Genomic DNA, 57,671 nt, shown 5'->3' with positions numbered 1-57,671 from the left:
TTCAAATCTTGGAATGTTTGGTATTACTGAATTTACTTCTATAATCAATCAGCCTAACAGTGCTATCATGTCAGTAGGTACTATCGTTCAAAAACCAGTGGTTAAGAACGGTCAGATTGTAGTTGGTAATACTATGAAAATCACTTTAGCTTGTGATCACCGTACAGTTGATGGTGCAACGGGAGCTGCATTCTTACAAACATTTAAACAATACATGGAAAACCCTATCGTTATGTACGTATAGCGTTTAATTATTGATGAGCTATATGAGCGCCAGTTCTTGCTAGAACTGGCGTTTTTTATTGTAACAGCTATTATCTATCTCGAGATATGTCTAGTAATTAGATTTATTTAAATAATTGCCTTTCGAGTAAAAAGGTTGTAAGTACTACGTCAAAGCTTTGTTTGATGTCTACAGGCATGTATTTAATTCGGTTTTGTCCACAGCGCACTCTTAGTCTACTAAAATACTCTTGAATCGCCATTTTGTAATCCTCTTTAATATTATCGGCATAAAGGTTAATGTGGTCTCCTGTTTCAACATCTACAAATCGGCTAGGTGTATTTGGAAAATCAAAATTTAGCTCGGTAGTACTATCAAAGGTGTGAAAAAGTACAACATCGTGCTTGTTGTATTTAAGGTGTCTGAGTGCTTCAAAAAGTTCATTTTCATGCGTGTCACTTTGAAACATATCGGTAAATAAAAAAATGAGCGATCGGCGCTTAATTTTCTCTGCTATTTCGTGAAGATACTTATAAGTGTCGGTTCCCGATCCTGATGGTTGTTGCACACATGTTTTTCCTAACATATCTAAAAGCATGTTATGGTGACGATCACTACCTTTTTCAGCTGCATAGTATTCATAACTGTCTGAATAAATACTTAATCCTACAGCATCGCGCTGTTTTTTAAGTACGTTCATAATTGCAGCACAGGCTAGAGAGGAATATGCTATTTTATTCAAGGACGTAAGAGAAAAATCTTTGATAAGTGGATAATGCATGCTAGGACTATTATCTACAATTAAATGACATCTTAAATTAGTTTCCTCATCAAATCGTTTGGTATATAATTTATCTGTTTTGGCATAAAGTTTCCAGTCGATATGTCTTGTGCTTTCTCCTGGATTGTAAATTTTGTGCTCAGCAAACTCTGCGCTAAAACCGTGAAAAGGAGATTTATGCATACCGCTTATGTATCCTTCTACTACTTGACTAGCAAGTAAAGCGAGATTTTTAAATCCTGAAGTTTTATTGAGTTCTTGCTGTAAATTCATATTGTGAATATAGTCAATCGTTTTATAACAGACTGTAAAAAGGGTTAAGTGGTTATGTATTTGAAATTACGCTTTCGCGAAAGCGAACTAAAACACAAATATTTTAGTAAACTCATGCAAATAAAAAAGCCCATTCTTGCATAGAATGGGCTTTTTTATATAGTGTATAATTACTTATAGTTGCTTGTCTATAGCCTCTGCATAAACACTTTTTTGTGCAACACCTACCTGGCGATCAACGATTTCTCCGTTTTTAAAAACTAATACAGTTGGGATATTACGTACGCCATATTTTGCAGCAAACTCTTGATTTGCATCAACATCAATTTTACCTACAACAGCCTTTCCATCATACTCATTTGATAGCTCATCGATGATAGGTCCAACCATGCGACATGGGCCACACCATGCTGCCCAAAAATCTACCATTACTGGCTTATCGCTGTTTAATACTGTTTCTTCAAAGTTTGCATCTGTTATTTCTAGTGCCATTTTCTAAATTTTTTATTACACACAAAGTTAAGCAAAAGTAAGGCCGTAATTTATCTTATCTTATTATAGTTGCTTATACTAGTATCTACTTAAATAATAAGCTGCCAATTAACCAACCTTGTACGTGATATCTAGATTATCTAGCATGTCTAATAATTCTGAATTCACGCTTACCTTTTGCATTCTCGAGGTCATGTCTAATGCAATTTTTTCTTCATGATCTCTAATATTAATATACAAGAATTGTTCTCCTGTGTGTTTATCTAATACTTCCTTCAAGGTTTGAATCTTAGATTCTAACACCTCATTTAAGCTAAATTCTAAAGTTAAATTTTTTGCTGCGTGCTGCATCACATCTTGCAGTTGCTGCATTTGAATAAAACTTAACCTAGGATCGCGAGGCTTTCCCGTTTTTTTATCAATCCATCCTTGTTGTACAGTGACTTTACAATGAACAAATGTGTTAGGTATAAGGAAGTGCCTGAATTTTAAATATTCTTCTCCAAACATTCTAAATTCATGAGATTCATCATAATCCTCTAGGGTAAACATTCCCCATGGTTTATTTTGTTTACTCATCATGTGACTTACGCTAGAAATTACACCAGCAAAGGTGAGTTCTTTACCTACCAATTCAGGTAACACTTTCATTGCATTTAAATTTGAGTTGCAAAAAAATTGCATCTCTTTTTTATAATCATCAAGTGGATGTCCAGAAATGTAAATACCTACTACTTCTTTTTCTCTTTTAAGTTTTTCCATGGTGCCCCAACTTTCGCACACGGGCAACATAGGCTCTGGTATTTGTACCTCGCTTGCCTCGCCAAATATGCTCATTTGAGCGCTGTTTTCATTTTCTTGGTACTTTTGAGCATACTTGATTACTTGCTCAAGAAATGTTTGACCATTGTCTGCTGCATGAAAGTATAATGCTCTATTTTCTCCACCTAGGCTGTCAAAACCTCCGCTTAGAGCTAGTGCTTCAAATGATTTTTTGTTAGCAGCTCTCAAGTCTATGCGTTTACCTAAATCAAAGATACTTTTGTAGGGTCCGTCCTTTCGGTTTTCTATAATTGTCATTACAGCGCCATGACCTAATCCTTTTACCGCACCCATACCAAATCGTACAGCACCTTCCTTATTCACGGTAAACTTGTAATTAGATTCATTAACATCGGGTCCCAAAACGTCCAGCCCCATACGCCTACACTCATCCATAAACTTAGTCACATCCTTAATATTATTCATATTATTGGATAGCGTTGCTGCCATAAATTCTGCTGGATAATTGGCTTTGAGGTAAGCTGTTTGATAAGCAATCCAGGCATAGCAGGTAGAATGCGATTTATTAAATGCGTAAGAGGCAAATGCTTCCCAATCTTTCCATATCTTTTCTAGAACTTCTCTATCGTGTCCATTTTTTTCTCCAGCATCAAGAAATTTAGGCTTCATCTTCATCAATGTAGCCATTTGCTTTTTACCCATTGCTTTACGCAGGACATCGGCATCACCTTTTGAGAAATTAGCTAGTTTTTGTGACAGGAGCATCACCTGCTCTTGATAAACTGTAATTCCATAGGTTTCTGCTAGGTATTCCTCACACGCTTCTAAGTCATAAACAATTTCTTTATCACCGTGTTTACGAGCAATAAATTCTGGAATATACTCCAAAGGACCTGGTCGATAAAGGGCGTTCATTGCAATAAGATCAGGGAATTGAGTAGGCTTCAATTCTCTCATATATTTTTGCATTCCTACACTTTCATATTGAAAGATACCTGTGGTTTCTCCACGTTGAAATAATTCGTAGGTCTTAGGATCGTCTAGTGGTATGGCCTCAATATCAATTTCAATTCCATGTCGCTCCTTTATAATGGCAACCGTATCTTTTATTTGGGATAAGGTTTTAAGCCCTAGGAAGTCCATTTTTAACAAACCAGCGCTTTCTACTACCTCGTTATCAAATTGAGTAACGTATAGATCCGAGTTTTTTGCTGTTGCTACAGGGACAAAATTGGTTAGATCGTCGGGAGTAATTATGACACCACAAGCATGAACACCTGTATTACGTACTGAACCTTCTAGAATTCTAGCTTTTTGTATAGTGTCTGCAGTAAGGTCATTTCCTTCTGATAACTGTAACAATTCCCTTACATTGTCAGCATCTTCTCCTCTAAATTTAGAGCCTATTTCTTTTTCCTCGAGAGCAAACATTTTTTTAAGCTTGGCAAAATCAGGAATTAGCTTTGCTACTCTATCAGCATCCATTAACGGGAGATCCAGTGCTCTAGCCGTGTCTCGTATAGATGATTTTGCAGCCATCGTACCGTAAGTGATGATTTGGGCTACTTGATTGGAACCATATTTCTCAATAACATAGTCCATTACTTTATATCGATTTTCATCATCAAAATCAATATCAATATCTGGCATTGATACACGATCTGGATTTAGGAAACGCTCAAAAAGTAAATCATAATGTATGGGATCAACATTGGTAATTTTTAAACAATAGGCAACAGCACTACCTGCAGCACTACCACGTCCAGGCCCAACGGCAACGCCCATATCTCTTGCTGCTTTAATAAAATCCCAAACAATAAGAAAGTAACCTGGGTAACCAGTTTTGGCAATAACATCAAGTTCAAAATCTAATCGTTCTTTGATGTCGTCAGTTAATTCTTCTCCATAACGTTCTTTGGCTCCTTCATAGGTAAGAAATCTTAAGTAGGCGTTCTCACCATTTTTGGTTCCCTTAGTAGCATCATCGGGATCTATAAATCGTTCAGGTATATCAAATGCAGGTAATAATACATCACGAGCAAGTTCAAAGGGTTCAATTTTGTCAATTACTTCCTTGATATTAAGAATAGCATCTGGCAGGTCTTTAAAAAGCTCTTTCATTTCTTCAGAGCTTTTAAAATAGTATTGATCATTTGGTAAACCATACCTGTAACCACGTCCACGTCCTATAGGTGTAGATTGTTTTTCTCCATCTCTTACACATAGTAAGATATCGTGAGCGTTTGCATCTTCTTTGTGGATGTAGTACGTATTATTGGTTGCAACTATTTTGATATCATGCTTTCGCGAAAGCGCAATTAAAACTTGATTTGCTCTAGTTTCATCCTCTTGACCATGCCTCATAATCTCAATATAAAGATCATCGCCAAAGTTTTGTTTCCACCAAAGCAGAGCTTCTTCAGCCTGCTTTTCACCAATATTCAAAATTTTTGAAGGGACCTCACCGTATAGGTTACCGGTAAGCACGATTAGGTCTTCCTTGTACTGAAGCAATAATTCTTTATCGATACGCGGTACGTAGTAAAACCCATCAGTAAAAGCTTTACTAGCAAGTTTTGCAAGGTTATGGTAACCCTTTTTATTCTTGGCAAGAATAACGATTTGATATCCATTGTCTTTAATAGACTTGTCAGTCATGTTTTCACAAACCTGAAATTCACAACCTATTATAGCCTTAAGCGGCTCACGTTCCTCTTCACCATCTGCAAGTGTTTTATTTACTGCTTGAATGGCTCTCACAAAATGAAATGCACCCATCATGTTTGCATGATCGGTCATTGCAACAGCGGTCATGTTATTGGCTGCTGCAGCTTCAGCGAGGTCTTTTACACTAGCTGTTGATTGTAGAATAGAAAATTGACTGTGATTGTGTAAATGAACAAAGGGCGCATCACTTAATTCAGCTAAATTTTCTTTTATTTCTTGATTGGATACTACAGGTTCCTCATCCTTTTTAAGCACAGCACTTGCTTTTTGTAGATTAACATGTTTTAATCCTACAGGAGCGATAGTAGATGGGTTGCTTTGTTTGAATCTAAGGAAATAATCCTCTTCAACATCTAGTTGTTCTCTTGTGTACTGTTGTTTTCTAACCAGTTCAAGGAAGCATCGTGTTGTTGCCTCAACATCGGCAGTTGCATTGTGTGCTTCACTAAATGGTTCTCCAAATAAAAATTCATGCAATTCGGTAAGTGTAGGAAGTTTAAACTTTCCTCCACGTCCACCTGGAATTTGACATAACTGTGCGGTATGTTCTGTACAGGTATCTAGAACTGGAATTTCTTGAAGCTGATTGCCTATTTGTGCTCGCACAAACTCTGATCCAGTAACCATTAAGTCAAAATTCAAGTTTTGACCTACCACAAATTTTGTTTTTGATAGGGCAATATTGAATTTTTCTAGCATTTCCTCGAGCGCTATTCCTTGCTCTTGGGCTAGTTGTGTCGATATTCCATGTATACGTTCTGAATCATATGGGATGTCAAATCCATCAGGTTTGATCAAATAATCTTCATGTTCAATAAGATTACCCATTTCATCATGTAACTGCCATGCAATTTGAACTACACGTGGCCAGTTATCTGTATCGGTTATAGGTGCGTCCCATCGTTTGGGTAAACCGGTAGTTTCAGTATCAAAAATTAAGTACATAAATCCTTCTCCTAGGGTAATTGTGTGGCGTAAAAATGCGTTAACTCTTTTATATTAAAGACCTGACTATCTGATCGATAATCAACACTTGTTATATAAAAAAGCAGTTTTTAAAGATAGGAGAGAAGTACTGTTTTTTAAAATATAGTTATGAACAGTTTTGAATGAAATAAGGGGTTATGTATTTAATCGAAATGACCCAATTATCAGTAATAAAACAAATGCTTGATTTAAGGTGTGCTACTACTTACTTGAAGTACCTTACCATTGTAAAATTGATTACCTGTGAGTGCAAAGTTCATGATATAGGCGGCCATGTCATCAGGCTGTAAGGGTGCTTTGTAGCCAGGAAAAGCTTCTTCGAGCATTTCGGTTTGTACCGCACCTAGAGCAAGTGTGTTAAACGAGGGACCGTTTTCTTTATATTCTTCAGCTAGTAATTCGAATAGTGTGATTACGGCAGCTTTGGCGCTGCTGTATGCTGCAAGACCAGGAAATTTTGCACTACCTTGAATGCCACCCATCGAACTTATTGCAATTACATGACTATCCTTACTTAAAATTGGCAATAAGGATTGCGTAAGTGCGGCAACTCCAAATACATTGACAGCATAGCAATTTTGAAAATCAGTATTAGTAAGCTGATCAAAAGGTTTGTTTACTAGCATTCCTGCATTATGAATCACTATATCAACATGATCCCATTTATTTTTAATGGTTTTAGCTGTATCCTCTATACTACCTGTAGAAGTAAGATCTGTTGATATCGCTAGAACTGTATTACGTTCCATTGCTTCTAAGGAATCTAGCTTTCGCGAAAGCGCTATAACTTCATGTCCAGCGTTTGAAAATTGTCTTACTAGTTCAAACCCAATCCCACGACTGGCGCCCGTTATAATTACTCTTTTACTCATTTTAATTAAGTTGAGGTGCTGTCTTGTTTACGATGTGAAAGATTCCAGGTGTTACAGCATTTATAACTTGTGCCATGTGATCTGTATTTACTAATTCTTTTTCATCACCTACTTTGTGATAATGATCAAAGTTGGTAAAATCAAAGGTGCAAAAGGTTTGTGCTGGTATGTTGTGTTGCTCATAGAAAGGGTAGTTGTCTGACCTTTTAAACAAATTGAATTGCTCAGCTTGTGGAAGTTTTCCAGTTACTATTTTATCACTGTTTGCGGTATTGAACAATTCACCCATGTTTGATGTGTCATAACCAGTAAGATAGGCAATGTAATCTTTGTCTACCATAGGAGTTCCTGTCATTTCAAAATTGACCATTGCCACTACGTTTACACCTTCATTTTTCATACGTGTAGCAAGATGTTTAGAACCTAAAAGGCCCATTTCTTCTGCACTGAATAAGGCGAAAATAATGGTTCGTCTATTAAAGTCTAATTGCCTGAAAATTCTAGCGATTTCCATAACAGTTGCTGTACCAGTAGCATTATCATTGGCGCCATTTGCAATTTTATCTTCATCTTGGGCATTTTTAATGATACCAATGTGATCGTAATGAGCTCCTATAACAACAACCTCATCACTAAGGTTTTTGTCAGAGCCAGGTAAAATACCAACTACATTAAAGGCTTTTATAGAATCTTGAACGCTAAATGTATCAATATAACTATCGCCGTAACGCTCTAGATCCATCATTGTCATTTGATCAACCAAGTAATCTGCAGCTTTTGCAATTCCAGGTGTTCCTGTCATTCTACCTTCTAATTCGTCTTGTGCTAGATAGTTAACAATGTTTTCTAAATTCTCTTTTTTTGCCATCGGGATTTTAATCTCGGATAACTGTTTTACAGATTCTGCGGCTTTTTCTACAGAGGTTATTTTAGAGCTCGAGTTGCATGAGAACGTTAAAACTGTAACGACAAAAAGTAGTAATATCTTTTTCATTGGATGGTTTTGAGTGTAAAGATAATAACTTACTAAGGTTTAAAGAAAAGGGCTGAGCTGAGAAATTTTACATTAGTATGGAAAAAATAAAAGCTGCTAAAATAGCAGCTTTTAATAATCAAATGAATTATGAAATGCGTTGACTTTCCACAGATCAGTGAACTAGGGAATCGCTGCCCTGCTTCAAGCCAACAGGACACGAATTTCTTTAATTATCATTTTATTCTATAAAAAGTAGAATCGATGCCTTTTCAAATCGATTAAAATCAATTTTATAGGTTTAATTACTTGATATATAGTTTGTTTTGAGATATTCTTCCATTTAAACTAGCTTGAACAAAGTATAGTCCAGATTTAAGATCAGAGATATCATAATTTATAGTTTCATGCTCAAATGTTTTCACTACCTGACCTAATGTGTTATAGATTATTACTTGGTCTATTTCAGTATCGCTTTGAATGTTGAAACTACTTTGAGCTGGATTAGGGTAAATAATGAAAGACGATTTTAACTGTTCCTGAACTTCTTCATTACTCAACGGATTATTAAGAGGAGTTGTGGTGTACAATTTGTACTCTCCAGGTTGCAATGAAATTCCAGTAGTAGTATTAGTAACGTTCACAACCGCATTGTTATTGAAGTAATCATACCAAACTCCTGTTTGTTGAAAATTAGGATTTGCTGTTTGCGCAGTTACTGCAAAATTTGCTAGAACTACTGCATCAAAATTAGGTCCATTTAAATTGATGGTTTTAACCAGCCCAGAAACATTTAAGTTATTGTTTGTATTGTTAAAAGTTTCAGGATATAAGGTTTTAAAGTTTATAAATGTAGCTGTTGCATCATATAAGTCTAATCGATCCTGGTCAGTATCGTATCCTAATGTCCAAGCTACTGGTTTGCGACCTGTTCTACCATTTTGGTCTATGTCAATTTCATATCCTAGCTCACCAAATTGCCAAAGCATTTTAGGTCCAGGAATGCTGTAAAGAATTGCTGAAATGGCTTCTTGTCTATCCAATGCTACAGGAACATTTTGAACGTTATGAGAAGAGTTTGCAGCATTACCAAATTGTAAGTTTTTATACATTAATCGTTGCTCGTCGTGACTCTCTGCATAGGCTATAAGATGCTGGTCATTGAAATTTCTTGATGTGTAATAACTTCTAAAGACATTGGAATTAGATGAGAATCCCATGCTGTTTTGATTGAATTCGTCGGTCATTTTTCCCCAAAGCATAAATCCATCATTGGCTAGTGCGGCTTCCTCATTTTGTCCTCCTAAGTGTTCAAGAATCATGTAAATGTCGTTAGAATTATTGTTCCAGATAGTATTCTTATAATCATTGAGAATATTGACTCTACTTTGATCATAAGCATTCCAAGCACCAATATTTCCTAGGGTGTTGTTTTGGGTAAAACCTTTAGATAAATCAAATCTAAAACCGTCAATTTTATATTCATCTATCCAATATTGTAGGGTTTGTTTAACGTAGTCTCTAGTCCAATTACTTTCATGATTGAAATCATATCCTACATTGAAATCGTGTCTAGCAGTCGGATTTAAATAGGGATTATTTGCTGCTGGTCTAAAATTTGCTTGATCCCACCACATTTGACAAAGTGGGCTTTGAGAGAAGGCATGATTATAAACAACATCTAGTATAACAGCGATACCTTTTGAATGACATAAATCTACCAGTTCCTTAAATTTTTCAGGAGTTCCGTAGGTTTTATCAATTGCCATGTGGAACTTAGGGTTGTAACCCCAACTATCTGCTCCTTCAAATTCATTTAAAGGCATGAATTGAAGAGCATTAATACCTAAATCGGCTAGGTAATCTATTCTATTAATTATTTCTTGGTAGCTATCGTTTTCAGAAAAATCTCGTACCAAAATTTCATAAATAACTAAATTTTCTTGATCCGGACGTTGGAAATTAGTCACATTCCAATTATAAGGGGTAGCTTGATAAGTCCAAAGCGATATATCTCCTGTAGTCTCTCCCGTAGGATAAGGATAAATGTTATCAAAATTACCAGGCTTTATGAATTGGTCAAATCCATCATCCAGAATCAAACGACTATATGGATCGGCTATCTTAATACTGTAATCTACTAAGTATTGATAGGCAAACTCAGTTCCTGCAGAAAACTGTGTAGAAGGAACGGTAACCCAAAAATAATCACCATCCTTATTCATTTGATAAGGAAGATCTAAGTCCCAATTGCTGAAACTTCCTAAAAGCATTACATCTGTTTTGCCTGGTGCTGCTAATAAGAAAGTAACACTACCGTCCGCATTTTCATTCACACCGTTTTTCAATCCTGCTGGTCTAGCAATACTTTGTGTAGTATTTGGTACATAAACCGATACTTGATCGGTAACTGTTGTTGTTCCATTATCTGCATTGACTGCAATTGTGTAATTGCCTGGATTTGAAAATGTGTATGAAGTAGAAATACTAGAACCACTTGTTGTCGCTACACTATTTCCATTTACGGCAAGATCTAATGTTGCGTTTTGTGTACAGTCTGCACTTAGGTTTATGGTTTGATTTAAACTTATGATGTCACCGTCCTGTGGGCTGGTGATTGAAGTGTTTAAACCAGGTAGGAAAACGTCTATAAAAATATCTGGTGATGTTTGATTAGTTCCTGCAGCGTTTCTTATAACCAGACAAATTTCTGAGATTACATCTCCTGGTTGTGCGTTGTAAAAAGTTTCTAAAGTTCCTGGTAAGGTTGCTTGATACATGTTACCGCCAGTATTGACAAACTGTGGTTGAGCAGTGTTGTCACCCCAGTTTCCTACTACATTGGACCAGCGTGTTCCATTAATGTTGGCTCCTGTGTGAGCATAAAAATTTCCAGATTCGTTTTCTAAAGGAGTTCCTGTTGCATCAAATATTAGTGTTACTTGATCTTGTTGTGTAGGTATTGATGGGTTTGTGGTTACTTGCGCTTTCGCGAAAGCGAACCCAAAAATCACAGCTAATAAAAGGTAAAAGTTTTTCATAGAATTAATCGTTATCAAAAAAGGGCTGTATAAACAGCCCTTTTAAGTTATAAATAAACATGATTATCTAACAGGAATTAAGATATAACGTCCATCTAAGTCATTAAAATAGATATCGTATGTTCCTGGCTCAACAGGAATGTTAGGCCCGTCTTGAGTACCTTGACCTGTAAGTTCAGTATCAGAACCCCAGTTAACAGCCCAGTCATCATTTGCACGGAACTTCATAAAACCACTGATTAAACTTACGTTTGTGATGCTCCATTTATGAGGATCAAATGTGCTTTGAACCATATCTGTATCAGATCCCCATCCTGTAGGAGTTCCATCTCCAATTATTCCTACCGAAGTATAGGTAGTTGCACTTGCTCCATTAGCATTAGGGGCAATACTGAAACTTGAAGATCCTTGAGATGAGTTAGTTACACCTGTAATGTCGATAGTGAAATCGTAGTAACCATCTGCTGGAATTGAGAATACTCCTGGATCAGATCCAGCACCATCGTTAAGACCTACAGCTCCATTGCTTTCACCATATTGTGGTTGCCAGAAGCCAGGTGAAGTTAAAATTTTAAAAGCATCACCTACAAAGTATCCTGAATAATAGAAAACGTTGTCGTTTGCTGGATCTCTGTAAAGAGCAGGATTATCATTATCATTATTCCATCCTGGGGCAGTTGCTGCACCTACTAGATATAAGTCTGTAAATGGGTATGCAGAAAATGGAGTAATAATTGCATTCACTAAATTTGAAATAACAGGTTCAACAGCAGGATCTGCTACTGATGCTACTAATCTGATAGAATAGTTTCCTGGTGTAGCATGTTCACCACCTAGTTGAGTTGCAGCATTATTTAAAGTGCTGTACAGAATGGCTAAATTGTTCTCAGTAGTAGAGCCTATTACTTCTGGTGCACTAAAATCACCGTTTTCCACGTCCATTTGTAACTCGTAATTAACCTGAACTGGAACTTCCATTTCTAAATCATTCCAAACAAATCTTTCTGCTAGAGTATTACCGTTTGTTTCTGTAACTTCAAAGTTGACAACGTCTGGCGACAGCATTACTTCTCCGCTAGGAGCAGTATTGATTGTGAATTCTTCACTGTCATTATCTTCACATGATATGATTCCTGCAATAGCAAGGAATGCAAACATTATAACTGATATTTTTTTCATCATTAATTATATTAAAGGTTAGTAACCTGGATTTTGGTTTAAATTAGGGTTAAGACTTACTTCTTGAGCAGGTATAGGAAGAATGTTTCTAAATGGAGCTGTCGTCGTTCCACTTTGTACGTTTCCTTTCCAAGTCCAAACTTTTCCTGTAGTAAATTGGTTAAAACGAATTAAATCTTGTCTTCTGTGAGTTTCCCAGTGTAATTCTCTGGCTCTTTCATCAAGAAGGAAATCTAAATCTATATTGCTCGCGCTTATGTTACCGCTTGTATTTCCATAAGCTCGCTCTCTAAGTTGGTTTATATATCCTTCAGCAGTGTTGATGTCACCACCAGAACCACCTCTTACAACTGCTTCGGCATACATCAAATACGCATCTGCTAGTCGGTAAACAGGGAAATCGATATCAACAAAGTCACCAACTGGATCACTACCTGCCACACCATTTACTGTAACATTACGGAATTTTTCAATGGCATAACCATCTTTGAATCTTCCAACATCTTGAATTTCTAATTCTTGATCATCGGTAAAGAATGCCTCACGGCCATCAGCGCTATTTTCCATTCCAGGAAACAATTCAACAAATTCTTTTGTGGTTCTTATTCCACCCCAACCACCGTTCACACCAAAGTTGGCAGCATTCATATCACCACCTATAGGCGCATGAGTAAGGTAAGTAGTACCTCCAAATGTTTGAGTGTTTAATCCATCAAAATTGATGGTCCAAATAAATTCATTTTGGCTACCATTTGAATTGTTGTCTGCAAGAAACAAGTTATGATAAGGATCTGAAGGAATTGAATAGCCAGCTCCAATTACTTTGTTAAGTTGAATAATGGCGTCATCATATCGTGCATTACCAGTATAAACTTCACTATTCAAATAAATTTTAGCAAGTGTCATCCAAAGAGCTCCCTTATCTGCTCTTCCATATTCATTAGCTCTAGCATCAACCATTTGATCTTCAATAGCAACTAATTCGGATTCAATGAAGTCAAATAACTCTGTTCTTGACAATACTGGAGGAAAAGCCGCTGGATCGCTATTCTCATCTGTAAAAGGCATTTGACCAAAAAGGTCCATACCGTGATAATAGGAGTAAGCTCTTAAGAATCTTGCCTCTGCTCTGTATTCAGCAACATCAGCTCTTAAGTCTGCAGGAATGTTGTATTCGTCCAGTTTAGCATCGGTACTAAGTCTTAGGAACTCATTACAAACTGCTATTTGGTAATTAATTCTTGAGAACATGGCGTTGATAAATTCATTACCATCTGTCCATACATGCCAGTGTAGATCCTTAATCGTACCATCGTTCCATGCGATTATAGCTTCATCAGTAGTTAGCTCTTGCATGTTCCAATATAATCTTAGGTAATTTGAAAAACCACCATCGATACCACTAATATCAGCGTCACCATCTCCACCTGCTTGCCCACCAACTGCTAACCCGGCATAAGCCTTTGCAATTAGTCCTCGGTAAGTTGCAGGATCTTGAAATAGCTGTTGTTCTGTCAATCTGTTATCTCTAGGCTCTACTGTCAAAGCATCATCACATGCAGTGAAAGCTAGCATTCCTACAAATAACAAGATTATCGATTTGTACATTTTCATATTCTTGCTTTATTGAGTTATTTAATATTGAAGTTTAATCCAAAAATCAAACCTCTGTTTCTTGGAAATAAATTGTTATCTATACCACCGAATACTTCAGGATCTATCCCATCGTAATCTGTAATTACAAATAAATTAGTACCTGTAACAGAAGCTCTTACATCAACTTTGTCGCCTGGGAAGTTGTATCCTAACGAAATGTTATCCAATTTTAAGAAATCAGCTTTTTGAACGTAGTAATCTGAAAACAAGCGTTGTTGACTAAATTCTGTGTTTTGAATATCAGTCGGTGAATTTAGATAAATAGGGTTCTGAGTGTTGCTTGGGAAAACGCTACCAAAGTTTGCTGCATTTGACGCTACGTTGTTGTAGTTATAACCTCCGGCAGCACCTCTGAAAGTAAAGTTTAAGTCAAAGTTTTTATAGTTTACTCTAGATGAAAAACCATAGTAAACATCGTGGTTAGCTTTTTTATATCTTATACGATCAGCATCGTTGATAATTCCGTTTTGATCAACGTCTACAAAAACTCCATCTAAAGGATTACCATCTTGATCGTACACTTGACGGAATACATGGAAGGTAGTTGGGTCTGATCCTACAGCCCATTCTTGAATGTTATTACCTGTTCCACCAGATATTCCACCTACTTGTACAGGTTCATTGGTCGCACCAGCTAGGTCTGTAATTTCAATTTCTTGGAAAGTAACATTACCACTAACATTCCAATTAAAGTTTTCATTGCGTATTACGTCAAGTGCTGCACTAGCTTCAATACCTCTACTCAATGTAGATCCTGCGTTTTGAAAACTACCATTCTCTAATCCACCAGCTGGTAGAGGTCCAAATAAAAGAAGGTCACTAGTTTCTCGATAGAATGCATCAACCGTACCAGTTAAACGGTCATCAAAGAATCCTAGATCGATACCAACGTTATACTGATCGGTTGTTTCCCATTTAAGATCAATAGCTCCTTCAGGACGTATAGTTTGTACAAAATCATTCCCAAACTGTACTTGTGCTTGATTTTGACCTGGAGTAAATACAGATAAAAAGGCAAATGACACAGGAATATCTTGTTGTCCAGTTTGTCCATAGCCACCACGAATCTTAAGTCTTGAAATAACTCCACTATTTTGAACAAAATCAGTATTAGTTAATTTAATAGCAGCATTGGCACCATAAAAGTTTGCCCAACGGTTGTTTTCTGAAAATCGTGAACTTCCGTTTCTAGAGTAACTACCAGATAAAATTAAAAGATCTTTAATGTCGAATGTAGCACGAGCAAAACCCGTTACCAAGGTAGTTTCATTTACTGAGAAAGGATTGTCTTGAAATCCGGTGTTTGTAAGTGTTCTACCACCATCAGCACGATAGAAGTCCTGATAACTACCACCTATAGTAAGATCCATTTTTGTGTCAATTGCATCAATAGCTCGTTTATAATCTAAGCGACCATCAAGCAATTGGTTTCTTCTTATCCCATTGTTGTAATTTTGACTTGCAAATCTGAAACCAGCTCCAGAATTAGCATCTCTTATAGAATAACTATCGTATTCATTGTAATCGATACCTGCGTTACCTACAAACCTTAAACCTGGGATTTGGCTGATTTTATAATCTAAGTTCATGTTTAAACGAGCTTGTGAATTGTCATTTTGAGCATCCAAGCTATTTAATAAACCTAATGGGTTACGAGGCGCATTTGGTTCTGGACCAGAATCGTTAGTGAATTCAAAATAACCACCATAAATATCATTGCCACTAAAGATAGGTTGAGTAGGGTCAAAAACCACCGCAGCACCTACAGCTCCAGCATCAGCAAATCGGCGTTCCTCTTGAGATAGTTGTGATGTGAACGTTAGTTTTATGTCATTGTTAAATCTATGAACTGCGTTTAGACTCAAAGACAATCTTTCGTATCCAGATCTTAAAAGAGTACCATTCTCATTAGTATAACCTAATGACGCACGTACTGAGGTTTTTTCAAAACCCTTTTCAGCTGTTATATTGTGAACAGCTCTAGTTGCGTTTTGATAAATGGCGTTTTGCCAGTCTGTATTTGCATCACCTAATATTGATGTATCACGACCTTGATCCTCTACCAATTGTCTGAATTCTGTTGCATCTAGTACTTCAATATAATTTTGCACCTTTTCAACAGCATATTGAACTCCATATGATAATCTTAAATCGCTATTAAGTTTAGCTTTTTTAGTAGTTATCAGGATTACACCATTTGATGCTCTATTACCATAAATGGCAGTTGCACTAGCATCTTTAAGAATAGTGAATGATTCAATATCATTTGGGTTAATAGAATTAAGATTTGCATTTTGTTGATCTAGTGGAACACCATCAACTACTATAAGAGCATCTGCATTTCCTCCAAGTGTAGAACCTGGGCGTACTCTTATAACTGGTCCGTCTCCAGGACTACCACTAGCGGCTGTTACTTGTACACCAGCTGCCTTACCAGCAATTAATTGTCCTGGTGAAACAATAGCACCTTTATTAAATTCTTCTGAGTCTACAGTAGTTTGAGCTGCGGTAACATTAGCTTTTGTAGTACTACCGTATCCTATTAAAACTACAGTGTCTAATTCTGAAGGACTTTCCTCCAACGCTGCATTGATGGTCGATTGACCGGTGTAAGCTACACTTTGCGAGGTGTAACCCAGGTAAGTGAAAACGATAACTGCTCCATCGTTCACATTATTAAGGGTGTAATTTCCATCAAAGTCGGTAGAGGTTCCATTTTTTGTACCTTCTACGACAACCGATGCTCCTAAAATTGGGAGTCCGGTTTGAGCATCTGTAACTTTCCCTTTTACAACGCTTTGTGCTAGCGCAATAATTGGAAATAATAGGGCAAGTAATGCTATTTTAAAATTTCTAATCATGAATAATGGTTTGAATTAGTATTGAATCTTCTTCACACACGCCACGAAATTATGTAAACATAATGTTAAGAGAACGTTTTCGTTCTGTGATTTTACGAAAACGTTTTCGGCTCGTTATAGTGTTATTTTATCATTATATTTAGATGGAATTTACGCTTTCGCGAAAGCGTAACACCTTATATTAGCATAATCGTAAAGAACTACCAGTAATTGTTTAAGTAGCATGGCTCAAAAATTAACGCTAAAAAAAATAGCTCAAGACCTTAAAGTTTCCATTTCGACAGTTTCTAAAGCTCTTAGGGATTCTTATGAAATAAGTGAGGAGACTAGAAAAAAAATTCAGGAATATGCTAAACAGTATAATTACAAGCCTAACAGTATAGCACTGTCCTTAAAAAATCAAAAGACGAAAAAAATAGGGATTATCATTCCTGAAATTGTACATCACTTTTTTGCAACTGTTATTTCTGGTGTAGAGCATGTTGCCAATGAAAAAGGTTATCAAGTGATTATTTGCCTAAGTGGTGAAAGTTTTGATAAGGAAGTAGTTAATATGGAAATGCTGGCAAATGGAAGTATTGATGGATTTATTCTAAGTCTATCTAAGGAAACAATGTCAAAGCAAGATTTTCACCACTTGCGTGAGGTGATTAATCAAGGAATGCCTATCGTTATGTTTGATCGTGTTGCCGATGATATTCCTGGTGACAAAATTATTATTGACGATGTAACAGCTGCTAGTGAGGCAACAGACTTCTTAATGCGTAAGGCTAAAAAGAATGTAGGTATATTAAGTACGGTAGATTATGTCAATGTTGGGAGATTGCGTACTCAAGGATATTCAGAGGCTTTAATGAAACGCGGTGTAGAGGTGAATCAAGATCTTATTTTGAAAATTGAAGACATTGATCATTGTGATGAATTGATAGAAAAGTTTATAGATAATAATCCATCATTAGATGGTATAGTGGCTGTGAATGAGTTGTTTGCAGTAACTGCTAGTAAAATACTATTACGCAAAGGGAAAAGAATCCCAGATGATGTCGCTATAGTTGCTTTTACTGATGGTATGTTGTCTAAATACTCTAACCCATCTCTTACAACCATAGGTCAAAATGGGTACGAAATGGGTGGAATTGCAGCGGCTAAATTAATTGATAGATTAGAACAAGATCAAAAAGATGAGGAACGCTACGAAACCGTTATCGTAAAAACTTCTTTAATAGAAAGGGAAAGTACACCTTAATAAAGTAGATTTGTATTGTTTATGTTTTTACATAAATACAGACTTATTTTCTTCACACACACCAAGATAAGTCTAACAAATAAAATAGGCTTGTCGTTTTAAATTAAAATTAAACGATATGCAAAAACCTAAATTAGGTTTCTGGGATATCTGGAACATGAGTTTCGGATTTCTTGGGATACAATTTGGCTTTGCTCTGCAAGGCTCAACCATGTCACGTATTTTTGAAACTCTAGGGGCTGATAAAGATAATATTCCATTTTTATGGATAGCAGCACCGCTTGCTGGTTTGATCGTTCAGCCTATTATTGGGTATTTAAGTGATAATACTTGGCATAAAACCTTAGGTAGAAGAAGGCCTTTCTTTTTACTAGGTGCAATTTTAAGTTCTATCGCATTGCTTTTTATGCCTTATTCTAGTGAGGTGTGGATGGCTGCCGGACTTTTGTTGGTATTAGATGCTTCTATCAATATTTCAATGGAGCCCTTTAGGGCGCTCGTAGCAGATAAGCTTCCTGAATCACAGCGCAGTTATGGGTTTGTAGTTCAAACGTTGATTATCGGTGTGGGAACTTGGATAGCAAGTAATCTCCCTAAATTCATGAACGATATTTTCGATATCTCAAATGAAGCAGCACCAGGTGTCGTTCCAGATTCAGTAAAAGTAGCTTTTGGAGTAGGAGCGTTAGTGTTTATTGTGTCAATTCTAGTAACAATTTTTACTACCAAAGAATATTCTCCTGAAGAAATGGCTGCCTTTAGCGACTCCGAACCCGAAGAGGAGAAAAAAGGCATGTTTGCTACAATACTATCTACTTATGCGTTAATGCCTAAAATAATGAAAAAGTTAGGTGTTGTGCAGTTCTTTTCTTGGTTTGCGTTTTTTGCCATGTGGACCTTGGCAAATCCTGCTTTAACCAGTCATGTTTATAATGCCCCAAAACCTGATATAAAGAAATACGCTCAGGTCGATGAGGATGGCGAGGTTTTGAGAAACTCGAATGATACTATAGAGTTTACTAGTGCACAAGCAGAATTAAATTATAAAGAAGCAGATAAGGCATATAATGAGGCTAGTGATGATGTAGGAAGTAAAATGGGAATCTACGGATTGACTTCAATGATTTTTGCTTTACTCTTAACCTTTTATACTGCTTATAATAGTATAAACCGCAAGTACGTTCACATGATCAGTTTGCTCGCAGGAGCAGCAGGTTTCCTTATTATGTTGTATATACCTGGTAAACCGGTCATGCTTAATCTTTCTTTTGGTCTAATAGGAATAGCTTGGGGTAGCATTTTATCAATGCCTTATGCAATGCTTTCTAGTTCTGTCGAGGCTAGTAAAATGGGGCTTATGATGGGTGTGTTTAACATGTTTATAGTGATTCCTCAAATTATAGCAGCAGTAGGTGGAGTAGTATTACTTCAAAATATGATAGGAGAAGAGGCTATCCACTCAATGACAATAGCAGGTATATTTTTAATTCTTGCCGCATTCTCAAATTTATTAATAACAAATAAAAAGGCGATTACTTATCAGCCATCCATTACTAATGAATAAAAAAGCATTCATATTTGATTTAGACGGCGTGGTAGTTGACACTGCAAAATTTCACTTTGTAGCATGGCAACGACTAGCGGCTGATATCGGAATAAATTTTACAGAAAAGGAAAACGAGCAACTTAAAGGAGTTTCTAGAGTTGACTCGCTTAAAAAAATTCTAGAATGGGGTAATAAATCATTGCCGCAAGAAGAGTTTGATCAAAAATTAATAGAAAAAAATAATCAGTATCTCTCTTTAATTGAAGGTCTCTCGGTAAACGATATTTTGCCAGGAGTGCATTCTTTTTTATTGGATTTAAAGGCAATATCTCAACCTATTGCTTTAGGTAGTGCCAGTAAGAACGCTCGTCCTATTCTAAAAAAGTTGGGAATAATAGACCTATTTGATGTTATCGTTGATGGGACTAACGTAACCAAGGCAAAACCAAATCCAGAAGTCTTCTTGAGTGCTTGCAGTCAACTAGGATATAAGGCTGCAGATAGTATCGTATTTGAAGATAGTCAAGCAGGAGTTCAAGCTGCAAATACTGCCGGTATGATATCAATTGGATTGGGAGATCAAACAAACTTAAATGAAGCCGATGCTGTATTTCAATCCTTTGAAGAAATGCCATCGGATTACATAAAAACACTATTGAATACACAGAAATAATGAATCAAGAGTATATTAAACCAGATGCGTGGTCGATTATAGAAGAAGGATGGAGTCCTTCCATGGTTAAATCAAGCGAAAGCCTTTTTTCCATAGGAAACGGTGCAATGGGACAAAGAGCAAATTTTGAAGAACAATATAGTGGTGATACATTTCAAGGTAGTTATGTAGCAGGTGTGTATTATCCAGATAAAACAAGAGTAGGCTGGTGGAAAAATGGTTACCCAGAATACTTTGCCAAAGTATTGAACTCTCCTAATTTCATAGGAATAGATGTTTTTATAGACGGTTTACCTCTAGATCTTGCACAAGTTCAAGAAGTAAGAGAATTTAGGCGCGAGCTTAACATGAAAGAAGGTTGGTACGAGCGCAGTTTTATAGCTCAAATTTCTGATGACAAAGAAATCAAGGTTGAATCACGACGTTTCTTAAGTCTTAAACACGATGAATTAGGAATTATAAATTATAAAGTAACTGCAGTAAAAGGAGATTTAAGCATCACCTTCCAGCCTTATATAGATGCTGGTATCACAAATGAGGATTCAAATTGGGACGATGCATTTTGGGCTATTGAAGAGTTATACTCAGATCAACATCAAGGTATGATACGCAGCCGCACTAATAAGACGAATTTTCACGTAGCGACCTACATGCAGTCAGAATTGCTCAAAGATGAGGAACACATTCAATACGCCACTCATCTAGATCAAAACGATACAACCGTGCGTCATGAAGCTAGTGGTGATATCGCTCAAGGCGAAAGCTTAACTTTAAGAAAATATGCAGGTTATGTAAGTAGTCTTAATCATAACAAATACGAATTGTTTGATGCAAGTAAAAAGATATTAGCATTAGCAACTGAGCATGGTTACGAAAAGTTGTTTAATGAACAAGTAGAAGAATGGTCTAATATTTGGGAAATGGCAGATATCACTATTGATGGTGATTTAAAGGCACAACAAGGTATACGTTTCAATATTTTCCAGTTAAATCAAACTTATTTAGGTAAAGACAGTAGGTTAAATATTGGTCCTAAAGGATTTACAGGTGAAAAATATGGAGGCTCGACCTATTGGGACACTGAAGCATATTGTATCCCATTTTATATGGCTACAAAAGATCAACAAGTAGCTCGTAATCTATTAAAATACCGATACGATCAATTAGATAAAGCAATAGAAAATGCAGAAAAACTAGGCTTTACAAATGGTGCTGCTCTTTACCCAATGGTAACCATGAATGGTGAAGAAAGCCATAACGAGTGGGAAATCACTTTTGAAGAAATACACCGTAACGGTGCCATGGTATTTGCAATCTACAATTATGTACGTTATACAGGTGATTACAGTTATGTTCCAGAAATGGGGCTAGAGGTCATGATTGCAATTGCTAGGTTTTGGCATCAACGAGCTACATTTTCTCAAAAAGCTGGTAAATTCATGATATTAGGAGTTACTGGACCTAATGAATATGAGAATAATGTTAACAACAACTGGTATACCAATTACATAGCAAAATGGTGTATTGACCAAGCTGTTGAACATTTAGACAAAGTGAAAGATGGTTACCCAGAAGATTATGACCGTATTATAAGTCTAACAAAACTTACTGGATCAGAGCGTGCTTCTTGGCAAGAAGTTTCTGATGGTATGTATTTTCCATACGATGAAGAATATGGAGTATACCTACAACAAGATGGATTTATGGATAAGGAGATTATCCCAGTTTCAAAATTACATCATTCACAACGACCTATTAATCAAAAATGGTCGTGGGACCGTATACTACGCAGCTGTTACATCAAACAAGCCGATGTACTTCAAGGATTCTATTTTTTTGAAGATCATTTTTCTAAGGCAGAACTTGAAAAGCATTTTGATTTTTATGAGCCACTTACGGTTCATGAAAGTTCACTTTCTCCATGTGTACACAGTATTCAGGCTGCAAAACTTGATCGCATGGATCAGGCTTATGAGTTCTACTTACGTACCTCTAGACTAGATCTAGATGATTACAATAAGGAAGTTGAAGAAGGCTGTCATATCACTAGTATGGCAGGAACCTGGATGAGTATTGTAGAAGGTTTTGGTGGATTACAAATTAAGGATGACACGCCTCATTTTACCACTAAATTACCTAAGGAATGGGCAGGTTTTTCATTCAAAATAAATTTTAGAGATCAAATTTTAAATGTACAAGTGACCCAGCAAGGAACTCAAGTACAGCTTAAAGGCGATCAACCACAGGATGTAGTTGTCAACGGTAAAAAAATAACCCTACAACCACAAGTCATCACCGCTTAATGATGAATTAGCTTAACCGAACCTAGTCCTTGAATGGGCTAGGTTTTTTATTTTTCGAATTATGATTAGACTGAAACAAGTTCATATTGTAAGTTTATTATTTGTGATTTTCGCTTTCGCGAAAGCGATCTCACAACAATCATCCATAGACCGCATTGAACCACCATTCTGGTGGGCAGATATGGAACATGCCGAGGTTGAGGTAATGTTTTATGGACGAAACATTGGAAAAGCTGAGATCAAAAGTGATTTACCAATCCTTAAAATACGGAGAACTGAAAACTTGAATTATCTCTTCGTTACATTTGACACGACAAATCAAAATCATGGAGAATACGCTATCACCATGAATGTAGGAGACACTTACTTCACCTCTAAATATGAACTCAAGCAGCGCAGTCTAAATTCAAAGTATCGAAGAGGTTTTGATAGCAGTGACGCCATTTATCTTTTAATGCCAGATCGATTTGCAAATGGAAATCCAGAAAACGATAGTCATCCAGAAACTACCGAAAAACCAAATAGAAGTTTTAAAGGTGGTAGACATGGTGGTGATATACAAGGTATTATTGATCATCTAGATTACATTAGTGAATTGGGAGCTACCGCAATATGGAGTACTCCATTACTAGAGGATAATGATAAACAGTATTCCTATCATACCTATGCGCAAAGTGATTTATATAAAATTGATCCTCGCTATGGTACCAATGAAGATTATAAACGATTAGCCAGTGAATTGCATAAGCGTGACATGAAATTGATTATGGATTATGTGACAAATCACTGGGGTGCAACGCACTGGATGATGCAAGATTTACCAACGGCGACATGGATTCATCAATTTGATGATAACGACGGTAAGGAATTTCCAGTTTCTGGGTATGCAAATTCTAGTTATAGACAAACCACACAAATGGATCCAAATAAATCTCAAATTGACGATACCTATGCCGAGAAAGGTTGGTTTGTAAGTACCATGCCAGATATTAATCAAAGTGAACCATTAGCTCTAAATTATCTTATCCAAAACGCTATATGGTGGATTGAGTATGCAGGTTTAGATGGATTCAGAGTAGATACCTATTCCTATAATGAAAAGAAAGGAATCGCAGACTGGACCAAAGCTATCATGAAGGAATATCCGTATTTTAATATCGTAGGAGAAACCTGGATGCATGATCAATCACAAATAGCTTTTTGGCAAAAGGATAGTCCTATAGGAGCTATTCAAAGTTATAATTCAGGATTACCTAGTGTTATGGACTTCACTTTACACGATGCAATTATGAAAGCATTTAAAGAGAACGACCAGCAATGGGATAAGGGAATGGTAAGAATTTATGAGAACTTTGTAAATGATTTCCTATATGCAGATGTCAACAATATTTTACTATTCGCTGGTAATCATGATACAAATAGAATCAATGGTGATGGATTATTTGATGGCGATGTAAATAACTATAAACTGGCTTTGACACTAGTTCTTACCGCTCGTGGAATACCTCAAATTTATTATGGCGATGAAATAGGAATGGGAGGAAATCGTGATACCAGTGGTGATGGTGATATACGTCGCGACTTTCCTGGTGGCTGGCAGGATGATGAAGTAAATGCCTTTAAGAAAAGAACAAAGTTCCAAAAGCCATTCTATGAATTTACTAAAAAGCTACTGAATTATAGAAAAGGAAAACCTGTTCTACACGACGGTAAGTTTTTACATTATGTGCCAGAAAACAATTGTTATGTATATTTTAGATACTCTGATTCTAGCAGAGTAATGGTGGTGATCAATAACAATACTGAAAAAGTAACTTTAAATTTAGATAGGTTTAAAGAAGGATTACAAGATGTTAATGAAGGCCTAGATATACTCTCAGGAAAAAAGATAGATATGGGAAATACGTTATCTGTTTCGGGTAAAACTAGTATGGTCATCGATCTTGATAAACCTGAAAAAGGACCTCGCTTTTTCTAATAAAGTAATAAAAATTTAAATGGCACTCGTGTCTTTTACTAAACCAAAAACTATGAAAAATTTAATTTATGTATTGCTGGTTTTTCTTTTCGTAAGTTGTTCATCAAACGAAAAAGAGCAATACGATACTAGATCAAGTGTCATAAAAACCATTACAACTCCTATCTATGCTGGTCAAGATAAAACGGAATTGGTTTTAACGGACTACATTACTGATGTTACTATTATTGATAGTATTTCCTATGGTAATGGCGTAACTGGTGTAGAAGAAGTCGATAACAATGAAAGTGTTGAGATTATTTTAGAAGAAAACGCACCTTTTGTATCATTGATCACTTTATGGACTGATGGCATACGCAATGATATTCCTATCTATAAGTCAATGTCTAAAACTATACCCATCAATTATTATGGTGATGCTAATAATGAAAACGTACAGCTTAAAGGAGAATTTACTAATTGGGCGCCTGTAGATCTTGAAAAAGAAGGTAATAGATTAGTCTATCATGCCACTGTTCCACAAGGAAAGTTTCAGTATATTTTCATGAAAAATGGACAGGAGGAACTGCTTTCAGGTCAGGAGGAAAATGTAGTAAGCAATGGAATGGGTGGCTTCAATCGAGTGCTAGATAATAGTCGTAAGGCTGCTCCAGCCAGATTGCAATATGGTGAAGTGATTGAAAATGGTTTTACCTTTAATGCAACAGGTCAACTAGATAATGTTCTTGTTTTATTTGAAAACCAACTTATAGATTTTCAAAAAGAAGGAAACAGGTACCAAGTTAAATTGCCAAAAAAAGATTTTACAAACAATATTCACCACACACAACTAGTTCGCGTTTTTGCAAGCGATAATAATGGTCGCTCAAATGATTTACTGATTCCTGTTCAGGATGGTCATGTGGTAACTGAGCCTTCTAGATTAACTCGCAGCGATTTTCATAATCAAGTACTATATTTTATGATGGTAGATCGCTTCCTAGATGGCGATACTAGTAATACAAAACCAGTTGATGATCCAGAGATATTACCACAAGCAAATTATAAAGGTGGAGATCTTGCAGGTGTGCTACAAAAATTGAAAGAAGGTTATTTCAGTAAAATGGGAATCAATACCATATGGCTGTCGCCAATTACTCAAAACCCTGAAGGAGCTTATGGTCTATGGCCAGAGCCTAAAACTAAATTTAGTGGTTATCATGGATATTGGCCTGTGTCTAATACAAAAATTGATTATCGATTTGGTGATGAGAAAACTTTGAAAGCATTGATTGACGAGGCTCACAAGCAAGATGTTAATGTTATACTGGATTATGTGGCAAATCACGTTCATAAAGAACATCCGGTTTATCAAGAACACCCAGAATGGGCTACTGATTTATATCTGCCAGATGGCAGTTTAAATACTGAAAGATGGGACGATCATAGATTAACCACTTGGTTTGATACGTTTATGCCTACGCTGGATTTAGAGAATCCCGAGGTGACTGAGGTTATGGTTGACAGTGCCTTGCATTGGGTGACAAATTATCAATTAGATGGTTTTAGACACGATGCTACAAAGCATGTTCCAGAGCTGTATTGGCGTACATTAACTAAGAAAATTAAAGAACAAACAAATAGGCCTATATATCAAATTGGAGAAACTTATGGATCTTACGACCTTATACGCAGCTACGTGAGTACCGGTATGCTAGATGCACAATTTGATTTCAATATGTATGATGCTGCTGTTTCCGCTTTCGCGAAAGCGGACAATTCCTACGGTAATTTAACCGAGATATTGCAAAAAGGTCTCGACTATTACGGTTACCACCATTTAATGGGGAACATCTCGGGTAATCAAGATCGCGCTCGTTTTATAAGTTACGCAAGTGGTGATGTGAAATTTGAAGAAGACGCTAAAGCTGCTGGATGGACTCGCGATATAGGTATGAGTGATGAATCATCTTATGGTAGACTGGCAATGTTACACGCTTTTAATATGACGATTCCAGGAGTTCCAGTAATCTATTATGGAGATGAATATGGTAGTATAGGGGCAAACGATCCTGATAACCGTAGAATGATGAAATTTGATAATCTATCAAGCAATGAACAAGAACTTAAAAATCAAGTAAAATCACTTGTGTATTTACGACGTAATTCGATGAGTCTATTGTATGGTGATACCGAGATTTTATCAGATGCAAATGGTATATTAGGAATAAAAAGAACTTATTTTAACGAAACAACCTATATATTCTTTAATGAAAATAAGATTTCATTAAATGCTTACAAGCGCAATGACAAGGAAGAGGTGAAAATTGTGATCAATGGTATAGAAGACCCTAATTACATACAGGTAAAGCCTCAATCCTTTACAATCGTGCAAACTAAAAAGGTACCAATAAAACAATAATCGGAATATATTAGCACTACACTATTTAAACTTACAATTTTATAATATCAGAAAATTAAAAACTATGAAAAACCTATTGTATTTGTTTCTAGCCTGTTTACTCTTTACAGCTTGTGAAAAGGATAAACAGAAGGAAGATGTAAACGTTGAAGAAGAATCTACGGTTTATACACCTATTCAAGATAGTGAATTAGAAACGGCTATTATTTATGAAGCAAACATAAGACAGTATTCTCAAGAGGGAACATTTAATCAGTTTACTAAGGATATTCCTGAACTTAAAAAGCTAGGAGTTAAAGTCATATGGTTAATGCCTATTTTTCCTGTTTCAGAAAAAAATAGAAAGGCCAAAGGTGATTTGATGGTTCATGATATTAAAGACCCTAAAGAAAGAGAAAAGTACCTAGGTAGTTACTATGCCGTTGCGGATTACCAAGCTGTTAATCCAGATTATGGTACACAAGAAGATTTGAGAAAATTAATAACCACTGCACACGATAATGGCATGTATGTTATTCTAGATTGGGTAGCAAATCATACTGGCTGGGATAACTGGTGGATTAATGAACATCCAGAATTTTATACAAAAAATGAAAAAGGAGAAATAATTCATCCTAAAGGAACAGACTGGACCGATACTGCAGACTTGAATTACGATAACGAGAACTTAAGATTAGCCATGATAGATGCGATGTCTTATTGGGTTAAAGAATTTGATGTAGATGGTTTTAGATGTGACGTGGCACATGAAGTTCCTACAGACTTCTGGAACGAAGCGTCTGGTCAACTTCATAATATCAAGCCTTTATTTATGCTAGCAGAAAGTGAAAAGAAAGATCTATTTAAGCAAGCTTTTGATATGGGCTATAATTGGGAAGGTCATCACATTATGAATGAGATGGCTCAAGGAAAAGTTAAACCTAATGCGTGGTCTGATTATATGGAACGTGTAAAAGAAAGCTATGAAGCCGATGATATTCTTATGAACTTCATTACTAATCATGATGAAAACAGTTGGAATGGTACTGTGAAAGAACGTATGGGTAATAAGGCTAACTTGTTTCTTGCCTTTCAGTATGCGATTCCTGGAATGCCGTTGATTTATTCAGGTCAAGAATATGGAATGGACCATAGATTAAAATTCTTTGAAAAAGATACTATTCCAAAAACAAAAGGCGATGTATGGAAAAAAATGGAGATTTTGGCTAAAGCTAAAGAAACCATACCTGCCTTACATGGTGGAAAGGACGATGCAGATTACATTACCTTACAACAAGAAAGTGGAGATGAAATTATTGCGTTTAAAAGGGTAAACGGTGAATCGACTGTTTACTTTATGGGAAATCCAACAGATGTAAAAACAAGCACAACCTTTAAAATGGGCGATATTAAAGTGCGTGATATTATGACAGGAGCTACAGCACAATTAAGGGAGAATCAAATAATTGATTTGCCTTCTGGAGCCTTCAGATTTTTAGAAGTAGTTAATGAATAACCGCTTAAAATTATCAAGTAAAAAAGGCCTGCTCGATATCGAGCAGGCCTTTTTTGTTCCAGCGACTAATTATCGTCTGTTTTTATTTTTTCAACATTACCATCTTCATCGTACTTGATTTTAGCATCTGTACCATCTTCATTTTCTAACTTGACCTTATCTTCTTTAGATTTAATTTCATCGGCATTTTCAATCAAATCATTAGCCTGCTCCTCAGGAGTTTTTTCATCTCTGCAAGCGGTTAAACACAATAAGGTGATTCCGGCGATTAATAAACTTTTTTTCATAATCCAGGTTTGTTAATGTTAGTATTATTTAAAACTAGACAAAAGTTTTATTCGTAGTTAGTATATTAAGATAGTTTTGGCATGTGGGAAATAAGAGCATTTTCCTGATTAGAGGTCATCAATTTGTGAGATCTATTCCCTAACTTGGCAGTGAAAAATTATAATTAAGATGCAAAAAACATATTACGACCCTAAAGACCTAAAGAAGTTTGGTAAAATAAGTGAATGGAATGAGCAACTAGGAGAAAAATTCTTTGACTATTACGGGAAAGTATTTGAAGAAGGTGCTCTCACAGCTAGAGAAAAGTCTCTAATAGCCTTAGCAGTTTCTCATGCTGTTCAATGCCCTTACTGTATTGATGCTTATACAGGTGATGGATTACAGCGAGGAATAACCAAAGAAGAAATGATGGAAGCGGTTCATGTAGCTGGTGCTATACGCGGCGGAGCGACTTTGGTACATGGTGTCCAAATGATGAATAAAGTGAATAAATTAGAAATGTAGATGCATCCTTAAACTTGGCTAGTCTGCAAAACAGGTAACTACTAATACTGATATTGGAAAAATTAAAACCTTTATTTTATCAAACCTTTGAGAAATATTGTAACGATAGAAGTTACATGAATTTATGCTGGGATGAGGTAATAAAGAACTACTCAAATAAAAAACGTTTCTATCATAATTTGAATCATCTTCAACACATGTTCAATGAATTACAAGAGGTTGAAGATTTTATAGAGAGTATTGATTCCATTCGATTAGCAGTTTTTTATCATGATTTAATTTATAAAGTTACTTCTACAGAAAACGAGGAGCAAAGTTCAGAAGCTTTTGACAAAAGGATTTCAAAGACTCGTTTTGAGCATGTAGATTTAGTCAAGGAAATGATAATAGCAACAAAATTTCATGATAAAACCTTTAATTCAGATAGTAGGTATTTTTTAGATAGTGATTTAGCTGTTTTAGGAAGTTCTTCTTCCCAATACGACGAGTACACTAGATTAATTAGAAAGGAATATCAAATATATCCTACTTTCTTATATAGAAGAGGAAGATTAAAAGTGTTAAGAGCATTACTAAACAAACCTATTTATCAAACAGATTACTTTACAAGTAAGTATGAAAAACAAGCACAAAGAAATTTAAAGAGAGAACTTCAAACATTAGTTTAAGAAAAAAGAGTTACAATTTTGTGATATGTAGTTTGTAACTATGCAGCTATCTACATATTTTCAATTAAGAATAGCAAAAAGCAGATATGGCAGTAAATACTAAGGTATCCTTAAAGAAGAGAGAAAGTGAACTAGCAGCAATTGCTAAACAAATGGAGGTTTTAAATGGAGAGCCTTTTAGTGATGGTGAGTTACCAACTTTTGCAAATAAGATAAAAGAAACAAACCAGTTTCCTCTTAGACCCAAAAAGTTAGAAATATTACAAGTCAACGTGGGCTATATGTGTAATCAGGTTTGTGCACACTGTCATGTAGATGCTGGTCCCGATCGCAAGGAAATAATGACTAGAGAAACCATGTCACAAATTCTCGATGTGATAAAAACTACTGGTGCTCATACCTTAGATTTAACTGGTGGTGCCCCAGAAATGAACCCTAATTTTAGATGGTTTGTAGAACAAGCAAGCGCTGCAGGTATTCAAGATTTTATCGTACGCAGTAACCTTACTATCATACGAGCAAATCCTAAGTATTACGATCTGCCAGATTTCTTTAAAAAACACAATATACATGTAGTGAGCTCCATGCCACACTGGACTCGTGGTAAAACCGATAAGCAAAGAGGTGATGGTGTTTTTGATAAATCCATTAAAGCGCTGCAAGAACTCAATGAACGTGGATATGGAATGCCAGGTAGCGACCTTAAATTAGATCTGGTTTACAATCCTAGTGGTGCTTTTTTGCCTGGTGATCAAGCGAGTATGGAAAAGGATTTTAAAGCTGCTTTGTTAGAAGATTTTAATATTCAGTTTCATAACCTTTTTGCAATTACTAACTTGCCTATATCCAGATTTTTAGATTACTTAGTAGCAAGTGAAAATTATGAGGATTACATGTATGCCTTGGTTGAGGCTTATAATCCTACAGCTGTACAAAATGTGATGTGTACAAATACAATTAGTGTATCTTGGGATGGATGGTTATACGATTGTGATTTTAATCAAATGCTTGATCTCAAAGTGAATCATAAAATAAAACATATTAAAGATTATCAAGAAGATTTACTTCTAGATCGTAATATTGTTATTTCTCAACATTGTTATGGATGTACCGCTGGTGCAGGAAGTAGCTGTCAAGGAACAGTTGCCTAATTATTGATTATTTTATCACGCTTTCGCGAAAGCGTAAACAAAACAGATTAAAAAATAAATTAATGAGTTATTTAAACGCTACAGAAGAATTATATAGAGACGCAGCACTTACACCAGATGTGGGATTGTGCTGTACTACAAATCCAGTATGGGAATTACCAGGGCTAAAAATCCCTAGAATTATGCAAGAAATGAATTACGGTTGTGGTTCTACGGTTCATGCAAGGGATCTTACAAATAGTCCAAGGGTTTTATACGTAGGTGTAGGTGGTGGAATGGAATTATTACAATTCTCATATTTCTCAAGACAAAAAGGCGGTGTTGTAGGAGTAGATGTGGTGCCAGAAATGCTAGAAGCATCTCGTAAAAACTTTAAAATCGCCGAGGAGCAAAATGACTGGTTCAAAAGTGAATTTGTTGAATTACACAAAGGTGATGCCTTAAACTTACCAGTTGCCGATAACTCTATAGACGTTGCAGCGCAAAACTGCTTGTTCAATATTTTTAAGGAGGAAGATTTAAAGAAGGCTATAGAAGAAATGTACCGTGTATTAAAACCGCATGGTCGACTAGTGATGAGCGATCCTACATGTGAGCAAGAGATGAATGAAACCTTGCGTAATGACGACAGGTTGAGAGCACTTTGTTTAAGCGGTTCATTACCTATCGATCAATATGTAAAAGCCCTGACTGATGTAGGTTTCGGTACCATAGAAATAAGAGCTAGAAAACCTTATCGTATTTTGGATCCTAAAAATTATCCTACCGATGAATTGATTTATATAGAAAGTATTGAAGTAGCTGCTATTAAAGATCCAATGCCAGAAGATGGACCATGTATATTCACAGGTAAAGCTGCTATTTACTACGGCGATGAAAGACAGTTTGATGATGGTAAAGGACATGTTCTATTACAAAACCAGCCACTAGCTATTTGTGATAAAACGGCTGGTGCTCTTGCCGCATTAGGTCGCGATGATATTTATATTAGTGAAAGTACTTACCATTACGATGGTGGTGGTTGCTGCTAGATGACAGAATATATTGTAACTTAGAGCGTAGAGATTTACTTCTCTGCGCTTTTACTTTTTAAATACAACGAGAAATGATTCCAGCTTGGTTTTATAAATTATTGATAACAATGAGTGTGATATGCCTAATTTTAATAGGCTATCGCATCGTTTCGGGAGAACAAAATCGCAGTTTTATATGGTATGCGTTTTTATTTTTAATGGCAATTTGGTTTGGTATGCGTCAATTGAGAATGTCCAATAAAAAGTAATTACCATTCACTAGTATCCCTACTAGATTCTAGCTTCTTCTCAATAGTATCTGGTAGCTGTGAGAAAAAATCGATTCCAGTAAGCGATTCAATTTGATCCACAGAACTCACATATTTATAAATACTCTCATTTGACGCACGATGAGGTAAAAGAAATGCTAGCATCTTTCCTCCATCGTTAGTTTGTCGGTATAATATTTTATAATACTGTTCTGGTACACTTACGTTATCAAACCCTATGCTTTTCAATCCTCTTTTTAATACGGGACCAGTAATCACATACAGTTGGTCATGCTTTTTTGCATAATACCTTGTTTTTTGTTCTAGGCGATTCCATATACCAGCGTTGAATTCATGCTCTTGCGGTGATATGTTTGAGGTTAAAAATGTTTCTTCATACGCTGCTTTTGTCGCCCTGCGATCACCTGCGGGAACTAGATGACCTCGGTCATAACCACTGTTCTTGTAATTCTTCCAATGAGCAGCTTCAGTAGTGATTTTATCATCTATCTCAAAGTAAGGTCTTTTAAAATCAACCTCTTTAATATCACTTTTATTAAGAATGTGTGCTGTCCATTCCGCTTGTTCATGTAATTCATTATACGACAAGCTATAAGTGTGATGATGAACAACCTGATTGCCAGAAGTAGGTAAGAGATCTTTTCTACTCAATTTTTTAATACCTTGATTATTAAAGTCGCGACTGGCAAAATCTTCTTGTTCCAGATTATCCTGTGACTCTTGTTTATCTATTTTTTGTTCCCAAAGAATAAAGCCTATGGCGCATAAAAAAATTAAAATAGGATAAACGAATTTTCTCATAGTTAGGTCTTTTTTACATCCAAGGCATCACGTAGAGCATTACCTAATAACATGAATGCCATTACAAGCGTCATGATTGCGATACCAGGAATAATTGCAAGATAGGCCTTATCTAGAATTATGTATTGATAATGGTCCTTTATCATACTACCCCAACTGGGCATGGGTGGTTGTGCACCAATCCCTAGAAAACTAAGTCCGCTTTCAATGAGAATAGCTGCCGCAAAATTTGCGGCACTTATTACAATGATAGGCGCTGTTATGTTGGGTAAAATGTGTCGGGTAATAATACGCCAATCATTAAATCCCAAAGCTCTAGCTGCGGTTACATACTGATATTCTTTGGCTACTATAACTTGACCGCGTACAACTCTCGCAACTTCAACCCACATAGTTAAGCCTACCGCTATAAAAACGGTAAAAAAACTTTTTTCCAAGGCTATACTTATTGCGATTACCATCAATAGGGTAGGGATAGACCAGGTTACATTAATCAACCACATAATGGCGTTGTCTATTTTACCGCCATAATATCCTGCAATTGCTCCTAATGATATTCCAATTAATAATGAAATAAGAACAGCAATAAAGCCTATTGATATGCTAATACGTGCTCCTATGAGCATACGGCTTAATAAATCGCGGCCATATTTATCAGTTCCTAGTAGAAAGGTCTTTGTTGTGGTTGCGCTTTCGCGAAAGCGTGTCATATCCATCACTTTGCCCCATTCATGCATCACTGGCTGGTAAGGTTTTACCTCATTGTCAGGATCAAAAGGAGTATAATGAATTATACCATCGATCAATTTAAGTTTAGTAAATGGAATTTCTTCTACAGTTGATGTGCTACCGGATAAAAAGGACCAAAAATTAGAATCTCCCTTTTGTATAGGTAAAATCATCATTTTAGTAGAAAATCCAGGTGGTTGCGAATGAATGGAAAGGTGCATTTGATTAGCATTGCGCGTGGAATCAGGAGCAATCACATAGGCAAATAACGCTAGTAATGCATAGATTACAATCACCGTAAAACTCAAAACGCCCCAAAAATTCTTTTTAAATTTTTGGAGCGCTAGATGTCCTAATGACTGTGATTTTCTTGACATTAATCTTTAAGGGTAAGATTACTGTTTTTAATGTTTTTCATCTTTAAATCCTTAAGGATATTAACAGCCTCATTTAAATATAAATCAGTCTGTAATCCTTCTTGCCAGCGCTCTCTTTTTTTCTTAAGAATGCTATCTTGTTTCGTAGCAAATTCATCGGCTGGTGTAAGTTTGAAGGATAATTCATTTTTATAATCCTCAAATTGATCAAATCGCTTTGATTGATTTTCTAAATTTTCCAACCTGTTTTTATAAGCCTCTAGATTAAGAGGTATGACGTTATCCTCTCTTTGCTTTTTAAGCCATTGTGCACTTTCATCAATAAGCTGGAATTTTGGATCGTTGTTAATACGCTCTTGCGAGTTTTTAATAGCTTCACTTAAATTCAAATAACCAGTAAATCGATTATATTCTGCAGCTGGTATTTCATCATAAGGTAATGGGAATTGTTCGTCCTTTTCACCTAGATCTATATAAGAATAACGGTCTGGAGCAACAACATCACTTTTTACACCTTCTAATTGTGTACTTCCACCATTTACTCGATAGAATTTTTGAGTGGTAAGTTTGATAAATCCAAAGTCACCTAAATTTCCATTGGTAATATATCTATTAAGGTCTTGAAACTGTTGAACAGTACCTTTTCCAAAGGTTTGTTTACTACCCAATATTACAGCACGATCATAGTCCTGCATAGCAGCTGCTAGAATTTCACTTGCACTTGCACTAAACTCATTTACCATAATAACTAAAGGTCCATCCCAAAGAACTTCGCCATTATCTGGGTCTTCATGAATTCTTGTTCTTCCGTTAGGATAGGCAACTTGTACTACCGGACCTTCTTCAATGAATAAACCAGCCATTTTGATTACCTCACCTAATGATCCACCGCCATTATTTCTTAAGTCTAGTACTAGACCTTGCATGCCTTGCTTTTTAAGCTTAATAATTTCATTTGCGATGTCTTCACCAGCTGCGCGACCATTGCGATCTTCCATATCAAAATAGAACTTAGGTAAGTCGATAAGACCGTAATTCATACCATCATTTTCAATGATCATAGATTTCGCAAAGGTCTCTTCAATTTCTACCACATCTCTAGTTAGCGTTAAGTCCTCTACAGTTCCATCTACCTTTTTAAGAGTAAGAATTACCTTAGTTCCTTTAGGTCCCTTTATAAGTTCAACAGCATCGGCGATTCTCATTCCTACAATACTTGTTGCTACAGTATCTTTCTCCTGCTTTACTTTTAAGATTTTATCTCCTATCTCAATTTTTTCGCTGCGCCATGCTGGTCCACCTGAAATGATTTCAATTACACTTATGTAATCCATTTTCTTTTGAAGTCTAGCGCCTATTCCTTCTAGTTTTCCACTCATTGAGGTATCAAAGCGATCTTTGTTTCTAGGTGGGAAAAAGTTAGTATGTGGATCAAAATGTGTAGTTATCGCATTCATAAATAAAGAGAAATAATCCATGCGCTCTACATCATCATTTAAATCAAAGCTCTCTGCAAGAGATTTTCTCACTTCTTCAATAGCCTCTTTTTTGAGTGTTTCTTCAGGTTTTGCTTTGCTTTGATCTTTTAGATCGGCCTGTTCTTCAATCTTGTCGTAGTAATTACCGAGTACTGAGAGTTTTATTAATTTTCTCCAATGATCTTTGAGTTGTGCTTTGTTTTCGGCATAGCTCATTTTCTCATAATCTGTATCAATCTCTTCTTGTTTATCAAAATCAAGAGGTTCTTGAATCACCTCTAAATAGATTTTTTCAGATTGATCTTGCCTTTTGAGCAGTCGCTCATAGGCTAGAGTAAATAAGGCTACATTACCTTCTCGTATTTGATCATCGATTTGGTATTCATAGACTTTGAATTCTTCAATATCAGAAGCTAGAAAATACCTGCGACCTGGGTCAAGGTCATTGATGAAGTTCTTGTAAACATCTGCCGAAAACTGATCTGTTAAATCAGCAGGAGAAAAGTGATTTCTTTTGAGTAGTTGTCCTACTAACTGAATTAAAACTTCTTCCTTTTCTTTATCTCCAGGGTCAATAGTATTTGTAAAGCTACAGCTGGCGGTAGCCACGAGCAGAGTTATAATACCTATTGCAAAATTATTTTTGAGAAAATTCATTATGTACTTCATTTATTCCTTCTATTAGCACTTAAAAATCGTGCCATTTTTTGAACGGGTTAAATTAACAATATGATTCGACAAGTCACGTCATTTTAATTAATTTTAACCCCAGTGTATGTTAACGTGCGTTATTTTGCGTTATCTCATTAAAAATTCTTCAAAATTATATGCCTAATACAAACAAACCATTAATACTCGTTACTAACGACGATGGTATAACAGCAAAAGGAATACGTACATTAATTGATATAGCTACCGAGTTAGGAGATGTAGTTGTGGTTGCACCTGATAGCCCACAAAGTGCAATGGGACACGCTATAACCATTAATAACACCTTGTATTTAAAAGAGTATACTGCTCATTCTCATAATCACAAAGAATACACCACTAGCGGTACACCAGTAGATTGTGTAAAAATGGCAAGCCATGAAATTTTAGATAGAAAACCTGATTTATGTTTGAGTGGTATAAATCATGGAAGTAACAGTGCTATTAATGTTATATATAGTGGAACTATGAGTGCAGCTGTTGAAGCAGGTATTGAAGGAATTCCATCAATCGGCTTTTCATTATGTGATTATAGCGCCGATGCTGATTTTGAACCAGCTAGACCTTACGTAAAACAAATTATTGAAAACGTCTTAGACAAAGGGATGCCTAAGGGACTTGTTTTTAATGTAAATATTCCCAAGGCTACTCATGACGAAATCAAAGGAGTTAAAATTTGCAGGCAAGCAAATGCTTACTGGGTAGAAGAGTTTGATAAACGCACAAATCCTTATGGTAAGGATTATTACTGGCTTACTGGTAAATTTGTTAATGATGATAAAGGAGAAGATACAGATGAATGGGCGCTAGAACATAATTATATATCTATAGTGCCTACTCAATATGATTTAACAGCGCATCATTATATTGCCGAATTAAACACTTGGGATTTTGATAATTAAAATACTTAAAGGATTCATTTTAGGACTGCTGGCAAATCTTGCCGGAACCTATATTTATATCTATTTAATGACCGATAGCCATTTCATTGAAGCTGTTGAAGCAGGCTATAAACAAGGATTCTTGGGTGGATTAATTGGTCTAGGAGCCGTGTTTAATCTATTACTTTTCTTTTTTTTCCTGACTACTAAATTGGGCAAATTCCAAAAGAAACCTCAATTTTACGAAGCGCGTGGCGTATTATTAGCAACTGTGCTAGCTGCTCTAGCAGTACTATATTTTGAATTCTGATTATGAAATATTATCTAATTGCTGGAGAAGCTAGTGGTGATTTGCATGGATCCAATCTCATGAAATCCATTCAATCAAAAGACGAGAATGCTCAATTTAGATTTTGGGGTGGTGACCTCATGCAAGCGGTAGGAGGAACACTTGTAAAGCATTATAGAGATCTAGCTTTTATGGGGTTTGTTGAGGTTTTATCAAACCTAAACACGATTCTTAAGAATATTAACCTTTGTAAAAAAGATATTGAAAGTTTTAATCCGGATGTTATTATTTATATTGATTATCCTGGTTTCAACTTTAGAATCATGAAATGGGCTCGACTTAAAGGGTACCGCAATCATTACTACATATCACCACAAATTTGGGCTTGGAAAGAAAATAGGATAAAAGCTATTAAAAGGGATGTAGATAAAATGTATGTAATCTTGCCATTTGAGAAAGATTTCTATGAGCAAAAACATAATTATCCAGTACATTTTGTTGGTCATCCATTAATAGACGCCATCGCCCAACGAAAAGCCGTAGACCATAATGAATTTCTAGCTACTTATAAATTAGACGATAGGCCGTTAATCGCCTTATTACCAGGTAGCCGTAAACAGGAAATAAAAAAAATGCTCAAAGTCATGTTGCGCATGGTAGATAAATTTCCAGATTACCAATTCATAATTGCCGGTGCTCCAGGTCAGGATGCAAGCTTTTACAGTCAATTTCTCAAAAACTATCCAGCAACTCTAGTGATGAATCGCACCTATGATTTACTCAGTTTGTGTCACGCAGCACTGGTTACTAGTGGAACAGCCACGCTAGAAACAGCCCTGTTTAAAGTGCCACAGGTAGTATGTTACAAAGGAAGTAACATAAGCTATCAAATAGCAAAAAGAATTATAAACCTTAATTACATTTCTTTAGTTAATCTTATTATGGATGAAGAAGTGGTAACCGAACTCATTCAATCGGATTTCAACGAGAAAAATTTAAGTACCGAACTTTCTCTTATTCTAGATGCCACTCATCGTAACCGAGTTTTTGCAAATTATTATGAACTAGAACATAAATTAGGTGGAGTAGGAGCTAGCGATCAAACCGCACAGTTGATTTATGAATCTATTCAATAAGACCAATAGCGCAGTAATGATGCAATTTATAAAAGATGTTATATGTTTTTTGTCAGAAAGGGTGTGCATTTTTACGCTTTCGCGAAAGCGTAAACAATACCTTCAAATATCTAAACTCGTATTAATTATTTTATTTACGGCTAGTCTTATATCGAGTTGTGGTAGTTCAAAACCAAAAATTGTTACTACAAAAAAAGAAGCACGTAAATTAAATAAAAATCAACCTAAGGCACCTGTGTTTTCAACAGTTTCGGACAAGGAAGATACTCAAGAGGTTGAGCCTATAGAAGAAGAATTGACCGTGACTAATGAGGTAGACAGGATAATAGCGCATGCTCGTGGTTACTTAGGCACTCGATACAGATATGGTGGTAATGATAAAAATGGCGTGGATTGTAGCGGTTTAATTTGCAACGCTTATAGTAGTGAAAACATTCAATTGCCTAGAACAAGTGCAGCCCTGTATCAAAGTGCAGACCGAATAAAGGTGAAGGAAGTTCAAAAAGGAGATTTGCTGTTTTTTGCCACTGGTAGAAATAAGAAAAAAGTGAATCACGTAGGTCTTGTTACTGATGTTACCCCAGCAGGAATCGAGTTCATTCATAGTACTACCTCGCGCGGAGTAATCATAACTAGCTTTAATGAAGCTTATTGGTTTACACGTTTCTTGAAAGCTGGTAGGATAAAACAATAGATTTTTCCTACTTTTATGAGGTGAGATACTTGTCTTATCCCTTTTTTAAACTGCTCATTGCATTTGTAATAGGTATAGTAATTGCTACTTTTTTTAAAGTTCAATCCGTGTTTATTTATGGATTATTATCCTCGAGCTTATGCTTACTTGCTATTACGATATTTTTTAAAGGAAGGTCAAAGCCTTTTAAGTGGTTAGGTTCTTTATCGGTAATTGTTTTATTTGTTTCGCTAGGTTTTTGGCGAGTCCAACAAGAACAATTCTTGCCCGAAAATCACTATGTGAATCAAGGTTTGATAGGTAGTGAAGCAGTTATAGAGTTAGAGTTATATGAACAATTAGCTTCCAATCAATTTAATGATCGCTATTATGCTAGAGTGCGTAATATTAATGCTACTCAATCAACAGGAAATGTGCTTGTTCTTTTTAAGACGACTGATAGCTTAGAATTTACTCTTGGTCATAAATTATGGGTTTACGACGACATAAATTTACCCAGTAACGCAAGAAATCCAGGTGATTTCAATTACGGTAAATACTTAGAAGGTATTAACGTACATGGTCAAATTTATATAGATAAAGATAAAATTTTAAAGCAAGAACTACCTAAATCAAGTGATCTCTCATTTTTTATTAAAGTAAGAAAACGATTAGAGACTGCTTTATATTCATCTGAAATGTCAAAGCAACCTATCGCTATGATTGAAGCATTGCTGTTGGGTCAACGTAAACATTTAGATAAAGAGATTACTGTTTCATTTCGTAAAGCTGGTGTCATTCATATTCTTGCATTAAGTGGTTTACATGTAGGTATCATTCTTTTAATAATTGAATTTTTAACTAGACCATTGCAAAGATGGAATTCCTATGGGGCATACTTACAAACGATAGTGATACTAATTGTGCTATGGAGTTTTGCCCTAATGACAGGGATGAGCCCTTCTATCATGAGAGCTGTAACCATGTTTTCTTTTGTAGCAATTGGTATGACATTGTCTAGACGGACTAATACTTATTTTAGTTTGATGTTGAGTGCAATCGTGCTTTTGTTAATTAATCCTAGATTAATTTTTAATGTAGGTTTTCAATTAAGTTATGCTGCTGTTTTTGCCATAGTTACCTTGCAACCGTTGTTCAAGTCATTGTGGTTTCCTAGAAACCGAGTGCTTCGATTTTTATTTAGCATTTTTACTGTTACGCTAGCAGCTCAAATAGGTGTGGCACCTATTAGTTTATTTTACTTTCATCAATTTCCGTTAGGTTTTCTTATTGGTAATATGGTCTTACTACCTGCTTTACCCATATTTCTTGCCGCATCCATATTAATGATGGCATTATTAGTTGTCTGTGGTAACGCCTTTAAACTGGATGTACTTCTAAACTTTATTTTAGAATGGGTGATTGATTTTATACACAAAGTAGGTTCTTGGGACTTTTTGTTAATAGAACATGTCTATTTAGAACTTTGGCAAGTCATATTATTGTATTTCATTTTATATGGAACAGCCCTATTTGTATCTCCTGTCCTTAGTAGAAGTAAAAAAGAGCGATTAATTCCTATAAAACCGAACAACTTTTTACACTTGTCTTTATTCAGCGTTTTGTTATGTTTAGTAATTTCTACCATTAGTACTTTAACAAAGGATTCTAAGGTCTTAATTCTTCACCAGGCTGCTGGTAGTGCAATAAGTGTTTATAACAATCATCGAGCACAAGTGTTTACTGATTTTTATAAGATGACAGAGAACCGTGATTCTATTACTTGGAATAGATTACGTTGGATAGAACCGCATCGCGATAGAGAAGTTTTAAGAGATAGTTTACATTATGATATCAAGATTAATGAACTTGAATTGGTAATTATAAAAGAAGATGGTTTTTACAGGAAAACTCATAATCAACCAATAGTGTTGCTTACTCAATCAGCAAGAGTGAACTTGGAAAGATTAATTAACGAAGTTCGACCTACATTAATCATTGCAGATGGTTCGAATTATCGAAGCAACTTCATTACTTGGGAATCTACCTGTTTAAAATATAACATTCCCTTTATAAATACCTATGAGGAAGGAGCTGTAGAGCTATCGTATTAACCTTGTAGTTTATATTCAAAATCTTTTTGGTAATCGCTCCACTTTTTACCTGTGTTTATAGATTTATAACTATCGTCCACAAGCATGGTGACATATATTTCTAGTTTTTTTGAATCCAATTTACCAGGTACGGTACTTATGAATTGACCATTTTCATCAAAAAACACTAAAGTCGGATATTCAAAAATTCTAAGTTTTTCAGCAAACTGATGTGGTGATCTGTCGTTTCGTCTTTTGTCAGGATTGCTGTATGTAGTTCCTTGGTAAGTGATGCTTTCAGTACCTTCAGCATTAAATGCAACTGGATAATAGTTGTCATTAATAAACTGTGCTAATTCTGATTTTGAAAAAGCGTACTTGTCCATCCATTTACAATTAGGACACCATTCTGTATAACTTTTAAGAAGGATTTTACGAGGTTCTTTTTTTTGAGCAGCGAGAGCCTCGTCCATTGTCATCCAATTAACTTGAGCAGTGGCAAAAACAGGAACGATAAAAAGAATAAAAAGCAATTTTTTCATAGCACAAAGTTACAAACTCTAAGTAAACAAAAAACGCACCATAATTGGTGCGTTTTTCAAATATTTTACAAGGAGTTTATTTTACACCGTGCATCAATCTCTTAAGTAAAGGATGAAGAGCAAATGAAATTAAACCTAAGCCAATTGGAATGACTGTAAAAATTAGGAAGAAGTAGGACAAACCACTTTCTTCGGTGATTTTTTCAATATCACCACCTACATAGTGAGCCATTTTATTACCTATTGCAATGGCCAAGTAATAAACTCCAAACATAAATGCAATCATTCTTGCCGGCACTAATTTGCTCAAATACGATAAACCCATAGGAGATAAAAATAACTCACCTAAAGTGTGGAATAAGTAAGCTAAAACCAACCAAACCATACTCAATTTTGCAGACTCTGCTCCCAACGGTACGTTACGTGTGGCAAATGCTAATAGTCCAAAACCAATGGCCATAACAATTAATCCTAAACCGTATTTAACTGATGCTGGTGGATTGTATTTACTATCCCACCATTTAGTAAATAGTGGAGCAAAAATTATTATAAATAAAGAGTTAAGAATAGCAAACCAAGTTATTTCTACTTCCTTAGCCTCTGCGCTAAAATTAATCCAAAGCTTATAAACCACTAAGCCCCAAACAATAATAAAACTTATGGCAAGAACAATATTGGATAAGCTAATACGGTTAAATGTCTTTCTAAAAAGACTGATTAAGACATAGGTAATTATGGCAATAGGAACGATTGTTACTACTGCATCTATAATTTTGAATATCGTGGCCCAATTGCCTTCTAGTACCCTATCCGTATAATCTCTTGTGTAAAGAGGTAATGACCCTGCTGCCTGCTCAAAAGCGGCCCAAAAGAAAATTGTAAAAATACAGAAGATGGTAAAAGCTATCATTCTATCCCTTACAATTTTGTCATACCTTGGAATGCGAACTATAAGAATCAAAATAAATAATATCGCAGCCAATAATGCAAAGAATAAAGAGTTTTCAAGTCCAAATACGGTAAAATTTAATGTATTAATATCACCTATTTTACTTAAAGGGTCATTTACAATAAATATTAATGCTGAAATAATAAAGGCACCTATCAATATGTAATCAATTGAAACAAATCGATTAAGTTTCTCCTTAACTCCTTCAGTTTTTGAGATAAGATCTTCTTGTAGAGTGTCGATCATATCCTTTTTTTCATTTTTAGGCTTTTCTCCAATGTTTCCAAATAACGGTTGAGCGAAATAAAATTGGATCATACCTAATAACATAAAAATTCCTGCTAGTCCAAAACCATAACTCCAACCAACATTTTCACCTAACCAACCACAGAGCATAATACCTAAAAACGCTCCCGCATTGACTCCCATATAGAAGATGTTGTAAGCACCATCTTTTTTCTCATCATGTCCTTCATACATTTTTGAAATTATAGAAGTCATGTTCGGTTTAAAAAATCCGTTTCCTATGATAAGAAAAAATATTCCGATATATAGAAATGTAGGTGTTTCAATTGCCATTGATGCGTGACCTAAAGTCATAAGCAACGCGCCAACTACAACGGCAGAGCGATAACCTATTTTATTATCGGCTAGCCAACCACCTACAATAGGAGTCAGATATACAAACATAGCATAGGTTCCTAGAAGTGATAGGGCAGCAGGTTTTTCCCAACCCCAACCTGGATTTTCTCCAGTAATTGCACCTGTCAGGAATATTACTAAAATGGCTCTCATACCATAATAGGAAAACCTTTCCCACATTTCGGTGAAAAATAGGACAAACAGACCGGCTGGGTGTCCCATTACTTTGTTTTTAAAAAAATTCTCAGTGGTAGTATTCATTGCTATTTAGTTAATGTCTGAATCTGCAAGTTCATAATTTTCTTGTTCTAATTCTTCCGCAGTTTTTTCTTCGGCGCCGTGAGTTAGTCTTTTTAAAGGTTTAAGAAGAGCTATAACCAATAATCCAAAAAGAACACAAAAAACAGTAATAGATGTAAATACTGTAAGCTCACCAGCACCATCGGCACTTTCACCAATAATTCCAGCAACCTTATTTCCTAATCCAGTAGCGGCAAAATAAACACCCATCATAAGAGCACCATATCTAACAGGTGCTAGTTTGGTAATAAATGAAAGTGCTACCGGTGACGCGCATAATTCTCCAAGCGTATGAAGTAGATAAGCAAATGCTAACCAGTATAAACCTGATTTTCCTAACTCTTCATATTGTAAAGATGCGCCTATCATGAATACAAAACCTAATCCCATAATGATAACTCCAAATGCCATTTTAAATAAAGAAGAAGCTTCCTTACCTCTATTTTTCCACCACATCCAGGCACTAGCTACTGGAATTGCAAAAAGAATAATATAAACTGGATTGAAGGCTTGCATTACTGCACTAGGAACTTCCCAACCACCTATAAAACGATCTGTTTTACTTTCTGTATATAAGTTCATTAATCCACCAGCTTGTTCAAAGGCGCCCCAGAATACTATTACAATTAAAAAGCTAAGCAACAAAACAATATATCTGTCCTTTTCGATTTTAGTGTTTAGATCCTGATAAATTGCCATCATCATTCCAACAACAAAGGATAGGAACAAGAATAATAAACCATAACCCCAATCCCAAAGAATAATTAATGCTATGGATATTCCTGATAAAATTAACCAAACGGTTAGCGATAGTTTATTACTAATCATATCTTTAAAAAGCTCTGGAATTGATACATTTCCATCATCTTTCTTAGCTTTAGTAGGTTTGTTTCCTACATGTTTTAAATGTTTTTGTCCCAACATGTAAATTATTTGACCTAGCGCCATTCCTATCGCTGCCAACCCAAATCCAGCATGCCATCCATACGATTTAGCAACTAGACCTACTACTATAGAAGCAACTGCCGCTCCAACATTAATTCCAATATAGAAAATACTAAACCCTTTATCTCTCCTGTCGTCTCCAGGAGCATATAAACCACCCACTAATGTGGAAATATTAGGTTTAAGCAATCCAACTCCAGCCACAATTAAACCCAGTCCAGTTAAGAAGGCCCAATTTTGTTCAATTGAAAGCACTCCATGCCCAGCACATAATAATAATCCACCATACAAAACAGATCTTTTTTGACCTATAATTTTATCAGCGATAATACCGCCTGGAATAGAGGCTACGTAAACTAGCATAGTATACCAACCGTAAAGCGCTAAAGCCTCGGGATCAGTCCATCCTAATCCAGGATTGTCTGAAATCACTTCACTAGTTAAATAAAGAACTAGAATTGCTCTCATTCCATAATATGAGAAACGTTCCCACATTTCAGTAAGGAATAAAATATATAGACCTACAGGATGTCCAAATAGCTCTTTTTGATTAAGGGTTGTTGACATGATTTTTATTTAGGTTTAAGTAGTTTAAAGGTTTTCTTTGATGAAGTTAGTCATCTTGTTGAAAAGGTGAATTCTAGTATTTCCACCGTAAATGCCGTGATTTTTATCAGGATATATAGCCCAGTCAAATTGTTTGTTTGCTTGAACAAGTGCCTCTATCATACGCATGGTATTTTGTACGTGAACATTATCATCGGCGCTACCATGAATGAGTAAATACTTTCCTTTTAATTTATCCACATGATTTATAGGACTGTTTTCGTCATATCCACTAGCATTTTCCTGTGGAGTTGTCATATAACGCTCTGTATAAATTGAATCATAGAATCTCCAATTAGTTACAGGAGCAACAGCAATTGCTGTACTAAAAACATCGTTACCTTTTAAAATACAATTTGAACTCATGAATCCACCATAACTCCAACCCCAAATACCTATGCGGCTTGCATCGATGTAGTCCATTTCACCCAATACTTCGGCAGCAGCTATTTGATCTTCCACTTCATATTTACCCAATTCTTTTTGTGTAACTTTTTTAAAGTCGGCTCCTTTATATCCTGTACCTCGACCATCAACACAAGCAATAATGTAGCCTTCATTTGCTAGCATACTGTGCCAGTAATCATTTGCTCCATACCAACTATTTGCAACCTGCTGTGATCCAGGACCACTGTATTGAAACATTAATAAAGGATAAGATTTTTTAGGATCAAAATCTACAGGTTTCATCATCCACATGTTAAGATCATTTCCATTAACTGGAATAGTAACAAATTCCTTCTCAGAGAATTGATAATCCTTTAAAACCTCTTTAAGTTGATTATTATTCTTTATCTCACGAACTAATGCACCGTCTTTAGCTTTGTGTAAGGTATACACTGGTGGAGTTGTTGCGCTGGAATAAGTGTTTATAAAGTAAGTAAAGTTTTTACTGAAGGAAGCCCTATTTGTTCCTATCTTATTACTTAGTTTTCTCTTTTTCTTACCCGTCAAAGAAATAGAATAAACTCCACGGTTTATAGATCCATCTTCTGTACTTTGAAAATAGATACGCTGTTTCTTTGCATCATATCCATAATAGGCTGTAACATCCCATTCACCACTGGTGATTTGGCGTTTTTCTTTACCGTTTTTATCATATAAATAAATGTGTTTCCAGTTATCCTTTTCACTAGTCCATAAAAAGGACCCGTCCTGTAAGAACGTTAAATCGTCACTTACATCTACATAAGCATCATCTTTTTCAGTAAATGCTATGCTAGCATTTCCAGCTGTATCTACATAATAGAAATCAAGAACATTTTGGTGTCGATTAAGAACTTGTGCTGTAAGAGTACCTGTAGGAGCATAGTTAATTCTTGCCACGTAATACTCTTCATTTCTATTCAAGTTTATTTCTTTACGCTTTTGCGAAAGCAAACTATATACATGCAATTTTACCTTAGCGTTTTTTTCACCAGCCTTTGGGTACTTAAAAACGTACGGATATTGGTATAAATCATTCCCATACACATCCATCGAGAATTCAGGAACTTCTTTTTCATCAAAACTTAAAAAAGCTATTTGCTGGCTGTCTGGACTCCATTGATAGGCTCTTACAAAACCGAATTCTTCTTCATTTACCCAATCAGTTACACCATTGATCAATTCGTTGTTTTTTCCATCTTTAGTTACTTGAGTAGTGGTATTGTTTTTCAAGTCCTGGTAATAGATGTTGTTTTCAAAAACGTAAGCTACCTTAGTCCCATCAGGTGACAGGGCAGCACTGCGTACAAGGTGATCGCTTATTGGGGTTAACTCCTTAGTGTTGCGGTCATACACATGTACTTTGTCATAACTGCTATATCTAAAAATAGACTCGCTTTGAGAAGTAATTAAAATCTTGTTTTCACTATCATTCATTTCATAACTGTAGATAGGAATCCCGATCTCCTCACTACTTAAGATAGTTCCTGTTTTTTCACCTGTAGCATAGCTGTATTTATCAAGTGTTTGAGTACGGTTGCGGTTATAGTTAAGTACTATATATTCGGTACCATTATTTAAAGAACGTAAGGATTGTAAGCCAGCAGTACGAAATTTACCAGTGTAAATGTCCTCAACAGTAATGTTTTGCTGTGCAATGCTTGTTTGAAAAACAAGCAAGAAGAAGGCTGCAATAGCCGTGATTTTTTTCATATCAATCGTTTTCATAAATCAAAACACCAATAATAAGGAAAATATGGCAATTAATTGCGGTGATGTTTCTAGTGAAAGCCCTATAATAATATCATTTATCTTTGCCGCTGTTTAAATCCCTAAAGCATGGACAAGCCCATTTCTGGTTTCTCAAAACTATCTAAGACACAAAAGATAGACTGGTTGATACAAGAGTATTTTTCTAATGATTCACAAGTCAAAGAAATACTCACTCAATACTGGAATGATGATAACAAACTTCAGGAATTACATGATGGTTTCAGTGAGAATACGATAACAAATTTTTACTTTCCATTTGGTCTAGCGCCTAATTTCTTGGTAGATGGGAAATTGGTAACCATACCTATGGCAATTGAGGAAAGTAGTGTCGTTGCGGCAGCAAGTAAAGCAGCAAAGTTTTGGTTGAAACGTGGCGGTTTTAAAACTACTATAAAAGGAACAGTAAAATCGGGTCAGGTGCACCTTACCTATGAAGGTGACCCACAAGTGATGGTTGATTTTTTCGCTTTCGCGAAAGCGGAACTAATTAACTCCTTATCGCAAATAAATGCATCGATGAAAAAACGTGGTGGAGGAATTATAGACCTGAAACTTGTCGATAAAAATGCTTCCATGCCTGGATATTATCAATTGCAGGCCACTTTTGAAACAAAGGACGCAATGGGTGCTAATTTTATAAACACAACCCTAGAACAAATTGCAACTAAATTTAGAGAACTATCAGTGAGTTATGAACCATTTAATGGTGAGTTGCCTGAGGTAGTGATGAGTATATTAAGTAATTATGTACCCGAGTGTGTTGTCCATGTTGAGGTAAGTTGTCCTATTGATGAAATAGGTGAAGTAAATGGAATCTCTGGAGCCGATTTTGCACGTAAATTCACAAGAGCGGTAGAAATTGCTACTGTAGAACCTTATCGAGCTGTTACTCATAATAAGGGAATCATGAATGGAATTGATGCAGTAGTCATAGCGACTGGTAATGATTTTAGAGCGGTTGAGGCTGGTGTTCATGCTTACGCAGCACGAGATGGGCAATATAGAAGTTTGACTAACGCTAGAGTTGAAAACGACACGTTTATTTTTGAGGCTGATTTTCCTCTTGCACTAGGAACAGTAGGTGGATTAACCTCGTTACATCCTCTTTCTAAATTGGCCTTACAAATTCTTGAAAACCCAACTGCCGAGCAGCTTATGAGATATACAGCAGTATGTGGTCTTGCACAAAATTTTGCAGCTTTACATTCATTAGTGACTACGGGAATACAAGCTGGTCACATGAAAATGCACTTGGTAAACATGCTTGAACAAATAGGCGCTACGGATCCAGAAAAGGAACTTCTTAAAAAGGAATACGCAGATAAAACACCAAGTTTCTCTAGCCTTAAGGAAAGTTTGGAGAAGTTGAGAGGATAATACTTAATCTTAAATCCAGTCTAATTTCTCTTTTGTAAGTTCATGCGTTACATCACCAGTATGCTTTATTGCAGCTGGTTCAAACAACATGACATGTACTTCTTCATGAGCAATAGGTTTATGCTCTATTCCTTTAGGAATAATATACATTTCACCTGGTTTAAGGGTAACAGTTTTATCCTTTAATTTAATGATTAAAGTTCCTTTTAAGACGTAAAACAGCTCATCTTCATTTTGATGACTGTGCCAAACGAATTCTCCTTGAAGTTTAGCTAGTTTAACATGCTGCCCATTAAGTTCACCGATAATTTTTGGTGTCCATGTCTCTGTGAAAAGATTGAGTTTTTGTTCTAAGTTTACGATTTGCATAAAATACGGTATAAAAAAAGAGGCGCATAGCCTCTTTTCTAAAGATAATAAATTGAATTTAATTTTGGTAAGAGTGCTTGTATTCTTGACCAGAAACTATTTTAAGAATATCTTTTTCTAGCGATTCTCTAGGGCGCTCAACATACCGACCCAATTCTTGTCCGTCACGATAAAAAATTATAGTAGGAACTCTTACAACGTTATATCCTTCTACAAGGTCTACAGGTTTTGATTTTGATCGATCAACCGTTATAAGTGTAATTTTGCTCTCGCTTACTCCTGCTTCCTCCATTAACTTATAGAACATAGGTGTTTCACGTTTAGAATCGCCGCACCAGGTTCCCATATACAATCTTACATCAACATCCTTCATGTAAGTACCAATTTCTTGTGCGATGCTTGAATCAACTTGATATGCATCATACCTAGAGTTAAACCAAGAATTATATGGATTACTCATCAAATCGGCTTTTGTAGCTTTACCTAGGAGATGGCCATTTACTTTTTGTGCTAAACTTTTTTCAGGCTCAGGCGCTTTTTTTAATTCCGGAGTGTTTACCGTTTCTTTTACTGGTTTTGTTGAATTATCTTGAGCTGTCTTTTGGGTTCCACAAGAAATGGTTGCCAAAGCTATTATCGCTATTAGGATCTTTTTCATTCTATCTAATTTAAATTTCTAAAGTAAGGATTTTTGAGTCATTTCATCAGGTTGTTCTATTCCCATTAACTCTAGTATAGTAGGAGCGACGTCTCCCAAAATACCATTTTTTACGCTTTTTATATCCTGATCTATTAATATCAAAGGTACTGGATTTGTAGTATGAGCCGTATTTACAGAGCCATCTGGATTGATCATAACCTCACAATTACCATGATCTGCAATCACAAGAATTGAGTAATTATTATCTATTGCCTTATTTATTACATGGCTTGCTGCACTGTCCACAGCCTCGCAAGCTGCTACGGCTGCATCCATGGAGCCAGTGTGGCCTACCATATCAGGATTGGCAAAATTTAAACATATGAAATCTGCCGTTTGAGATTCAATCTCTGGTATAATTTTATCCTGAACGCAATTAATAGACATTTCAGGTTGTAAATCATAGGTGGCTACCTTGGGTGAATTACACATAATGCGTTGTTCACCTTCAAAAGGATTTTCTTGACCACCATTAAAAAAGAAGGTTACATGAGGATATTTTTCAGTTTCGGCAATTCTAATTTGCTTTTTGCCTGCCTTTGAAAGTACTTCTCCCAGTGTGTTTTTAAGATTGTCTTTTTCAAACATGACTTGCACATTCTTAAATGTGTCATCATACTTGGTCATTGTGATATAGTGTAGATTTAATTTCTTGGTATTAACCTCTTCAAAGTTTCTTTGCGATAACATGTCGGTAAGTTCTCTACCTCTATCGGTCCTATAATTAAAGAAAATAACGACATCATCATCTTGGATAGTAGCTACAGGCTCAGTACCATTAAGAATGACCATGGGTTCAATAAATTCATCGGTTATACCGTCTTCATAGGATTGTTTAATGGATTGAACAGCATCGTGAGTAGGAATACCCAGTCCATTTACCATAACATCATAAGCCTTTTTTACTCGTTCCCACCTATTATCACGATCCATAGCAAAGTAACGGCCCGTGACCGTTGCTAGCTGCGCGTTACTTCCTTTTATATGTTTTTCGATTTCTTGAATATGTTGTATACCTGATTTTGGATCAACATCTCTACCATCGGTAAAGGCATGTATAAAAACATCTTCTAGCTCATTAGCCTTTGTTATATCCAGTAAAGCCTTTAGGTGATTTATGTGAGCGTGAACTCCGCCATCAGATAGTAATCCCAGGAAGTGAATCTTTTTAGAGTTAGCTTTCGCGTACGCGATAGCGTTAATCAATATCTCATTATCCTTGAGATTATTCTCTTTAATGGCCTTATTTATTTTAGCTAAATCTTGATAAACAATACGTCCAGCACCTAAATTCATGTGGCCAACCTCGCTATTTCCCATTTGTCCATCAGGTAAGCCTACATGCTCTCCATCTGTTCGCAATTGTGCATTGGGGTATTTAAGGTAAAGGCTATCTATAAAAGGAGTTTGAGCTTGTGCAATGGCACTTACTTTGGGGTCTTGGGTAATTCCCCAACCGTCCAGTATCATGAGTATGGTTTTCTTGTTCAAAATCTTAAGATTTAAATATCAAAAGTAACAAATCGATATTCTTAAGGTTGATTTTTAAGAAATCCATAGGTATTTTATTTACGAAACCGATTGAGCGTTTATAGTAACTCTCTAAAAATCACCCGTTTTTTGCGATGGATTGAGCAATTAAATAACCACCAGTCCAGGCGTTTTGAAAATTAAATCCGCCAGTAATGGCGTCTATGTTCAATATTTCACCAGCCATATAGAGGTTATTATGAATTCTAGAACCAAATGTTTTAAAATTTATTTCCTTTAAATCAACTCCGCCAGCAGTAACAAATTCTTCTTTGAATGTACTTTTACCATTTATGGTGTAACTGCTAGTTGTTAAAAGTTGTGCTAGTTGTTGTAATTGCTTGTTACTTGCTTGTGACCAACTGGTGCTGTCTAACTGTGATTTTTCAACTAAATACCTCCATAACCTTTTAGGGAGATCAAATAGCCATTCATTGTAAATAAGCTTTTTAGAGCTGTTCTTTTGCTCTAGAAGTTCTTCAAAGCATTCTTGTTCACTGTAGTATCCGGTCCAATTTATTACCAGTTCAAATTTGTATTGCGCATCATTGAGTTCTCTAGCACCCCAAGCACTCATTTTTAATATTCCTGGTCCTGAAAATCCCCAATGAGTAATTAATGTCGGTCCTTCTGATTTAAGTTTGAGAGCTGGGATTTTTAGTTGGGTATTAACTGCTATACCAGCTAACTGTGTGATTTTCTTGTTTACTACATTAAAAGTAAATAGAGAAGGAACTGCATCAACAATAGTGTGTCCTAAGTCTTTCATTATCTTCCAGATCTTTGGACTACTTCCTGCAGCAACTACTAGATTTTTTGCAGAAAAGGTTTGTTGTTTTGTCGTGATTTCCCAGTTGTTGTTAGAATTTTGAATGGCTGTTACATTGTGACTAGTAAGGATGTCGATATTATGCTTTCGCCCAAGCGAGCTGAAACAGTCTATAATCGTTTGTGAAGAATCTGTTGTAGGAAACATGCGACCGTCGTCCTCTATTTTTAATTCTACGCCACGTTCTTCAAACCAGGCTATGGTATCACCTGTCATGAACGTGTGAAAGGGTCCTAGTAATTCACGCTCACCACGCGGATAATTTTTTGATAATTCTCTAGGAATGAATTGAGCATGTGTGACATTACAACGACCACCGCCGGAAATTTTTACTTTTTGTAGCACTTCTTTACCTCGCTCTAATATAGCTATCCGTTCATTTGGATTTTGTTCTGCAAGATTGATCGCGGTAAAAAAGCCAGCCGCGCCGCCTCCGATTATGATGGTTGTGTAGTTTGTGTTCACTATTCTTTTCCTAATTCTACAGCTCTATCAAAAGCGGCATAGGCAGCATCTTGAATAAGTTGTTTAACATTATTGTCTTCCATGGAATCAATTGCAGCTTGTGTTGTTCCTCCTTTGGATGCTACTTTATCAATCCAATGTTCTGGTGAAATATCGGATTGATTGAATAATTCAATGGCTCCTTCAAATGTATTGCTCACTAGGACTTTTGAATCGAAATCTGAAAAACCCATTTTTAATGCCGCTTCTAGCATGGATTGCATAAAATAAAAGACATAAGCTGGACCACTACCAGATATCCCTGTTGAGGCATCAATAAATTTTTCAGTATCCACATGAATTGATGTACCTGTTGTGTCCAGCAAATGTCTTGCTGTCAATAACTCAATTCTTGATACACTATTGGACTCTGTATAAGAGGTTACTCCTTTACCTACTTTGGCAGGTAGATTAGGCATAGTTCGAATAACTTTGTCAATTTGTAATCCTTCTTGTATAGTTTCAATAGTAACACCTGCCATAAGAGAAATGAATAGCTGTTCATTTCTTACTAAGGGCTTCATTTCTTCAAATAAACTTGTGCTATGATATGGTTTAACGGCTATAAAAACGATATCAACTTTTCCTAGACAATCTTCAAGCGAGGTGTACACTTCAAAAACATCTTCTTCTTTAAGAGTTTTTATTTTATCTGGGTCTGTGTCGTAAATCTGTATTTTTTTATTTCCTAAAAGACTGGACTGTGACATACCCATTGCATAGGTAAGTCCCATGTTACCTGCTCCTATAACTAATACTCTCATAATTCTATTTGTATTCTATACATATATTTTTTGTTTCGGTAAAGAAGTCCAGCGCATGAAAACCGCCTTCACGGCCTATACCGCTGTCCTTAACACCACCAAAAGCGGTTCTTAAGTCTCTATTCAACCATGTATTTACCCAAACAATTCCTGCCTCGAGCTCATTTCCTAACTTAATGCTTCTGTTGAGGTTTTCTGTCCAAACAGTTGCGCTTAGACCATATCTTGTACCATTTGCAAGAGCGATAGCTTCCTCTTCATCTTTAAAAGTCATAAGGGTAACTACAGGCCCAAAGATTTCCTCTTGATTCAATTTACAAGTGTTGTTAGAAACTTCAATTACAGTAGGCTCAATATAATAGCCATCCTCGTAATTGGGTATTTGAAGTGTGTTGCCGCCTGTTAAAATGGTGTATTCTTCTGGGTTCGCTTTCGCGAAAGCGATATAATCCAATATTTTATCTCTATGCGAAGCACTAACCACGGCGCCGACTTTTGTAGTACTAGACATGGGGTGTCCCACAGTAAGTTCCTGAACTAGTTTAATGAAGTCTTTTTTAAACTTGTCGTAGATCTCTTCTTGAACAAATATTCTAGATCCACACAAACATATTTGTCCCTGATTTGCAAATGATGATCTTACGGTAGTGTGTAGCATTTTTTCATAATCACAATCTGAAAAGATAAGATTGGGATTTTTTCCTCCTAATTCTAGAGATAGTTTTTTGAACATAGGCGCTGCTGTTGCTGCTATCCTAGCGCCAGTATTTGTGCCACCGGTGAAACTTATAGCCTTTATACCTGGATGTTCTACAATAGCTTGTCCACATTCTGGGCCAGTTCCATGTACTATATTAAGAACACCAGCAGGTAATCCAGCTTTTTTACAAATATTACCTAAAAGATAGGCAGTGACAGGAGTTACTTCACTGGGTTTTGCAATTACGCAATTTCCTGCTGCGATGGCTGGTGCTATTTTCCATGTAAAAAGATAAAGCGGTAAGTTCCAAGGAGATATGCAGCCTACAACTCCCAAAGGTTTGCGTAACGTATAATTCAAGGTATTTCTACCTGTGCTATCATGGGATTGACTTGCATATTGTGTTATTGCGTGAGCGAAGAATCTAAAATTTGAAGATGCTCGTGGAATGTCTACTGATTGAGCAAGCCATAAGGGCTTTCCATTATCTTGAGACTCTGCTCTAGCTAAATCTTCTAGATTTTCCTCAATTAAGTCGGCTATTTTTGAAAGTATTTTGGATTTAGTGTCAATAGGTGTATTAGACCATGATGGAAAAGCCTTTGTAGCAGCTTGATAAGCGCTTTCAACATCGTTGTGGTTAGAGCTAGGAATCTCTCCATATATTTTACCGGTAGCAGGATCATAATTATCCATCCACATGCCACTTAAAGGTATGTGCTCTTCATTATTGATAAAATTTTTTATATCCATAATTGGTTGTATTCACAGGCATGCAAGCTAATGAACTCACAAGGAATTTTCCCTTAATGTTACTTTAAATATAAACAAAACCTTACAGTAAGTACAGGTTACATTTGCGACTATCATTTTGTATTATATCACTTTATACTCTTTGAATTAACCTTACTTTTGTGACATGAATCCACTTACAGATCAAGAATTACATCAACTTGCTATGAATATAGTAGGTAAAGAAATGGAAGAGGAAGGTTTTGAGTTTTTAAGTATTAATTCAAAACCTAAAAAAGATCCTCAATTTGTGGCTTTAAAAAAAGGGAAACTACATTTTGTTGTAGTTAGAGCAATACGTTACCCTAACAATCCTGTAGAGTATGATGAAGATTTAATGATAACCATGAGAGATCATGCTGTTAAATTTAAAGCCCGTACTTTTTATGCAGGAGTAGGTCTTGCAAATTCGAATAATTATGAAATTCCAGTACACCATGATGAAGATTATGTGGTTAATTATGCTGGATTAATTGAAATAAAATGAGATATTTAAGTTTTTTGTTACTTGTGGTGTTAGTAACAGTAAGTTGCAAGAATCAAACACCAGAAAACCATATTCAAGCTCAAAAATTCTCGGGTAATGCTATAGGTACCTATTACAATATTACCCTGTTTCACGAAAATGAAGTAGCAGTAGAAAAAAGCGTGGATAGTATAGTTGAAATGTTCAACACCTCTATGAGTACCTGGCGAAAGGGCTCGCTTATTAATCAACTTAATAACGAGGTTGATAGTGTACTTGTAGGCAAGCCTTTTAAAGAAGTATTTGAAAAGGCAAGCGATATTTATCGTAAAACCGATGGGTATTTTGACCCTACGGTAGGTAACCTTGTAAATGCTTATGGTTTTGGAGCAAATGGAGAGCAAGAAAAAATACCTACTGAAAAAGAAATAGACAGTTTAATGCGATTTGTGGGTTTTCATAACTTGTCACTTGTTCCATCAAAAATCCAAGATAGTGTCTATATTAAAAAAGAAAAGCCTGGTGTTTACATGGATTTTAATGCTATAGGTAAAGGAACATTAGTAGACTACATTGCTAGGTGGCTCACTAAACAAGGAGTTGAAAATTACCTAGTGGATATAGGTGGAGAAGTATATGCCAAAGGTAAAAACCTAGAACGCAACGGTAGTTGGTCCGTTGGAATTGAGGACCCTAAGAAAAAAGGGAATAAGACCAGTTACTTATCTGTTGTTGAGTTAACCGATAAGGCTATGGCAGGTAGTGGTAATTATCGCAAGTTTAAAATTGACTCAAGCTCGGGTCAAGAGTATGTTCACACGGTAAATCCATTAACTGGTAAAGCACAGCCTTCACAGGTTATAGGTGTAAACGTGATAGCAAATTCCTGTACTCTAGCTGATGGTTATGCTACAGCCTTTATGGCAATGCCATTAGAAAAATCCAGAATCCATCTTAAAAACTTGCCCGAAATAGAGGTTATAATAATGTATATAGATGAAAATGGTATGTTAAGGTTTGAAACTACTCCAGGATTTAAACAGTATGTAAAAAAGGCGATTTAATTATTTCCTTACAACTGGTATAAGTTCACCTGCGGCTAGTCTATAACGGTCAATTTCTTTGCTATTAAGGGTATTTGTGTAATCAACAGCTTCAACCTTAAAACCAATAGATTCTAATTTATTGAAATAATCCATTCCATATACACGAACGTGATCATACTGCCCAAAAATTTGGGCTCGTTGTTTAGGATCGGTAATACTGTCATCTTCAAAGGTCTCCTTTCTATTCATGTCCAGCGGTATTTGCAGAACAGCGGTGCCACCTGGTTTTAAAACCCTATAAAGCTCTTGCATGGCTTTTGTGTCATTGGTAATGTGTTCCAATACATGATTACACAGAATTAAATCATACTGATTATCTTTAAAGGGTAATTCACAAATATCTGCCTGAACATCAGCAAGTGGTGATTCTATGTCTGTCGTAGTATAATCTATGTTGTCGCTATTTCGAAAACGGTTATAAAAACACTGCTCAGGAGCAAAATGCAATAGTTTTAAAGGTTTGGTAAATACTTGTAATTCCCTGTTTAAATAAAGCCATAGAAGCCTATGTCTTTCTAATGAAAGTGTGCTAGGTGACAACACATTTTCTCTTACATTTTCATATCCATAGGGTAAAAATGAAGAAAAAGTTTTACCATCGATAGGATCTTCATATTTATTACCCTTATACCACCACGCAATAATTGGGCGCACCCAATAACTTGCTTTAATTAGCCATGTTCTAGGTATTAGGTTAAGGAAAAATTTGAAAAGTTTTTTCAATATGAGATTAATCTAAAAATTAAATAGAATCAAGGTAAACAATTAATCGACCCAACGAT

At 35.8% G+C, this 57,671-nt stretch carries 45 protein-coding genes (2 of these 45 cut by a window edge); 20 read left to right on the top strand and 25 right to left on the bottom strand.

Annotated elements, in window-relative coordinates; translation table 11 throughout:
- Positions 1-244, top strand: the 3' portion of a protein-coding gene (locus tag HCN53_RS07565) for a pyruvate dehydrogenase complex dihydrolipoamide acetyltransferase (RefSeq protein ID WP_167342589.1). 1,415 nt of this gene lie to the left of the window's left edge; only the last 244 of its 1,659 coding nucleotides appear in the window; its start codon lies beyond the left edge, outside the window; the stop codon is at positions 242-244.
- Between the two features lie 103 nt (positions 245-347).
- Here HCN53_RS07565 and HCN53_RS07560 read toward each other — a convergent pair whose 3' ends face one another.
- From HCN53_RS07560 to HCN53_RS07520, 9 genes are all read right to left on the bottom strand, one after another.
- Positions 348-1,277, bottom strand: a complete 930-nt coding sequence (locus HCN53_RS07560) for a DUF58 domain-containing protein (RefSeq protein ID WP_167342588.1) — start codon at positions 1,275-1,277, stop codon at positions 348-350.
- A 174-nt stretch (positions 1,278-1,451) separates the two neighbouring features.
- A complete protein-coding gene (gene trxA, locus HCN53_RS07555) occupies positions 1,452-1,769 on the bottom strand; it encodes a thioredoxin (protein ID WP_042279663.1) in 318 nt (105 codons plus the stop codon).
- Between the two features lie 108 nt (positions 1,770-1,877).
- The gene (gene dnaE / locus HCN53_RS07550; protein WP_167342587.1) at positions 1,878-6,224 is read right to left on the bottom strand and encodes a DNA polymerase III subunit alpha; all 4,347 of its coding nucleotides are present in this window, start codon (positions 6,222-6,224) and stop codon (positions 1,878-1,880) included.
- Between the two features lie 230 nt (positions 6,225-6,454).
- Positions 6,455-7,138 carry an SDR family NAD(P)-dependent oxidoreductase gene (locus tag HCN53_RS07545; protein WP_105018079.1) on the bottom strand — a complete coding sequence of 228 codons (684 nt, stop codon included), beginning with the start codon at positions 7,136-7,138 and terminating at the stop codon, positions 6,455-6,457.
- A gap of 1 nt (position 7,139) precedes the next feature.
- A complete protein-coding gene (locus tag HCN53_RS07540) occupies positions 7,140-8,132 on the bottom strand; it encodes a M28 family metallopeptidase (RefSeq protein WP_167342586.1) in 993 nt (330 codons plus the stop codon).
- Between the two features lie 284 nt (positions 8,133-8,416).
- Positions 8,417-11,152, bottom strand: a complete 2,736-nt coding sequence (locus HCN53_RS07535; RefSeq protein WP_167342585.1) for an alpha-amylase family glycosyl hydrolase — start codon at positions 11,150-11,152, stop codon at positions 8,417-8,419.
- Positions 11,153-11,215: 63 nt separating this feature from the next.
- Entirely contained in the window at positions 11,216-12,331 is a 1,116-nt protein-coding gene (locus HCN53_RS07530; RefSeq protein ID WP_167342584.1) for a SusF/SusE family outer membrane protein, read from the bottom strand.
- Positions 12,332-12,349: 18 nt separating this feature from the next.
- The gene (locus HCN53_RS07525; RefSeq protein ID WP_105018083.1) at positions 12,350-13,945 is read right to left on the bottom strand and encodes a RagB/SusD family nutrient uptake outer membrane protein; all 1,596 of its coding nucleotides are present in this window, start codon (positions 13,943-13,945) and stop codon (positions 12,350-12,352) included.
- A 17-nt stretch (positions 13,946-13,962) separates the two neighbouring features.
- Complete coding sequence (locus HCN53_RS07520; protein WP_167342583.1) at positions 13,963-16,848, bottom strand: SusC/RagA family TonB-linked outer membrane protein; 2,886 nt, start codon at positions 16,846-16,848, stop codon at positions 13,963-13,965.
- A 223-nt stretch (positions 16,849-17,071) separates the two neighbouring features.
- Here HCN53_RS07520 and HCN53_RS07515 point away from each other — a divergent pair, with 223 nt between their 5' ends.
- From HCN53_RS07515 to HCN53_RS07485, 7 genes are all read left to right on the top strand, one after another.
- Positions 17,072-18,094: a LacI family DNA-binding transcriptional regulator gene (locus tag HCN53_RS07515; RefSeq protein ID WP_042279671.1), complete on the top strand. Its 1,023-nt coding sequence runs from the start codon at positions 17,072-17,074 to the stop codon at positions 18,092-18,094.
- A 118-nt stretch (positions 18,095-18,212) separates the two neighbouring features.
- On the top strand, positions 18,213-19,658 hold the full coding sequence (locus HCN53_RS07510; protein WP_167342581.1) for an MFS transporter: 1,446 nt from the start codon (positions 18,213-18,215) through the stop codon (positions 19,656-19,658).
- Complete coding sequence (pgmB, locus tag HCN53_RS07505; protein ID WP_167342579.1) at positions 19,651-20,313, top strand: beta-phosphoglucomutase; 663 nt, start codon at positions 19,651-19,653, stop codon at positions 20,311-20,313. The genes HCN53_RS07510 and pgmB overlap by 8 nt, the downstream gene beginning before the upstream one ends.
- Complete coding sequence (locus HCN53_RS07500) at positions 20,313-22,616, top strand: glycoside hydrolase family 65 protein (RefSeq protein ID WP_167342578.1); 2,304 nt, start codon at positions 20,313-20,315, stop codon at positions 22,614-22,616. The genes pgmB and HCN53_RS07500 overlap by 1 nt, the downstream gene beginning before the upstream one ends.
- Positions 22,617-22,677: 61 nt before the next feature.
- Positions 22,678-24,594, top strand: a complete 1,917-nt coding sequence (locus tag HCN53_RS07495; RefSeq protein ID WP_167342576.1) for a glycoside hydrolase family 13 protein — start codon at positions 22,678-22,680, stop codon at positions 24,592-24,594.
- A 52-nt stretch (positions 24,595-24,646) separates the two neighbouring features.
- The gene (locus HCN53_RS07490) at positions 24,647-26,995 is read left to right on the top strand and encodes an alpha-amylase family glycosyl hydrolase (protein WP_167342575.1); all 2,349 of its coding nucleotides are present in this window, start codon (positions 24,647-24,649) and stop codon (positions 26,993-26,995) included.
- Positions 26,996-27,059: 64 nt separating this feature from the next.
- On the top strand, positions 27,060-28,490 hold the full coding sequence (locus tag HCN53_RS07485) for an alpha-amylase family glycosyl hydrolase (RefSeq protein ID WP_167342574.1): 1,431 nt from the start codon (positions 27,060-27,062) through the stop codon (positions 28,488-28,490).
- 65 nt (positions 28,491-28,555) lie between these two features.
- On the opposite strand, the gene HCN53_RS07480 is transcribed toward HCN53_RS07485, so the two are convergent.
- Complete coding sequence (locus HCN53_RS07480; protein WP_042279679.1) at positions 28,556-28,777, bottom strand: hypothetical protein; 222 nt, start codon at positions 28,775-28,777, stop codon at positions 28,556-28,558.
- 169 nt (positions 28,778-28,946) lie between these two features.
- Between HCN53_RS07480 and HCN53_RS07475 the strand changes: the two genes are divergently transcribed.
- The 4 genes from HCN53_RS07475 to arsM all read left to right on the top strand — a co-directional run bounded on the left by HCN53_RS07475 (position 28,947) and on the right by arsM (position 32,132).
- The gene (locus HCN53_RS07475) at positions 28,947-29,282 is read left to right on the top strand and encodes an arsenosugar biosynthesis-associated peroxidase-like protein (RefSeq protein ID WP_042279680.1); all 336 of its coding nucleotides are present in this window, start codon (positions 28,947-28,949) and stop codon (positions 29,280-29,282) included.
- 53 nt (positions 29,283-29,335) lie between these two features.
- Positions 29,336-29,950 (top strand): hypothetical protein, encoded by a 615-nt coding sequence (locus HCN53_RS07470; RefSeq protein ID WP_167342573.1) that lies wholly within the window; start codon positions 29,336-29,338, stop codon positions 29,948-29,950.
- 86 nt (positions 29,951-30,036) lie between these two features.
- The gene (gene arsS, locus HCN53_RS07465) at positions 30,037-31,101 is read left to right on the top strand and encodes an arsenosugar biosynthesis radical SAM (seleno)protein ArsS (RefSeq protein ID WP_042279682.1); all 1,065 of its coding nucleotides are present in this window, start codon (positions 30,037-30,039) and stop codon (positions 31,099-31,101) included.
- Between the two features lie 62 nt (positions 31,102-31,163).
- Positions 31,164-32,132: an arsenosugar biosynthesis arsenite methyltransferase ArsM gene (gene arsM, locus HCN53_RS07460; protein ID WP_085775253.1), complete on the top strand. Its 969-nt coding sequence runs from the start codon at positions 31,164-31,166 to the stop codon at positions 32,130-32,132.
- A 251-nt stretch (positions 32,133-32,383) separates the two neighbouring features.
- Here the strand turns inward: arsM and HCN53_RS07455 are convergent, their stop codons facing one another.
- Genes HCN53_RS07455 through HCN53_RS07445 form a run of 3 tightly spaced genes read right to left on the bottom strand, consistent with a single transcriptional unit; the run spans position 32,384 to position 36,446 of the window.
- Positions 32,384-33,205, bottom strand: coding sequence for a DNA/RNA non-specific endonuclease (locus HCN53_RS07455; protein ID WP_167342571.1), 822 nt, complete (start codon positions 33,203-33,205; stop codon positions 32,384-32,386).
- Positions 33,206-33,207: 2 nt separating this feature from the next.
- Positions 33,208-34,311: an ABC transporter permease gene (locus tag HCN53_RS07450; protein WP_167342559.1), complete on the bottom strand. Its 1,104-nt coding sequence runs from the start codon at positions 34,309-34,311 to the stop codon at positions 33,208-33,210.
- Positions 34,311-36,446, bottom strand: coding sequence for a carboxy terminal-processing peptidase (locus HCN53_RS07445; RefSeq protein ID WP_167342558.1), 2,136 nt, complete (start codon positions 36,444-36,446; stop codon positions 34,311-34,313). Before HCN53_RS07445 ends, HCN53_RS07450 begins: the two co-directional genes overlap by 1 nt.
- A gap of 170 nt (positions 36,447-36,616) precedes the next feature.
- Between HCN53_RS07445 and surE the strand changes: the two genes are divergently transcribed.
- Genes surE through HCN53_RS07420 form a run of 5 tightly spaced genes read left to right on the top strand, consistent with a single transcriptional unit; the run spans position 36,617 to position 41,590 of the window.
- The gene (gene surE, locus HCN53_RS07440) at positions 36,617-37,399 is read left to right on the top strand and encodes a 5'/3'-nucleotidase SurE (RefSeq protein WP_042279689.1); all 783 of its coding nucleotides are present in this window, start codon (positions 36,617-36,619) and stop codon (positions 37,397-37,399) included.
- Complete coding sequence (locus HCN53_RS07435; RefSeq protein ID WP_240919331.1) at positions 37,389-37,688, top strand: hypothetical protein; 300 nt, start codon at positions 37,389-37,391, stop codon at positions 37,686-37,688. Before surE ends, HCN53_RS07435 begins: the two co-directional genes overlap by 11 nt.
- Before the next feature lie 2 nt (positions 37,689-37,690).
- Positions 37,691-38,803: a lipid-A-disaccharide synthase gene (gene lpxB / locus HCN53_RS07430; RefSeq protein WP_167342557.1), complete on the top strand. Its 1,113-nt coding sequence runs from the start codon at positions 37,691-37,693 to the stop codon at positions 38,801-38,803.
- Entirely contained in the window at positions 38,787-39,497 is a 711-nt protein-coding gene (locus tag HCN53_RS07425) for a C40 family peptidase (protein ID WP_167342556.1), read from the top strand. Before lpxB ends, HCN53_RS07425 begins: the two co-directional genes overlap by 17 nt.
- A gap of 20 nt (positions 39,498-39,517) precedes the next feature.
- Positions 39,518-41,590, top strand: a complete 2,073-nt coding sequence (locus HCN53_RS07420) for a ComEC/Rec2 family competence protein (RefSeq protein WP_167342555.1) — start codon at positions 39,518-39,520, stop codon at positions 41,588-41,590.
- Here HCN53_RS07420 and HCN53_RS07415 read toward each other — a convergent pair.
- The 4 genes from HCN53_RS07415 to HCN53_RS07400 form a co-directional block, all read right to left on the bottom strand.
- Positions 41,587-42,111 carry a thioredoxin family protein gene (locus HCN53_RS07415; RefSeq protein ID WP_042279698.1) on the bottom strand — a complete coding sequence of 175 codons (525 nt, stop codon included), beginning with the start codon at positions 42,109-42,111 and terminating at the stop codon, positions 41,587-41,589. The two genes, HCN53_RS07420 and HCN53_RS07415, sit on opposite strands and share 4 nt — an antisense overlap.
- 76 nt (positions 42,112-42,187) lie before the next feature.
- On the bottom strand, positions 42,188-43,963 hold the full coding sequence (locus tag HCN53_RS07410; RefSeq protein WP_085775248.1) for a peptide MFS transporter: 1,776 nt from the start codon (positions 43,961-43,963) through the stop codon (positions 42,188-42,190).
- Between the two features lie 6 nt (positions 43,964-43,969).
- Entirely contained in the window at positions 43,970-45,514 is a 1,545-nt protein-coding gene (locus HCN53_RS07405; RefSeq protein ID WP_105018101.1) for a peptide MFS transporter, read from the bottom strand.
- A 24-nt stretch (positions 45,515-45,538) separates the two neighbouring features.
- A complete protein-coding gene (locus tag HCN53_RS07400; protein WP_167342554.1) occupies positions 45,539-47,692 on the bottom strand; it encodes a S9 family peptidase in 2,154 nt (717 codons plus the stop codon).
- A 126-nt stretch (positions 47,693-47,818) separates the two neighbouring features.
- On the opposite strand from HCN53_RS07400, the gene HCN53_RS07395 reads away from it, so the two are divergent.
- Positions 47,819-49,129, top strand: coding sequence for a hydroxymethylglutaryl-CoA reductase, degradative (locus HCN53_RS07395; protein WP_167342553.1), 1,311 nt, complete (start codon positions 47,819-47,821; stop codon positions 49,127-49,129).
- Between the two features lie 9 nt (positions 49,130-49,138).
- On the opposite strand, the gene HCN53_RS07390 is transcribed toward HCN53_RS07395, so the two are convergent.
- The 6 genes from HCN53_RS07390 to HCN53_RS07365 form a co-directional block, all read right to left on the bottom strand.
- Positions 49,139-49,498 carry a cupin domain-containing protein gene (locus tag HCN53_RS07390; protein WP_167342552.1) on the bottom strand — a complete coding sequence of 120 codons (360 nt, stop codon included), beginning with the start codon at positions 49,496-49,498 and terminating at the stop codon, positions 49,139-49,141.
- A 58-nt stretch (positions 49,499-49,556) separates the two neighbouring features.
- Positions 49,557-50,156: a thioredoxin family protein gene (locus tag HCN53_RS07385; RefSeq protein ID WP_167342550.1), complete on the bottom strand. Its 600-nt coding sequence runs from the start codon at positions 50,154-50,156 to the stop codon at positions 49,557-49,559.
- Between the two features lie 18 nt (positions 50,157-50,174).
- Positions 50,175-51,689 carry a 2,3-bisphosphoglycerate-independent phosphoglycerate mutase gene (gene gpmI, locus HCN53_RS07380; RefSeq protein ID WP_167342548.1) on the bottom strand — a complete coding sequence of 505 codons (1,515 nt, stop codon included), beginning with the start codon at positions 51,687-51,689 and terminating at the stop codon, positions 50,175-50,177.
- Between the two features lie 118 nt (positions 51,690-51,807).
- Entirely contained in the window at positions 51,808-53,022 is a 1,215-nt protein-coding gene (locus tag HCN53_RS07375; protein WP_373420728.1) for an NAD(P)/FAD-dependent oxidoreductase, read from the bottom strand.
- Positions 53,022-53,825 carry a pyrroline-5-carboxylate reductase gene (proC, locus tag HCN53_RS07370; protein WP_167342547.1) on the bottom strand — a complete coding sequence of 268 codons (804 nt, stop codon included), beginning with the start codon at positions 53,823-53,825 and terminating at the stop codon, positions 53,022-53,024. Before proC ends, HCN53_RS07375 begins: the two co-directional genes overlap by 1 nt.
- A 4-nt stretch (positions 53,826-53,829) precedes the next feature.
- Positions 53,830-55,278, bottom strand: coding sequence for an aldehyde dehydrogenase (locus tag HCN53_RS07365; RefSeq protein ID WP_167342545.1), 1,449 nt, complete (start codon positions 55,276-55,278; stop codon positions 53,830-53,832).
- A 166-nt stretch (positions 55,279-55,444) separates the two neighbouring features.
- Here HCN53_RS07365 and HCN53_RS07360 point away from each other — a divergent pair, with 166 nt between their 5' ends.
- Together HCN53_RS07360 and HCN53_RS07355 are read left to right on the top strand one after the other, a co-directional pair.
- Positions 55,445-55,804, top strand: coding sequence for a hypothetical protein (locus HCN53_RS07360; RefSeq protein WP_060523881.1), 360 nt, complete (start codon positions 55,445-55,447; stop codon positions 55,802-55,804).
- Positions 55,801-56,847 carry an FAD:protein FMN transferase gene (locus HCN53_RS07355; protein ID WP_167342544.1) on the top strand — a complete coding sequence of 349 codons (1,047 nt, stop codon included), beginning with the start codon at positions 55,801-55,803 and terminating at the stop codon, positions 56,845-56,847. The genes HCN53_RS07360 and HCN53_RS07355 overlap by 4 nt, the downstream gene beginning before the upstream one ends.
- Here the strand turns inward: HCN53_RS07355 and HCN53_RS07350 are convergent, their stop codons facing one another.
- Positions 56,848-57,612, bottom strand: a complete 765-nt coding sequence (locus HCN53_RS07350; protein ID WP_167342543.1) for a class I SAM-dependent methyltransferase — start codon at positions 57,610-57,612, stop codon at positions 56,848-56,850. It lies immediately after the preceding gene.
- A 42-nt stretch (positions 57,613-57,654) separates the two neighbouring features.
- Positions 57,655-57,671: the final stretch of a type I methionyl aminopeptidase gene (gene map / locus HCN53_RS07345; RefSeq protein WP_105018111.1), read on the bottom strand. Its footprint extends 793 nt past the window's final position; 17 of the gene's 810 nt are visible here — the last part of the coding sequence; its start codon lies beyond the right edge, outside the window — the gene reads right to left on this strand; it ends in the stop codon at positions 57,655-57,657.

The organism is Nonlabens sp. SY33080, assembly GCF_011784885.1.
GTDB classification, from domain to species: domain Bacteria; phylum Bacteroidota; class Bacteroidia; order Flavobacteriales; family Flavobacteriaceae; genus Nonlabens; species Nonlabens tegetincola.
This window is presented reverse-complemented; position numbering and strand designations above follow the sequence as displayed.

Excerpts from the sequence above, each read along its gene's own strand:
- HCN53_RS07560 (WP_167342588.1), bottom strand. The coding sequence starts at position 1,277 with ATGAATTTACAGCAAGAACTCAATAAAACTTCAGGATTTAAAAATCTC.
- trxA (WP_042279663.1), bottom strand. The coding sequence starts at position 1,769 with ATGGCACTAGAAATAACAGATGCAAACTTTGAAGAAACAGTATTAAAC.
- dnaE (WP_167342587.1), bottom strand. The coding sequence starts at position 6,224 with ATGTACTTAATTTTTGATACTGAAACTACCGGTTTACCCAAACGATGG.
- HCN53_RS07545 (WP_105018079.1), bottom strand. The coding sequence starts at position 7,138 with ATGAGTAAAAGAGTAATTATAACGGGCGCCAGTCGTGGGATTGGGTTT.
- HCN53_RS07540 (WP_167342586.1), bottom strand. The coding sequence starts at position 8,132 with ATGAAAAAGATATTACTACTTTTTGTCGTTACAGTTTTAACGTTCTCA.
- HCN53_RS07535 (WP_167342585.1), bottom strand. The coding sequence starts at position 11,152 with ATGAAAAACTTTTACCTTTTATTAGCTGTGATTTTTGGGTTCGCTTTC.
- HCN53_RS07530 (WP_167342584.1), bottom strand. The coding sequence starts at position 12,331 with ATGAAAAAAATATCAGTTATAATGTTTGCATTCCTTGCTATTGCAGGA.
- HCN53_RS07525 (WP_105018083.1), bottom strand. The coding sequence starts at position 13,945 with ATGAAAATGTACAAATCGATAATCTTGTTATTTGTAGGAATGCTAGCT.
- HCN53_RS07520 (WP_167342583.1), bottom strand. The coding sequence starts at position 16,848 with ATGATTAGAAATTTTAAAATAGCATTACTTGCCCTATTATTTCCAATT.
- HCN53_RS07515 (WP_042279671.1), top strand. The coding sequence starts at position 17,072 with ATGGCTCAAAAATTAACGCTAAAAAAAATAGCTCAAGACCTTAAAGTT.
- HCN53_RS07510 (WP_167342581.1), top strand. The coding sequence starts at position 18,213 with ATGCAAAAACCTAAATTAGGTTTCTGGGATATCTGGAACATGAGTTTC.
- pgmB (WP_167342579.1), top strand. The coding sequence starts at position 19,651 with ATGAATAAAAAAGCATTCATATTTGATTTAGACGGCGTGGTAGTTGAC.
- HCN53_RS07500 (WP_167342578.1), top strand. The coding sequence starts at position 20,313 with ATGAATCAAGAGTATATTAAACCAGATGCGTGGTCGATTATAGAAGAA.
- HCN53_RS07495 (WP_167342576.1), top strand. The coding sequence starts at position 22,678 with ATGATTAGACTGAAACAAGTTCATATTGTAAGTTTATTATTTGTGATT.
- HCN53_RS07490 (WP_167342575.1), top strand. The coding sequence starts at position 24,647 with ATGAAAAATTTAATTTATGTATTGCTGGTTTTTCTTTTCGTAAGTTGT.
- HCN53_RS07485 (WP_167342574.1), top strand. The coding sequence starts at position 27,060 with ATGAAAAACCTATTGTATTTGTTTCTAGCCTGTTTACTCTTTACAGCT.
- HCN53_RS07480 (WP_042279679.1), bottom strand. The coding sequence starts at position 28,777 with ATGAAAAAAAGTTTATTAATCGCCGGAATCACCTTATTGTGTTTAACC.
- HCN53_RS07475 (WP_042279680.1), top strand. The coding sequence starts at position 28,947 with ATGCAAAAAACATATTACGACCCTAAAGACCTAAAGAAGTTTGGTAAA.
- arsS (WP_042279682.1), top strand. The coding sequence starts at position 30,037 with ATGGCAGTAAATACTAAGGTATCCTTAAAGAAGAGAGAAAGTGAACTA.
- arsM (WP_085775253.1), top strand. The coding sequence starts at position 31,164 with ATGAGTTATTTAAACGCTACAGAAGAATTATATAGAGACGCAGCACTT.
- HCN53_RS07455 (WP_167342571.1), bottom strand. The coding sequence starts at position 33,205 with ATGAGAAAATTCGTTTATCCTATTTTAATTTTTTTATGCGCCATAGGC.
- HCN53_RS07450 (WP_167342559.1), bottom strand. The coding sequence starts at position 34,311 with ATGTCAAGAAAATCACAGTCATTAGGACATCTAGCGCTCCAAAAATTT.
- HCN53_RS07445 (WP_167342558.1), bottom strand. The coding sequence starts at position 36,446 with ATGAATTTTCTCAAAAATAATTTTGCAATAGGTATTATAACTCTGCTC.
- surE (WP_042279689.1), top strand. The coding sequence starts at position 36,617 with ATGCCTAATACAAACAAACCATTAATACTCGTTACTAACGACGATGGT.
- lpxB (WP_167342557.1), top strand. The coding sequence starts at position 37,691 with ATGAAATATTATCTAATTGCTGGAGAAGCTAGTGGTGATTTGCATGGA.
- HCN53_RS07425 (WP_167342556.1), top strand. The coding sequence starts at position 38,787 with ATGAATCTATTCAATAAGACCAATAGCGCAGTAATGATGCAATTTATA.
- HCN53_RS07415 (WP_042279698.1), bottom strand. The coding sequence starts at position 42,111 with ATGAAAAAATTGCTTTTTATTCTTTTTATCGTTCCTGTTTTTGCCACT.
- HCN53_RS07410 (WP_085775248.1), bottom strand. The coding sequence starts at position 43,963 with ATGAATACTACCACTGAGAATTTTTTTAAAAACAAAGTAATGGGACAC.
- HCN53_RS07405 (WP_105018101.1), bottom strand. The coding sequence starts at position 45,514 with ATGTCAACAACCCTTAATCAAAAAGAGCTATTTGGACATCCTGTAGGT.
- HCN53_RS07400 (WP_167342554.1), bottom strand. The coding sequence starts at position 47,692 with ATGAAAAAAATCACGGCTATTGCAGCCTTCTTCTTGCTTGTTTTTCAA.
- HCN53_RS07395 (WP_167342553.1), top strand. The coding sequence starts at position 47,819 with ATGGACAAGCCCATTTCTGGTTTCTCAAAACTATCTAAGACACAAAAG.
- HCN53_RS07390 (WP_167342552.1), bottom strand. The coding sequence starts at position 49,498 with ATGCAAATCGTAAACTTAGAACAAAAACTCAATCTTTTCACAGAGACA.
- HCN53_RS07385 (WP_167342550.1), bottom strand. The coding sequence starts at position 50,156 with ATGAAAAAGATCCTAATAGCGATAATAGCTTTGGCAACCATTTCTTGT.
- proC (WP_167342547.1), bottom strand. The coding sequence starts at position 53,825 with ATGAGAGTATTAGTTATAGGAGCAGGTAACATGGGACTTACCTATGCA.
- HCN53_RS07365 (WP_167342545.1), bottom strand. The coding sequence starts at position 55,278 with ATGGATATAAAAAATTTTATCAATAATGAAGAGCACATACCTTTAAGT.
- HCN53_RS07360 (WP_060523881.1), top strand. The coding sequence starts at position 55,445 with ATGAATCCACTTACAGATCAAGAATTACATCAACTTGCTATGAATATA.
- HCN53_RS07355 (WP_167342544.1), top strand. The coding sequence starts at position 55,801 with ATGAGATATTTAAGTTTTTTGTTACTTGTGGTGTTAGTAACAGTAAGT.